Source organism: Variovorax sp. E3 (assembly GCF_016082275.1).
Taxonomy (GTDB): domain Bacteria; phylum Pseudomonadota; class Gammaproteobacteria; order Burkholderiales; family Burkholderiaceae_C; genus Variovorax.
Genome location: NZ_MOWM01000010.1, coordinates 1 through 55,445, shown reverse-complemented (window position 1 = coordinate 55,445; position 55,445 = coordinate 1). Strand labels below are relative to the sequence as shown.

Sequence of the window (55,445 nt, the reverse complement as noted above, 5' to 3'; positions counted from 1 at the left end):
TGATGATCAGCGCGCTGGTGCACGGCAATGAAGTGTGCGGCGCCTGGGCGCTCAAGGGCCTGCTGGACGCCGGCGTGCGCCCGCGGCGCGGCAGCCTGACGCTGGCCTTCTGCAACCTGGAGGCCTTCGACAGCTTCGATGCCGCCGATGCCGACGCCTCGCGCTTCGTCGACGAAGACCTCAACCGCCAGTGGTCGAGCGACCGGCTCGAGGCAGGCGGCACGCGCGAGCGTCGCCGCGCCGCGGCGCTGCAGCCCTACGTGGCGCAGGCCGACTGGCTGCTGGACCTGCATTCGATGCACGAGCCCAGCGCGCCGCTGACCCTCACCGGCATGCAGCCGCGCAACCTCGCGCTGGCGCGGGCCTTGCGCAGCCCCGAGCACATCGTGATCGACGCCGGCCACAAGGACGGCGTGCGCATGCGCGACTTCGGCCGCTTCGGCCTGCCCGACGCCGACCCGGCCAGCGATGCGCTGGCACTGCTGGTCGAATGCGGCTTCCATGGCGATCCGGCCAGCCGCACCGTCGCGCAGGACCAGTGCGCCCGCTTCCTGCGCGCCGCCGGCACGCTCGACGATGCGGACATCGCCCGGGCGTTGCCCGGCTGGCTGCAGGCCGACGCGCCACGCCAGTGGGCGCTGGACGTGACCGGCCCGGTGGTTGCGCGCAGCGAAGACTTTCGCTTCGCCCGCCCCTTCACCGGCCTGGAGGTGATCGCACAGGCGGGCACCGTGATCGGCTGGAACGAAGGCGAGCCGGTGGTCACGCCCTATGACGACTGCGTGCTCGTCATGCCGTCGACCCGGCAGGCCAAGCCCGGCGTGACGGTGGTGAGGTACGCGCGCCGCCGCGCGCTTTGAGGCACGCTTCGGCGAGCATCAGCTGTGGCGGCTAGTACCGCGCCTCGACGCGCCCCGCCCCGGCCGATGCGTGCGTCTGCGGCCCTTCGAGCACCGCCTTCATGTCGCTCAGGTACTGCCCCACGACGGGCTCGTGCGTGAGGTTGAGCATGTGGTGGATGCCCGGCGGGTCGTTCACGTAGCCCACGGTCCAGCCGCGCGCGGTCATTCCCTTGCCGACGGCGGCCATGTCGCGCGACGGCGAGCCGAAGGCGAAGATGGACAGCTCCGGGCGCCGAAGGTGGGCAGGCCCAGCGCGTCCAGTCCCGTCTGCATGGCGCGCCGCGTGGCCAGCACGCGCTGCGTCACGCGCAGGTAGCCGTCCTTGCCCAGGTAGTTCATGACGGCCCACGCGGCGGCGATCGCGCCGCCCGCGCGCGTGCCGACCAGCGTGTGCGTGAAGTACTGGCCGCGCGGCCAGTTGTCGAAGAAGTAGCCCATCAGCGCGAACGATTCCGGGTCTGCAAAGAACAGCGTCGATGCGCCCTTGGCGGTGTAGCCGTACTTGTGCAGGTCCGCCGAGATCGAGGTCACGCCCTCCACCGCGAAATCGAAGTCGGGAATGTCGGCGCCCAGCTCCCGCGCGAACGGCGCGAAGTAGCCGCCGACGCAAGCATCCACGTGCATCCAGGTGCCCTGCTCGCGCGCCAGCGCCGCCAGCTCGGGAATCGGGTCGACCACGCCGTGCGGGAACGACGGCGCCGAACCCACGAGCATCGCCGTGTCGGGCGTCAAGGCGGCGCGCATGGCGGCCACATCGGCCCGAAAGTCCGCCCCCAGCGGCGTGCGCACCGGCTCCAGCCCCAGGAAGTAGGCCGCCTTGTCGAAGGCCGGATGCGCGCTCTGCGGCATCACGATGCGCGGCTTGCCCATGCCGGGGCGGCGCGCCAGCGCCCGATCGCGCGCGCACTTGACGGCCAGGAAGATGCTCTCGGTGCCGCCCGTGGTCATCGCACCGCAGGCCTGCGGCCCGCCATGCAGCAGGCCCAGCCCCATGGCCACGACCTCGGACTCGAACTTGGCGAGGCTGCCGAAGGCGCGCGGCCCCAGGCCGTTTTCCGAGAAGTACATCAGGTAGGCCTGCTTGGCCACCTCGAGCACGTCTTCGCCGCCGTAGTGAATGAACATCGGCACGCGGCCGCCGCGCCAGTCGGCGTCGTTCGTGCGGCGTGCTTCAGCTGGCGCTGCAGTTCGTCCCATGCGATGCCGCGTTCGGGAAGTCGTGTGGTCATGATGGGCTCATCCTTCCTTGCCGCCCCAGTGGACGACCTTGTTTTCGAGTGCGCGCGCCAGCAGGTCGAGCGCATAGCCCAGCACCGCCATGATCAGCGCGCCGACGATCACGACATTGGTGAGCAAGAAATCCGACGCCGACATCGCCATGTAGGCGATGCCCGCGTTGGTGGCGATCATCTCGGCGCCCACGAGCATCGTGACGCCGATGCCGATGCTCACGCGGATGCTGGTGAAGATGCCCGGCAGGCTCGCGGGGAAGATCACCCGCCGGAAGATCATCGTGCGCGAGGCCCCCAGCGCCATCGCGGCCTGCACCTTGCGCCGCCCCACGCCGCGCACCGCCTGCATCGCGCTGATCGACAGAATCGGGAACAGCGCCAGCACGATGATCACGATCTTGGCGACCTCCCCGATGCCGAACCAGATGATCAGCAACGGCAGCAGCGCGAGCTTGGGCATGGGCCGCGAGATCTCGATCGGCGGATCGAGCACGGCCTTGACCGTCTCGTTCATGCCCATCCACAGGCCCAGCGGCACGGCCACCACCACGGTGAGCACGAATGCCAGCCCGAACCGAAACAGGCTGATGCCCAGGTGATGCGCCAGCGTCTTGCCCTGGTAGCCGTTCTGCATGAGCTGCAGGAAGGTCTGCCAGACGGACACCGGCGACGGCAGGAACAGCGGCGCGACCAGCGGCTTGTCGCCCACGAGCGGCGTGGTGATCAGGAACCACAGCGCCAGCAGCACGGCGAAGGAGCCCAGGTTGATCCAGCGCGAGCGCCCCTTGGCGCCCGGCGCATAGGCCGACGCGTTCATCGTTCGCTCTCCTGGCGCTGCGCCGTCAGCGCCTCTTGGCGCAACAGGCCGAAGATCTCGGCCTTCATGCGCGCGAACTCGGCGCTCGTGACCACGGCCGGGTCGGCGCTCTGTGCGAACTGGGGCCGGAAGTTCGCCTTGACGCGCCCGGGCCGCGCCGACATCACGACCACGTCGGTGGCCAGGAAGAGCGCTTCGTCGATGCTGTGCGTGATCCACAGCACCGTCTTGCGGGTCTCCTGCCAGATGCGCTTGATTTCTTCTTGCAGCAGTTCGCGCGTCTGCGCGTCGAGTGCGGCAAAGGGCTCGTCCATCAGCAAAATCTCGGGGTCGTTGGCCAGCGCGCGTGCAATCCCCACGCGCTGCTGCATGCCGCCCGACAGCTCATACGGATACCGCTTGGCAAAGCCCGAGAGCCCGACCATCTCGAGGTAGCGCGCCGCGATACGCTCGGCCTCGGCCGCGGGCTTGCCGGTGGCCAGCGGCCCGAACGCCACGTTGTCGCGCACGCTCATCCAGGTGAACAGCGCGCCCTGCTGGAACACCACGCCGCGCCGCGGATCGGGGCCGCGCACGGGCAGGCCGTCCATCAGCACCCGGCCGCTCGTCGGCTGCTCGAAGCCCGCAAGAATGTTGAGCAAGGTGCTCTTGCCGCAGCCCGAAGGGCCGAGCAGGCAGGTGAAATCGCCTTCGGCGATGTCGAGCGTGATCGGCTCCAGGGCCTGCACGGCATCGGCGCCCTGGCCGAAACGCTTGCTCACCTGCTCGAAGCGGACCTTGGGTGCGTCGCTGGCGCGTTCTGCCGGCGGCATCGCGTCAGGCCGCCATCTTGGCGACGAAGCTCGAGTCGACCAGCCCGCCCATGTCCTTGGGCATGGCGGTGATCTGGCCCGACTCGAACAGAAACTGCGCCTGGGTCTGCAACGTCTTGAGCACGCCCGTGTCTTTCTCGCCGGGCTTGCCCATCCACCGGCTGCTGGCCTGTTCGCTGGCGGGCACGGGGTAGAAGGTGTTGAGCGAGCGCATCACCGTCGCTTCATCGACATTCAGGAACCTTGTCATGGTCTCGACCACGTCCTTCGGGTCTTCCTTGAAGCCGCGCGCGATGCGCTCGTAGTCCTTGAGAAACGCCAGCACCAGGTCCGGCGACTTCTGCTTGAACTCGTCGCGCACCAGCAGGCCGTCGAAGATCAGCAGGCTCTGGCGATTCAGGTCGCCGGTCTTGAAGATGATCTTGCCGCCGTCGTCGGTCAGGCGCGGCAGCACGGGCACCCAGATGTAGCTCGCGTCGATGTCGCGGCGCTGCCAGGCGGAGACGATCTGGTCGGCGCGCATGTTGATGAGCTGCACGTCGCCCAGGCCCAGGCCCGCGAACTTGAGCGCGGCCACGGCCGCGAAGTGCACCGAGGTGTTGAACGGCAGGCCGATCTTCTTGCCCTTCAGGCCGGCCACGCTCGTGATGCCCGAGTTGCCCTGCACCACCAGGCATTCGCTGTCCACGATGTTCTTGTAGACGTACACCATCGAGGCCTTGAGCCCGTTGGCGTAGCCACCATCATCGGGCTGGAGCCGATGTTGCACATGTCCAGGCTGCCGCCGGCCATGGCCGAGATCACCTCGGAGCCCGCGCGCACCGTCACGAAGTCGCTGCTGACGCCCTGCCCGAATGTCCTGGGCGTCAGGTTCTTCGCGCGGATGTAGTTCTGCGCATCGATGGCCCCGAAGGTGCCGAGCTTCACCGAGCGCGACTGCGCGAACGCGGGGCCGGCGCTGCCCAGCAAGGCGCCGCCGGCGGAGGACGCCAGCAGCATGTGGGCGGCGGTCAGATGGAACTCGCGGCGAGAGAGATTCAGCTTCATGGGCACGGCCTTTCCTGAGACGAAGGAAGAACGGAACCCACCGCCTGGCGGGTCTGGCCGCAGTTTAGAAGCGCTTGAATATATTCAAAATGCTCCAAAACCCGCCCATGGGGCGAATCTCAGGGTTTGAGCAGGCGAATCAGGAAGCGGGAGCCGTGCGCCAGGTCGTCGCGCATGGCCTGCCCGAGGGCGTCGCCGTCGCGCCGCCGCAGCGCGTCCATGGCGACCAGATGAGTCTCGTGCCCGGTCAGGCTGCCGCAGTACTGGGGAAACAGCAGGTTGAGCGTGGGGCCGACGCGCAGCCACAGGCTTTCGATGATGCGGATCAAGATAGGCTGGCCCGACGCTCGATATATTGAGAGGTGAAAATCCGAATTTCGCATCAGCGTCTGGTGCGCGTCGCCGGCCTGGATCGCGACAAGGTGCGCCTGCATCACAGCCTCGAGCCGTTCGATCTCATCATGGGAGATTCGCGGTGCAGCCTCCTTGGCGGCCAGGCATTCGAGCTCCATCCGGATCTTGAGGATCTCGCGGTAGGTCTCGACACCCAACCGGGGGACGCGGATGGTGCGGCCATTGACCACCTCCAGCCCATGCTCCACCACCAGCCGTTGCACCGCCTCGCGCACCGGCGTCAGGCTCACGCCGAAGTCTTCGGCCACCCCGCGCACCGTCAGCACCTGTTCGGGCAGCAGCGCGCCGGTCATCAGGGCGTGGCGCAGCTTCTGATAGGCCTGGTCGGCGAGGGTGTCGCCGCGCGCGCCTTGCCAGTCATCCAGGACGAACACCGAGGCATCCTGCGCGACGGCAGCCGCTGCGGGACGTTTGGACGGACGGCTGGGCATCGAAGGCGACTTGGGCATGGAGGAAGGCATCGGGGCGCGGTGGAGGCGGTTGAATATACTCTGCCCGGATTGCTGCGCCTCGGACCTCGACCGCGCATCGCATCTCGAGTGGCATGACGCAATCGCGCGGCCGGCCAACCCCTCTCCGGGCCCCTGTGACGTTGGCGACAACCGCCGCCGCCGAGCTTTGGCACCATCGCTGCATCGCCCGCCCGGGCTTCACGGCAGTTGCAATCCCTCCATGACTTCGCCCTTCCCCACAACCTCGCTCGAGCTTTGCGGCCCGCTGCGCCAGCCGCGCCAGATGCTGGCCCAGCAGAAGTACGACGGCCACAAGTCCATTCACGACGACGCCATGGCCGAGGGGCTGGGCCTGCGGGCGGGGCCGATCGAAGGGCCGACGCATTTCAGCCAGTTCGATCCCCTGCTGTTCCAGGTGTTCGGGCAGGCCTGGTTCGAGTCCGGCTGCATCAGCGCGCACTACCAGAACATGGTGGTCGAGGGTGAGTCCGTGCGCGCCTTCGTCGAGCGGCCCGCACCGGGCGCCAGCTTCGTGCGCCTGCGCGCCGAGAAGGCCGACGGCACGCCGGTGCTGCAAGGCACGGCCTCGGTGGGCGATGCGGCCTCGCATCCGCACGAGCTCCAGCAGCGCATCGCCAAGCTCCGGGCACCCAACGGGCTGGTGATCAACCGCGACCTCAAGGTGGGCCAGCGCGGCGCGGTCGTCGAGAAGATCCGCATGGGCTTCGACCAGCACATGGGCGACCACTACCCGTTCACGCTGGCCGACAAGCTCGCGGTCATTACCGAGCCGTGCGACTGGTATACGCCCGAAGGCGGCAAGCGCTCGCCGTGGGGGCGCGCCATCATCCCGACCGAGATGATCAGCGTGCTGCTGGGCTCCACCAGCGCCGAGGCCCAGCTCGGCGGGCGCACGCCCGCGGTGGGCCTTTTCGCCGGGCAGGAGATCCGGCTGGTGAAGGGCCCGCTGTTCGTCGACGCCGACTACGAACTCGAGCGCGAGATCATCGCGTTGAGCGAGAGCGCGCGCACCGAGTCCGTGTGGATACGCACCAAGGTCTACGAGATGCCGTCGCGCACGTTGGTGGCCGAGATGATCCTGAACGGCGCGACGATGAAGGCCTCGTACCCCCGCTACGAGGCCGAGGCCCGCGAGCTGGGCCTGGCCTGACCGAGCCGGCGGCAACAGCCGCCCACGATTTCCTTCACGAGACAAGCCTCTTCATGACGCAATCCATCGACATCGACACCGGCACGCCCCACCTCCTCGCCTCGCTCGACGCAGGCGTTCTCACGCTGACCTTGAACCGGCCCGATGCGCGCAACGCGATGTCGCTCGCGATGAACCAGGCGCTGGAGGCGCAGCTGGCCGCGGCCGAACTCGACACGCGGGTGCGCTGCATCGTGCTGACCGGCGCGGGCCAAGGCTTCTGCGCCGGCGGCGACGTCAAGGGCATGGCGGCGGCCGGCGACGGCACGGTCGGCGCCCTGACCATCGACCAGGCGATCCACCGCCAGCGGGCCAACCAGCGCGGCACGGCCGGCAGGCTGTTCAAGATGCCCAAGCCGACGATCGCGGCCCTGCCCGGCCCCGCCGCCGGGGCGGGCCTGTCGTTGGCACTGGCCTGCGACCTGCGCATCATGGCCAGCACCGCGATCATGACCACGGCCTTCGCGCGCGTGGGCTTCTCGGGCGACTACGGCGGCACCTACTTCATGACGCAGCTCATCGGCGCGGCCAAGGCGCGTGAGCTCTATCTGCTGTCGCCCCGCGTGAGCGCCGAGGAAGCGCTGAAGCTGGGCCTGGCGAACTGGGTCTGCGCACCGCAGGAGCTGGCCGAACGCACCACGCAGATCGCGCGCAGCCTGGCGAGCGGCCCGACCGTGGCCTACCGCTACATGAAGGAAAACCTGAACCGCGCGATGGCCGGCGACGTCGACGATTGCCTCGACCTCGAGGCCACGCACCACGTGCACTGCGGCCAGACCGAAGACCACCGGGAAGCCAGCCGCGCCTTCGTGGAAAAGCGCGAGCCCGTGTTCCGGGGCCGCTGAGCCGCCGCGCAAACATTCCCGCATTCCCGCATTCCCGCATTCCATCCTCCAGAGGCAGACTCCATGAAGACACGCATCACCGAACTGTTCGGCATCGAGCACCCCATCATCCAGGGCGGCATGCACTACGTCGGCTTCGCCGAGCTGGCGGCGGCCGTCTCCACGCCGGCGGCCTGGGCATCATCACCGGGCTCACGCAGCGCACGCCCGAGCTGCTCGCGCAGGAGATCGCGCGCTGCCGCGAAATGACCGACAAGCCCTTCGGCGTCAACCTCACCTTCCTGCCGACCGTGAGCTCGCCCGACTACCCGGGCTACATCCGCGCCATCCTCGATGGCGGCATCAAGGCAGTGGAAACCGCGGGCAACAACCCGCAGAAGTGGCTGCCGGCGCTGCACGAGGCCGGCGTGAAGGTGATCCACAAGTGCACGTCGGTGCGCCACGCGCTGAAGGCCGAGTCGATCGGCTGCGACGCCGTGAGCGTCGACGGCTTCGAATGCGGCGGCCATCCGGGCGAGGACGACGTGCCGAACTTCATCCTGCTGCCGCGCGCGGCCGAAGAACTGAAGATCCCGTTCGTCGCCTCGGGCGGTATGGCCGACGGCCGCTCGCTGGTGGCGGCGCTGGCCCTCGGGGCCGAGGGCATGAACATGGGCACGCGCTTCATCGCGACCCGGGAGGCCCCGGTGCACGAGAACGTCAAGCAGGCCATCGTGGCGGCGAGCGAGCTCGACACGCGCCTTGTCATGCGCCCGCTGCGCAACACCGAGCGCGTGCTGAAGAACGCTGCCGTGGAGCGGCTGATCGAGAAGGAGCGCGCGCTGGGCGCGGCGCTGAAGTTCGACGACATCATCGAAGAGGTCGCGGGCGTCTATCCGAAGATCATGCGCGAAGGCGCGATGGACGCGGGCGCGTGGTCGTGCGGCATGGTCGCCGGGCTGATCAACGACGTGCCGACGGTCAAGCAACTGATCGACCGCATCATGCGGGAGGCCGAAGAGATCATCGGCCAGCGCCTGGCGCGCTTCGCTGCCCGCTGAGAGTCAGGCGACGCAATCGAGGCACAGGCAGGGCGCGGGCGCACCCTGCTCCGCCCTGCGAAGCCTTACTTGCCGAACAAGCCGGCCGCGCGCTGCCACGTGCGCAGCATGAAGCCCGCGCGCTCCACGTCGGCCTGCGCCACCAGCGGTGCCTCGCCCACGGGCTTGCCGTTCGACTCCGCCACGACCTTGCCGATCACCGTGCCCTTGGTCACGGGCGCTTCCAGGTCCGGCTTGATCTGCGCAGTGGTGGTCACCTTCTGGCCGCGCGGCACCGTCACCGTCCAGGGCGTTGCCAGGCCCGCGGCAACCGTGTCCGCCCTGCCGAAGCGGATCTTGGTCGTCGTGACGACCGCGTTGGGCTGAACGGGGGTCGCCTGCTCGAAGTTGGCGTACCCCCAACCGAGCAGCGTGCGGGTCTGGTCGGCACGGGCCTGCGCGCTGTTGGTGTTGAGAATCACCGTGATCAGGCGCATGCCGTTGCGCTTGGACGAAGTCACGAGGCAGAAGCCCGCGTCCTGCGTGTGGCCAGTCTTCAGGCCGTCGACCGTGGGGTCGGTGTAGAGCAAGGCGTTGCGATTGCCCTGCTTGATTCCGTTGTACTTGAACTCACGCTCCGCGTAGATGGGGTAGTAGTCGGAGCTGTCGCGGATGATCGCGCGCGCCAGAATGGCCAGGTCGCGCGCGGACGACTTGTGCGCGGGATCGGGCAGGCCCGTGGCGTTCACGAAATTCGTGTGCGTCATGCCCAGGCGCTGGGCTTCGGCATTCATGAGCTTGGCAAAGCCCTGCTCGGAGCCCGCCATGTGCTCGGCGATGGCCTTGGACGCATCGTTGCCCGACTGCACGATGATGCCGCGCAGGATGTCGATCACCGTGGCCTGGCTGTTCAGCGGCAGGTACATGCACGACTCGGTGCTCGAGCCGCGGCACCAGGCGTTCTCGCTGACCGAAACGAGCTCGTCCTTCTTGAGCTTGCCCGAGCGCAGCGCCTGCTCGACCAGGAAGCTGGTCATCATCTTGGTCAGCGCGCCGGCGGCAGCGCTTCGTCGGGGTTGGCCGAGGCCAGCACCTCGCCCGATTCGAAGTCCATCAACAACCACGCCTTGGCGGCCAGCGCAGGCGCGCCGCCAGCAACGGCGGATTCCCCGGCCAGGGGCGCCGCGGCGGGCGCGGCAGCGGCGGCCTTCTTGTGGGCTGCAGGCTTGGCGGCATGCCCGGCCGCGAAAGCCACTGAAGCGGGAACCAGGGCGCTCGTGGCGATTGCGAAGGCGAGAGGAAGGACGGAAGAAGTCTTGAATTGCATGGGCATGAGGGAGCGGAATATAGGTTCTGGCGAGTCAGGCGGGCTTGAATGTGCAGGGGAAGACCAAGATTCGCAGCACAAGTTCAGCGATCAGGTGCGCATTCTGTCTTGCTGAGCGCCAACGCCGACGTCAGGAAGCGCAGCGTACCTGAGCCAGAGGCGGGCCAGAGACAAGTTGCCAACCGTAACACCCTTGCCTTTCGCCATAGGGAAGGCATGGCACCGGCACGTCGTTGTTCACAGCGCCCGAGCCTGTATTGGCCCTGAGGCGGCTCAGGTGCCCGCCGCAATGCGCGCCAGCCGCTGGGCATCGACGATGCGAATGCGCTTGTAGCGCATGTCGATGGCGCCTTCGTCCACCAGGCGCCCCAGTTCCTTGTTGATGGTCTGGCGCGACAGCCCCAGCATGGCCGCCAGGTCGTTCTGCGAGAGGCGCACCAGCGGCAAGCCGTCGCCCTCCGGCGTCGGCTGGCTCTGCCCGCTGTAGAAGTGGACCAGGCTCATCAACGTGGCGGCCACGCGCCCGTGGATCGAGTTGAGCATCTGGTTCTGCAGCAGCACGATGCTCAGGCGCTGGCGCTGCAGGCCCAGCTTGGCCACGTCGCGCCACAGCACGGGCTCGGCATCGAGCACCGCGATCACGGCGTCGCAGGGCAGGTGGACGATCACCGAGTCTTCGTGCGCGTGGTAGTCGTAGGGCAGCGGCACGTCTTCCAGCAGGCGCACCAGCGGCGCCACCTGCCCCGGCCCGAGCAATGCGTTGACGTACTTGCGCCCGTGGCTGCTCATGCTGCTGATTTCCAGGCAGCCCGACACCACCACCAGCAGTTCGCGCCGGTGGCGGTCATGCGCCAGCACCTGCGTGCGCCGGCCGTAGCGCTCCAGGCGCGCCGACTTCATGAGGTCGGCGCGGCGCGCGTCGGGCCAGCGCGAGAACAGCTCGTTCCAGCGCAGCGCGCGCTCGAGCAGCGCAGCGCTCTCCTCGGCGTTTCGTGGGGTGGAGGGGGTCGATCGGGTCAGCGGGTTCTCCCTGCCGTGATGTTCATGAATCTGTCAAAGCGTTGACAGATTCGAGGGGCCGTCGTTTCTATCGTAAGCACCGGACATCGACAAGCACACAAGCGGCACCGCCATGCATCCGCATGCGGCAAGCCCCACCGGAGACAAGACCTCATGAAGAAGACAGTTGCCGCCGCCCTTGCGCTGGCGGCCTCCTCGCTCACGCTGGCGCAGAGCAGCGTGAGCATCTACGGCACGGTCGACCTGTACATGGCGTTCGCCAAGTCGGGCATCACCTCGTCGAAGCGACTCGAAGACGGCGGCCAAACCGCCTCGCGCCTGGGTTTTCGCGGCGTCGAAGACCTCGGGGGCGGGCTCAGCGCGCACTTCACGCTCGAGAGCGGCTTTGCGCCCGACACCGGCAACGGCACGCTGCCCGGGCCCGCCATGTCGTTCAGCCGGCAGTCCTACGTCGGCCTCTCGGGGCCGTGGGGGCAGATCGATGCGGGCCGCATGTACACGCCGATGTTCTACACGCTGTTCAAGGCCGACCCGTACGGCGTGAACTCGGTGTTCTCGCCGATCAACCTGGTGGCCGCCACCGACGCGCAGCCCGGGCTCACGCCCTTCGCGGCGCGCGCCAGCAACATGGTGCGCTACCGCACGCCGGCCAGCAGCGACTTCTTCGCCGACGTGGCCTACGCACCGGGCGAATCGAGCGCGCCGAGCCACCAGAGCGGCAACTTCTACGGCGCCAGCATGGGCTGGTCGCGCAAGCCTTACTACATCGCCTATGCGTTCCAGCGCGCGCGCTCGGGCTCCGCAGCGGCGCCCGTGGCCGAACCGGCCACCTCCACCTACCAGGCGCTGAGCGGCGCGTACGAGTTGCCCGACATCGGGCTGCAGTTCTACGGCAACTACGTGCGCAACACGTCGAGCCTGCCGCGCGTTCCCGCGGCCAGGCTCGCGAGCCTGGGCCTCACCTACAACGTGACCCCGGCATCGAACCTGATGTTCGAGGCCATGCAGCGCAAGGTCGACGACACCGAGCGTTCGCAGTTGGGCTGGACGCTGGGCTACGACTACTACCTGAGCAAGCGCACCGTGCTCTACGCGCGCTGGCTGCGCCTGCTTAACCGGCACGGCGCCTCGGCCACGCTCGCGACCATCCCGGTCGCGCCCGACAGCGGCAACGGCGTGCGCGTCATCGCCACGGGCATTCGCCACAACTTCTGAGCCCCCTTCCCCATCTCACCACTTCCAGATTTCTCCATGGATTTCTTCACCTCGCAGGCCGAATCGCTGTCGGCCCTGTTCGCCCCGCGCTCCATCGCGGTGGTCGGCGCCTCGTCCAACCCCCAGAAGATCGGCGGCATTCCGGTCGACTACCAGCGCCGCTTCGGCTTCGACGGCGCGCTCTATCCGGTCAACCCCAACGCCGGGCGCGTGCAGGAGCTGCCCGCCTGGCCCAGCCTGCGCGCCATCGGGCAGCCGGTGGACCTGGCCATTCTTTCCGTGCCCGCCGCGCTGGTCGACAGCGCGCTCGACGACGCCATTGCCGCGAAGGTGAAAGGGGTGGTGCTGTTCTCGTCGGGCTTTGCCGAGACCGGCGCCGAAGGCGTGGCCGCGCAGGCGCGCATCGGCGACAAGGCGCGCGCGGCCGGCGTGCGGCTCATCGGCCCCAACTGCCTGGCTTCATGAACATTGCGCGCAACGTCTACGCCACCTTCTCGCCCGCGCCCGGCGTGGGCCGCGTGGCGGCCGGGCGCATCGGGCTGGTGAGCCAGTCGGGGGCCTTCGGGGCGTATGCGTATTCGATGGCGCGAGCGCGCGGCGTGGGCCTGTCGCTGTGGGCCACCACCGGCAACGAGGCCGACGTGCAGTTCGCCGACTGCCTGGCGTGGCTTGCGCAAGACCCGGCCACCGACGTGATCATGGGCTACATGGAAGGTTGCCGCGACGGCCCGCGCCTGCGCGCGGCACTGGCCCTGGCGCAGGCCCACGGCAAGCCGGTGGTCATGGTGAAGGTCGGCAGCACGGCGCTGGGCGCGCAGGCCGCGGCCTCGCACACGGCGGCGCTCGCGGGCGACGACGCGGTGTACGACGCCGTGTTCCGGCAGTACGGCGTGCTGCGCGCGCGCAACCTCACCGAGTTCTTCGACCTGGCACACAGCGCGGCCGTGGCGGGCCGCCCGCGTGACCGCTCGATCGGCCTGTTCACGCTCTCGGGCGGCGTGGGCGCGCTGATGGCCGACGAAGCCTCGGCCCAAGGCCTCGACGTGCGCCCGCTGAGCGACGCCGCGCAGGACACGCTGCGCGGCTGGGTGCCGTTCGCGGCGCCGCGCAACCCGGTCGACATCACCGGGCAGGTCACCAACGACATGAGCCTGCTGGCGCGCAGCGCCCGCGTGATGCTCGACGACCGTGGCTTCGCTTCGTGGATGGGCTTCCTGGCCGCCGCCGGCGCGTCGGACGCGTTCTGGCCCGTGCTGCGCGACCTGGTGGCTTCGCTGCGCGCGGCCTACCCGGACACGCTGCTGGCCATCAGCACGCTGCTGGCACCGGAGCGCCGCGCCGAGCTGGAAGCCATGCGCTGCCTGGTGTTCTCCGACCCGTCGGACGGCATCCGCACCATCGCCGCGCTGGCGGGGCTGAAGCCGGCCGGCGCGGCATCGATTGCGCCCGCGCCGACGGCGCAGCCGTTCAGGCTCTCGCCCGGCACGCTGTCGGAGCCTGACGCGCTCGCGCTGCTCGCGCAGGCTGGCGTGCCCGTGGTCGCGCACCGCGTGGTGCGCAGCGCCGACGAGGCGGCCGCCGCGGCAGAGGCGCTCGGCGATGCGGTGGTGGTGAAGATCGTGAGCGCGGACATTCCCCACAAGTCGGACGTCGGCGGCGTGGCGCTCGGGCTGCGCGGCGCGGCGCAGGCGCGCGCGGCCTTCGAGCGCACACGCGACCACGCCCTGAGCGCGCGGCCCGATGCACGGCTCGGCGGCGCCCTGGTGGCCCGCATGCTGGCGGGCGGCGTCGAGTGCATCGCGGGCGTGCACCGCGACCCGGTGTTCGGCCCGGTGCTGATGTTCGGCCTGGGCGGCATCCACGTCGAGACGCTGCGCGACGTGTCGCTGCGCGCGCTGCCGATCTCGCGCAACGACGCGCTGGCCATGGTGCGCGAACTGCGGGCCTTCGCCATATTGGACGGCGCGCGCGGCCGGGCGCCGGTCGACCTCGAATCGATTGCCGATGCGCTGTGCGCGCTCGCCGGTTTCGCGCTGCGCGCCGGCGATTCGCTCGACAGCGCCGAGATCAATCCGCTGATCGCGCGGCCCGCGGCCGACGGCGGCTGCGTGGCGGTCGACGCGCTGGTCGTCGGCCGCGCCCCATGAACAACCACGGGAGACAGATCGCATGAAGACATCGATGACATTGCCGCGCGTGTTCGCGCTTGTGCTCGGGTTGGCGCTCGCCGCCACCGGTGCGTGGGCGCAGGCGCCCTTTCCGTCCAAGCCGCTGCGCATCGTGGTGCAGTACCAGGCGGGCGGCTCCACCGACATCCTCGCGCGCATCGTGGCCGAGGGCCTGTCGAAGCGGCTGGGCCAGCCGGTGGTGGTCGAGAACCGCAGCGGCGCGGGCGGCATCATCGGCACCGACTACGTCGCCAAGAGCGCGCCCGACGGCTACACGCTGCTGCTGACGGTGCCCGGCCCCGTCACCGCGAACATGGTGCTCTACAGCAAGCTGCCGTACGACCCGCGCATCGACCTGCGCATGGTGTCGGACATTGCCACCACGCGCACCGTGCTGGCGGTGCACCCGTCCGTTCCCGCGACGGACTTCAAGCGCCTGATCGCCGCGGTGAAGGCCGCGCCCGGCAAGTACACGATGGGCTCGTGGGGCCCGGGCACGCAGCCGCACCAGATCCAGGTCTACATGGACCGCGCCTACGGCCTGCAGACGCTGCACGTGCCCTACAAGGGCGAGAGCCCGATGGCGGTGGACCTGATCGGCGGCGTCATCAACATGACCGTGGGATCGATCACCACGCTGCAGCCGTACATCGCGGCCGGCAAGCTGCGCGCGCTGGCGGTCGTCGGACCCCGCCGCGCCAGGACGCTGCCCGATGTGCCGACCTTTGCCGAGCAAGGCTACGCCGACGAGGTGTACGCGCTCACCGGGCCGACCTCGCTGATGGCGCCCGCGCAGACGCCCGACGCGGTGGTCGAGCGGCTCGGTCGCGAGGTCAGCGCGGTGATCCACCAGCCGGAGGTCGCCAGGCGCATCGAGGAGCTCGGCGCCGAGCCCGTCGGCAACCTGCCGGCCGAGGCCACCGCGGCCTACAAGGCCTTTCTTCCCGTGACGCTGCGGCTCACGCAGGCCACGGGCGTGAAGCTCGACTGAGCGCCCGCCATTCGCCATTTGCATCCCTCCATGAATTCCAGCCAAGAGGTTTTTCCCATGAATGCTCCCGACCCCCAACTCGCCGTTGCACTTGCGCGCAAGGCGCTGGCCCGCTGCGTCGGCCTGGCCGCCTTCGTCTACGGCTACCCGCTCACGGAGACCTACCGCACCTGCGCCCTGCAGACCGCGCCGCGGGCCGAGCGCCGCGCCGGTGCCTCGCACGGCTCGGACGTGCGCGCGCCGCTGAACACGCTGCACCACGCGCCGCGCCCCTCCACCGACGAAGACCGCGACGTGGTCACGCCGGCCAACGACCTGCTCTACACCATCGCATGGGTGCATCTGGCCCACGGACCGATGCTGCTGACCGTGCCCGCGTCGGCGCGCCATCCGGGCCGCTACTTCGTGCTGCCGCTGTACGACGCCTACACCGAGAACTTCGAGAACCTGGGCCCGCGCAACTGCAACCCCGAGGGCGAGACCGTGGTGCTCGTGGGCCCCGGCGGCACCGTGCCCGAAGCGCTTGCCGGCCACCGCGTGGTGCATTGCTCGACCGATCTCGTCTGGCTCATCGGCCGCATCCTGGTCGGCGACGAAAGCGACTGGCCGGCGGCCCGCGCCCTGCAGTCCGAGATCCGGCTGGCGCCCGCGCCCGGCACGACGCCGCAAGGGCGCCCCGCCGCCATCGAATATTGGGCCGGTCCGCCCGTGGATGCCATGGCCGCCGCCTTCGAGAACGGCGAGCCGCCCGCGCAGGTGGCGGCGCGCTTCTTCACCAACATGTGCCATGCGCTCGCCGAGGCGCCGGGCCGGGTGGAAGACCGGGCCCTGGTGGCCTGGTTCGGCCAGGCCGGGCTGCGGCCGGACGCCGCTTTTTCCTGGGAGTCGCTGGACGAGCCCGCGCGCGAAGGCCTGGTCGAAGGCTTTGCCGAAGGCGTGCAACTGGTCGGGGCCGCAGGCCGCAACCGGCGCCCCAAGCCCTGGTCGATGCGCCCGCGACGGGGCGCTACGGCAGCGAGTTCCTGGGCCGCGCGCGCACGGCCTACCTGGGGCTGGGCGCGCTCGCCACCAGCGAGGCCGTCTACGCCGCGGCGCACCACGACGCCCTGCAGGCGCCGCTGGACGGCCGGCACCATTACGCGATGCGCTTCGAGGCCGACGACATGCCGCCGGCCGACGCCTTCTGGTCGGTCACGCTCTATGGCAGCGACCGTTTCCTGTACCCCAACGCGATGCGCCGCCACGCGATCGGCGACCGCACGCCCGGGCTGAAGCGCGGCGCCGACGGCAGCCTGGAGTTGGTGCTGAGCCACGCGCGACCGGACGACACCGCCAACTGGCTGCCCGCGCCGGCCGGGCGCTTCTACCTGATCCTGCGGATGTACCACCCGCAAGAAGGCGTGCAGAGCTGGCGCATTCCGGCGCTGCAGGCAAGCAAGGACTGAACGATGCAAGCGATGATCGAAACAGAAAACGAACTGCGCGCGCTGGCCGAAGAGGCCGTCGTCCATGCCTACCCGCTCTACGAAATGGCGCGCATGCGCGCAGCCACCTCGCCGCAGCGCACCGACACCGCCGGCGAGGCGTCCAGGCCGCTTCGCTGGTGCAACGTGTTCACGCACGCACGGCAACTGCTGGGCCCCGGCAAGAGCCGCGTCGTGACACCGAACCACGACACGCTCTACACCAACGCCTGGCTCGACCTGGGCGACGGCCCGCTGGTGATCGACGTGCCCGACACGGCCGGGCGCTACTACGTGCTGGGCCTGCTCGACTTCTACACGAACCCCTTCGCGCACCTCGGCCAGCGGCTCACGGGCACGGCGGCACGTTCGTTCCTCGTCACGCCGCCGGGCTGGCGCGGCGAGCTGCCGTCTGCCTTTCGCGAGGCCGGCGCGCATGTCGAGGCGCCGACGCGCTGGCTGTGGGTGATCGGCCGCATCCTGGTCGACGGGCCGCACGACGTGCCAGCGGTCAATGCGCTGCAGGACGGCTTCGTCGTTCGCACGTTGTCCGACTGGCAGGCGGGCAGGCCGTCGGCACCCAGGCGCTTCGACCCCGCCTGCGATCCGAAGGCGCCGCTGACAGCCGCGCACTTCGCGGCGCAAGTGAACCGTGCGTTGCGCGAGAACCCCCCGCCCGCCGGCGAGGCCGCATCGGTCGCGCGCTTTGCCCCGCTGGGGTTCGGCCCCGATGCCGATGCGGACGCGCTCGACGACATGCAACGCACCACGCTTCAGGACGCGCTCGACGCGGTGCTGCCCCGGTTGCGCGAGGCGCAGTCGGGCACCACCACGGCCACCGGCTGGGTGCAGATGCCGCTGGTCGAAGGCAGCTTCGGCGACGACCACCTGGCGCGCGCGCTGGTCGCGCTCAAGTACATCGGCATGCTCGAAAGCCGCGAGGCGACCTATCCGCTCGCGTGGCGCGACGCAGCCGGCCGCACGCTCAACGGCAGCCACCGCTACACGCTGCGCTTCGCGCCCGGCGCGATGCCGCCGGTCGACGCCTTCTGGTCGCTGACCATGTACGACAGCCGCGACTACATGCTGGTGGCCAACCCCATCGACCGCTATGCCATCGGCGACCGAACACCGGCGCTGCGGCACGACGCCGACGGCGGCCTGACGCTGCACATCCAGCACGCGCGCCCCGAAGGCGAAGCCGCGCAGGCCAACTGGCTGCCCGCGCCCGAAGGCGATTTCTATCTGTGCCTGCGGGCCTACATGCCCCGCGCGGAAATGCTGGACGGGCGCTATGCGCTGCCCGCCGTGGTGCGCAACGGGGAGGTGGCATGAACACGACCACGAACACGACCGCCAGCACGGAGCAGGAGAAGCCCTTCCTCATCGTCGGCACCGGCACCGAGACGGTCGCGCCGGGGCTGCACATCCTGCGCGGGCAGGGGCAGTCCTTCGTGGCCGAGACCGACGTCGGCCTCGTGGTGATCGATGCCGGACCGGGCGGCCCGGTGACGCAGGGCATGATCGATGCGGTGCGCGCGCTCAGCGACGCGCCGCTGCATGCGCTGTGCTACAGCCACGGCCACGTGGGCTACAACGCCGGCGTGCCGATGTGGCTTGCGCACGCGGCGCAGCGCGGCGATGCGCCGCCGCGCGTCATTGCGCACCGCAACGTGCCGCGCCGCTATGCGCGCTACCACGAGACCGAGGCGCTGCAGCACCGCATGGCCGAGATCCAGTTCAACCGCCCCGCGGGTTTCTTCGACCGGCGGCTGGCCATGCACGCGCCGACCGAGACCTTCGACGACCGGCTGCAGATCGGCAGCGGAGAAAGCCGCATCGAGCTGCGCTGGGCGCCCTCGGAAACCGACGACGCTCTTGCGCTGTGGAGCCCGTCGCAGCGCGTGCTCTATGGCGGCGCGGCGCTGATCGACTCGATTCCCAACATCGGCACGCCGTTTCGCACGATGCGCGACACGGTGCGCTGGGCCGACACGCTCGACGCGCTCGCGGCGCTCGGCGCGCGCAAGGCGGTGCGCGAGTTCGGCGCCACGCTCGAGGGCGAGGCGCAGGTGCGGCACGTGCTCACGCACACGGCGCGCGCGCTGCGCTGGCTGCGCGCCGAAGTCGTGCGACTCATGAACGAAGGGCTCAACGAGCGCGAGACGCTGGCGCGCATCCGCTTTCCCGAAGAACTGTTCGGCGTCGAGTGGATGAAGCCCACGTATGGCGACCCCGGCTACATCGTGCGCGACATCTATCGCTCCGAGAACGGCTGGTGGGACCGCAACCCGACCTCGCTGCACCCGGAGGCGCCCGAAGCCATCGGCCAGGCCGTTGCGGACGCCATCACCGACAAGCGCGGCGTGATCGCGCAGGCCGCAGCACTGGCGCGGGAAGGCCGCTGGCAGCTCGCGCTGCACGTGATCGACCTGCTGGCCACCGCACGCGGCGACGCCCCCGAACTCGTGGAGGCGCGCTCGCTCAAGGCCGAATGCTTCGCCAGCGCGCACGGCAGGTGCCCAGCTACGTGTCGCGCAACCTGTACCGCGTGAGCGCCGACATGATCGAGCAAGGCGCGCAGGGCCGCTTCGGTATTCAATGATTCGATTTCGCAGGAGACAAGAAACCATGACAACACCAAAGCTCCGGCACCCGTTACGCGCGCTGGCCGGCGCCCTGCTCGCCGCCAGCCTGGCCCTCGCCGGCCATGCACAGGGCGCCGACGCCTACCCCGACAAGCCGGTGACGCTGGTGGTGCCCACGGCGGCGGCGGGCGGCACCGACACCATCGCGCGGCTGGTCGCCGATGCGCTCGGCAAGACGTTCAAGCAGACCTTCATCATCGACAACCGGCCGGGGGCCAACGGCATCCTCGGCACCGACCTGGTGGCGCGCGGCAACCCCGACGGCTACCGGTTGCTGTTCACCTATGCCGCGGCGATGGTGGTCAACCCCAGCCTCTACAGGAAGCTGCCGTACGACCCGCTGAAAGACTTTGCGCCGGTGGCGCAGATCGGGCGCGGCGGCAACCTGCTGCTGGTGCGCAACGACCTGCCGGTGAAGTCGCTCAAGGAGTTCGTCGCCTACGCCAAGGCGCGCCCCGACAAGCTCAGCTACTGTTCGTGGGGCAACGGCTCGGGCGGCCACCTGGCGATGGAAAGCCTGAAGAAGCAGGCCGGCCTGGTGATGATGCATGTGCCCTACAAGGGCAGCGGCCCGTGCGTGCAGGACCTGCTGGGCGGGCAGGTGGACGCGGCCTTCGCCGACATGTCTTCCACCGTCGAACTCGTGCGCGCCGGCCGCCTGAAGGCCCTGGCCAACAGCGGCCCCTCGCGCATCCCGATGCTGCCCGACGTGCCGACCATGACCGAGTCCGGCTACCCCTTCACCACCTACGCCTGGTACGGCCTGCTGGCCCCCGCGAAGACGCCGCCCGACATCGTGAAGAAGCTCAACGAGGCGGTGAACCACGTGCTCAAAGACCCGGCCGTGGTGCAGCGCCTGCGCGAGCTCAACTTCACCGACCTGCCGCAGAACACGCCCGAGCAGTTCGCCGCGACGATCCGCAAGGACCTGCACGACTGGGGCGCGCTGGTGAAGGACATCGGGCTGACGCCCGAGTGACGGAACCCCGCCTGCATCGAAGTAGCCGGGGCTGCGCCTGCGATCTCAGGGCCGCCAGTTGCGCCGCTCGGCAGGCGTCAACACCGCTTTCTGTGCCTCGCTCAAGGCCCGGTCGCCGACCACCTGGATCGCGCTGCAAGCGTCATAGCCCACGGGCCGCTCGCGCGCACCGCCGTTGCGAGATGATGGAGCCGGTGCGCAGGCCGACGATGCCTCCCTGCACCGCGTAGAAGCGCGACGGCGCCTGGCCCGTGACGCTCTAGCCCGAAGCCGGGGGCGACACGAAACCGAACAGCGGATAGCTCTGGGCGGTGGCGTTGGGCAGGGAGCTGCCCGACACCAGCACCGAAGGCGCGATCGCGTCGGGGTGGACGTTGGTGATGCGAAGCGGCCCGTACCAGACCGCCTGGCCTGCCGTTGGCCGCCGCCGCGCGCAAAGAAAAACGGCCTAGGTCTTGTGGACCTAGGCCGTTGATTTCGTTTCTTGTTTTTGGTCGGTGTGAAAGGATTCGAACCTTCGACCCCTTGCACCCCATGCAAGTGCGCTACCAGGCTGCGCCACACACCGAAGCTCTCGATTATAGCTATGAAAATTCAGTGTCCGACGGTCAACAGCTCACGAATTTCAAAGAGTTCGCGCCGCAGATGCAACAACTGCGACAGGTCGACCGTTTTCGCGGCAGCCGAAGCAGCAGCAACGCCCGTGGTCGCCGGCGTGTCCTGCACCACGGCCGCATCGAATTCTTCCTGGTCGATCTCGATGGCCTCCATGCCGTCGAGCGGCACTTCGCCGGCCTTGCGGCGGTCGCGCTCGCCCTGCACCAGCTCCTGCAGCTTGTTGCGCGCGCCGCTGATGGTGAAGCCCTGGTCGTAGAGCAGGTCGCGGATGCGTCGGATCATCAGCACCTCGTGGTGCTGGTAATAGCGGCGGTTGCCGCGGCGCTTCATGGGGCGCAGTTGCGTGAACTCCTGCTCCCAATAGCGCAGCACGTGCGGCTTGACGCCGCAGAGCTCGCCGACCTCACCGATGGTGAAGTAGCGTTTGACAGGAATCGGCGGGAGCGTTTTCTCCATTGAAATCAAGACTGTGCGCGGGAAACCTGAGAGATTACTCTACGCGAGCGCACAGCGCCAAGCACTATTCACTCGGCGGCGCCCAGGCTCCATTCGACTTCGGTCGTGCCGCTGCCTTGCTGCGGCTCGATGCTGCCGTGAATCTGCTCCTTGAGCTTGGCGCTTGCATGGAACGTGGCCACGCGTCGCTCGCCGATCGGAATGCTTCGCCGGTGCGCGGGTTGCGGCCCGGGCGCGGCGCCTTCACGCGGATCTGGAAGTTGCCGAAGCCCGAGATCTTCACGTCCGTGCCTTCGATGAGGCTGTTGGCCACGAGCTCGAAGAACGCCTCGACCATGTCCTTGGACTCACGCTTGTTCAGGCCGATCTGCTCGAACAGCAAATCGGCCAGGTGCGCCTTGGTGAGCGCTGGCGTTTCCAGAGCCTCGAGCGTGAATTCGGCAGCGTTCATTCTCATCATCCCCTCAAGCGGCCGCCGAGCTTGGCGCCCAATTGTTCGACGATCGCGCGGACGGCGGGCTCGACCTGCTCGTCCGTCAAGGTGGCGCTGTCGCTCTGGAAGCTCAGGCGCACAGCCATGCTCTTCTCGCCTTGCGCCAGGGCGCCGGGCGCCGCCACCGCACCGTCGCGCAGCGGCTGCGGACGGTAGATGTCGAACAGCGTCGCGTCGCGCAGCAGGCCCTGTGCGGCGGTGGCCGCGCGAATGGTCTGCATCAGCGCGTCGTGCGTGACGGCCTCGGCCACGACGACGGCGATGTCGCGCTCCACGGCCTGGTGCTTGGGCACCGGCTGCGCCACGGGCACGGGGCGCGCGGTCACGGCGTCGAGGTCGAGTTCGAACAGCACGGGTGCCTGGGCAAAGTCCCACTTCTGGCGCCAGCGCGGATGCAGCTCGCCGACGAAGCCGATGGCCTTGCCGTCGACCAGCACGCGCGCCGAACGGCCCGGGTGCAGCGCGGGATGCTCGGCCGCCTCGAAGCTCGGCACCAGCGGTGCGAGCAGCGCCTCGACGTCGCCCTTGACGTCGTAGAAATCGATGCGCTCGGGCTTGCCGTCCCAGCGCGCTTCGTCGGCGTCGCCCCACGCCAGGCCCGCCACGCGCATCGGCTGGTGAACGCCGCGCACGGTGCTGTCGGTGGTGGCCACGCCGTCATCGCGCAGGTAGACGCGGCCCAGCTCGAACACGCGCACGCGCGGTGCCTTGCGGTCCAGGTTGAACTTGAGCACCTGCAGCAGCGAGCCCAGCAGCGACGAGCGCATCACGCTCATCTGGCTGGCGATGGGGTTCAGCAGCTTGATCGGGTTGGCGTTGCCGGCCAGGTCTTGCTCCCAGTGCGCCTCGACGAAGCTGAAGTTGATCGTTTCCTGGTAGCCCAGCGCCGCCACGCTGCGGCGCACCGCGAAACGGCCGCGCTGCGCCTCGGGCCGCACGCGGGCCGTGATGGGCGCGAGCGGCGCGGTGGTCGGCAGGTTGTTGAAGCCGATCAGGCGCGCGACTTCTTCGATCAGGTCTTCCTCGATCAGCAGGTCGAAGCGGTGCGGCGGGGGCGTGACGGTCAGCGTGCCTTCGCCTTCGGTGATGGCAAAGCCGAGCCGGTTCAGCGCGTCGGCGCATTGCGCCTGCGTCAGCGGCATGCCGATCACGCGCGCGGCACGGGCCACGCGCAGCGTGACGGGCACGGCTTTGGGCACGTGCAGCGTCTGGTCGTCCATCTGGCCGGCCTGGCCGCCGCAGATTTCGACGACCAGTTGCGTGATGCGCTCGATGATCTGCACGGTGCGGCTCGGGTCGACGCCGCGCTCGTAGCGGTGACCCGCATCGGTCGAGAAGTTGAAGCGGCGCGAACGGCCCTGCACGGCGGCGGGCCACCAGAACGCGGCCTCGACGTAGATGTTGCGCGTGTCGTCGGACACCGAGGTGGCGTCGCCGCCCATGATGCCGGCGAGCGATTCGACCTCGCGGTCGTCGGCGATCACGCCGACCTTGTCGTCGACGGTGATGGTCGTGCCATTGAGCAGCTTGAGCTCTTCGCCCGCCTTGCCCCAGCGCACCGTGAGGCCGCCGTGGATCTTGTCGAGGTCGAAGATGTGGCTGGGCTGGCCGTACTCGAACATCACGTAGTTCGAGATGTCGACCAGCGGCGTCACGCTGCGCTGGCCGCAGCGCGCGAGGCGCTCGACCATCCAGGCGGGCGTGGCGACCTTGGTGTCCACGCCGCGCACGATGCGGCCCGAGAAACGGCCGCAGAGCTCGGGCGCCTCGACCTTCACTGGCAGCACGTCGGTGAACGACGTGGCCACCGGCGCGATGGCCGGCGTCTTCAGGGGTGCGCCGGTGAGCGCGGCGAGTTCGCGCGCCACGCCGTACACGCTGAGACCGTGCGCCAGGTTGGGCGTGAGCTTGAGCGTGAGCAGCGCGTCGTCGAGCTTGAGCACGTCGCGCACGTCGGCGCCGATGGGCGCGTCGGCGTCGAGCTCGAGCAGGCCGCCGTGGTCTTCGCTGAGCTTCAGCTCGCGGGCCGAGCACAGCATGCCCTGGCTCTCGACGCCGCGCAGCTGACCCAGCTTGATGAGGAAGGGCTTGCCGTCTTCACCCGGCGGCAGTTCAGCGCCGACCAGCGCGCACGGCACCTTGATGCCGACGCGCGCATTGGGCGCGCCGCACACGATGTTGAGCAAGGCGCCCTGCCCCGCGTCGACCTGGCACACGCGCAGGCGGTCGGCGTTCGGGTGCTGCACGGCTTCCTTGATTTCGCCGACCACGATGCGCGTGAAAGGCGGCGCGACCGGACGGCGCTCTTCGACCTCGAAGCCGCCCATGGTGAGCGTTTCGGCCAGGGTGGCGCTGTCGATGGGCGGGTTGCAGAACTCGCGCAGCCAGGATTCCGGGAATTGCATCTCTTCGATCTCGATCTGGTTTTTCTATCTGTGTACGGGAAGGCTTACTGGAACTGCGAGAGAAAACGCAGGTCGCCGTCGAAGAACAGGCGCAGGTCGTTCACACCGTAGCGCAGCATGGTGAGCCGGTCGGGGCCCATGCCGAAGGCAAAGCCGATGTAGCGCTCGGGGTCCAGGCCCATGTTGCGCACCACGTTCGGATGCACCTGGCCCGAGCCCGACACTTCGAGCCAGCGGCCGGCCAGCGGGCCGCTCGCGAACTGGATGTCGATCTCGGCGCTGGGCTCGGTGAACGGGAAGAAGCTGGGGCGAAAGCGCAGCACGAGGTCGTCGCGCTCGAAGAAGGTGCGGCAGAAGTCGGTGAAGACGACCTTCAGGTCCTTGAAGCTCACGTTCTCGCCGAGCCACAGGCCTTCGCACTGGTGGAACATGGGCGAGTGGGTAGCGTCGCTGTCGACACGGTAGGTGCGGCCCGGCGCGATCACGCGGATCTCGGGCGCCTTCACGGTGCCGGTGGTGTCGGCGGCAGCGGCCGCGAACTCGGCGGCGTACTTCTTGATGTGCTGGTGCGCGTAGCGGACCTGCATCGGGCTGGTGTGCGGACGCAGGTTGTAGGGAATGCCGTCGTCGCCGTTCATGTCGACGTAGAAGGTGTCCTGCATCGAACGCGCGGGGTGGTTCGGCGGGTTGTTGAGCGAGGTGAAGCTGTGCCAGTCGCTCTCGATCTCAGGGCCGTCGGCCACGTCGAAGCCCATGCTCGAGAAGATCTCCTCGATGCGCTCCAGCGTGCGGCTCACGGGGTGCAGGCCGCCCGGAATGCGGCGGCGGCCGGGCAGGCTCACGTCGAGCGCTTCGGCGCGCAGCTGCAGCGAGAGTTCTTCGTCGGCCAGTTGCTGGCGCCGGTCGGTCAGCGCGGCCTCGATGGCCTGCTTGCCGACGTTGATCGCGGCGCCGCGGGACTTCTTCTCTTCGACACTCAGCGCGGCCATGCCCTTCATCAGCTCGGTGATGCGGCCCGACTTGCCAAGGAACTGGGCCTTGGCGTTTTCGAGCTCTGCGGGCGTTTTCGCTTCGGCGAAGGCGGCGCGTGCGGTGTCGACCAGGGAGTCCAACTCGTTCATAGCAACAAAAATCTTCGAGGGGAAATAAAAAAGAGCTGGAGCCTTTTCAAGCGCCAGCCCTTGAGCCGTGGGCGCAGGAAGCCGCCCGAAGGCAGCAGCCTGCTGTGCAGAATCAAGCAGCCAGCTTGGCCTTGACCTGCTCCACGATGCCGGCAAAAGCGGCCTTGTCGTGCACGGCGATGTCCGCCAGCATCTTGCGGTCGATCTCGATACCGGCCTTGCGGATGCCGTTGGCGAACTGGCTGTAGGTCAGGCCCAGTTCACGCGAGGCGGCGTTGATACGCGCGATCCACAGCTGACGGAACACGCGCTTCTTGGTACGGCGGTCACGGTAGGCGTATTGGCCTGCCTTCATCACCGCCTGTTTGGCGACGCGGAAGACATTGCCGCGGCGACCGCGGAAACCCTTGGCGAGTGCGAGAACTTTCTTGTGGCGGGCGCGAGCCGTTACACCACGTTTGACGCGAGGCATGTGTTTTCTCCTTGTTCGTCTGAATTAAATGCCACGGCCGGGCAGCATGGCAGCGACCGAAACCATGTTGGTCTCGTGCACTGCGACTGCACCACGCAGGTGACGCTTGTTCTTGGTGGTCTTCTTCGTCAAGATGTGACGCTTGAAGGCTTGACCGCGCTTGACGGTGCCACCGGGACGAACGCGGAAACGTTTTTTCGCGCTGCTCTTGGTCTTCATTTTGGGCATATGAATGCTCCTTTAGTTTGTGCTCGTGAGGCGCCATGGAAACTCCACGGACTTGTTGGCCCCGAGACACTTCTTTATCCCGCCCCTGCCTGCCCTTCTTGCGAAGCGCCGGCAAAGGCGAAACCCTTCAAAACCTCTCTACTGCAATCGTGCCGGTCAGGCCGTTGCGGGCGTTGCCGCCGGCGCGGCGTCTGCCGCCGGCTTCGGCGCACCGCCACCAGCCTTCTTGCGGCCCGGCGCGATCATCATGATCATCTGGCGGCCTTCGAGCTTCGGGAACTGCTCGACCATGATCAGGTCGCCCAGCTCGTCGCGAATGCGCTGCAGCAGTGCCAGACCCAGCTCCTGGTGCGTGATCTCGCGGCCACGGAAGCGCAGCGTGATCTTGCATTTGTCGCCGTCTTCAAGAAAGCGCTTGATGTTGCGCATCTTGATGTTGTAGTCGCCGTCGTCGGTACCGGGGCGGAACTTGATTTCCTTGACCTCGATGACCTTCTGCTTGGACTTCGCCTCGGCCGCCTTCTTCTGCTCGTGGTACTTGAACTTGCCGTACTCGATCAGGCGACACACCGGTGGGTTGGCCGCCGCGACGACCTCCACCAGATCCACGTCCTGCTCACCAGCGAGGCGCAAGGCCTCCGCAAGACTCACAACACCCAAGGGCTCGTTCTCAGGGCCGATCAGGCGAACTTCCGGGGCCATGATTTCCCGGTTCAGGCGGTGTTGGCGTTCCTCGCGGTGGCGGCGGTCGCGAAATGCAGTAGCGATGGTCAGAATCCTTCAAAATTTGCTACAAAATCTGTAGCGAACGCCGGTCAGTCCTCGCGGACAAGCGGCACGATTTGGCTGGGAAACATATGGGGTGTTTCAGAGGCAAATCAACGCTTGTCAGCAACATCCTGGACGAGCCGTTGTGCGAACGATTCGAGGGACATTGCACCGAGGTCTTGATTTCCCCGGGCGCGCACTGCGACGGCACCTGCTTCCTTCTCTTTGTCGCCTACGACAACGATGTAAGGGAGCTTTTGCAACGAATGCTTCCGTATTTTATACGTAATCTTTTCGTTGTGCAGATCAAGCTGGACCCTAAGCCCTTGATTTTGCAGCGTTTTCGCAACTTGCGCAGCGTAATCGGCCTGTCCTTCGCTGATATTGAGCACCGCAACCTGCACCGGAGCGAGCCATGCGGGCATCGCGCCGGAGTGGTGTTCGATCAGCATGCCGATGAAGCGCTCCAGGCTGCCGACGATCGCGCGGTGCAGCATCACGGGGTGCGCGCGGCCGCTCGATTCCGTCACGTATTCGCCGCCCAGGCGCTCGGCCGTGTTGAAGTCGACCTGCATCGTGCCGCACTGCCACTGGCGCCCGATGGCGTCGCGCAGCGTGTATTCGATCTTGGGGCCGTAGAAGGCACCGTCGCCGGGCGAGATGACGAAGTCGACACCCGAGCGGCGCAGCGATTCCATCACCGCATGCTCGGCCTTGTCCCACAGCTCGTCGGAGCCCACGCGGTTCTCGGGGCGCGTGGCGACCTTGTAGAGGATGTCCGTGAAGCCGAAGTCGGCATAGACCTTCTGCAGCTGCGCCGTGTAGGCGATGCACTCGTCCAGGATCTGGTCTTCCGTGCAGAAGATGTGGCCGTCGTCCTGCGTGAAGCCGCGCACGCGCATGATGCCGTGCAGCGCGCCGCTGGGCTCGTTGCGGTGGCACTGGCCGAACTCGCCGTAGCGCAGCGGCAGGTCGCGGTAGCTGCGCAGATCGCTCTTGAAGATCAGGACGTGGCCCGGGCAGTTCATCGGCTTGAGCGCGTACTCGCGCTTCTCCGATTCCGTCGTGAACATGTTGTCGCGGTAGTTCTGCCAGTGGCCCGTTTTCTCCCACAGGCTCTTGTCCAGGATCTGCGGGCCCTTCACTTCCCAGTAGCCCGTGTCGCGATAGATGCCGCGCATGTACTGCTCGACCTGCTGCCAGATCGCCCAGCCCTTGGGGTGCCAGAACACCACGCCCGGCGCCACTTCGTCGATGTGGAACAGGTCGAGCTCCTTGCCCAGCCGGCGGTGGTCGCGCTTCTCGGCTTCCTCGATGCGCTGGATGTACTGGTCCAGCTGCTTCTTGTCGGCCCAGGCCGTGCCGTAGATGCGCTGCAGCTGCTCGTTCTTGGCATCGCCGCGCCAGTAGGCGCCGGCCAGCTTCGTGAGCTTGAAGACCTTCAGGAAGCGCGTGTTCGGCACGTGCGGGCCGCGGCACATGTCGACGTATTCCTGGTGGTAGTACAGGCCCATGGCCTGCTCGTCGGGCATGTCGTCGACCAGGCGCAGCTTGTAGTCCTCGCCGCGCGACTTGAAGACCTCGATCACTTCGGCGCGCGGCGTCACCTTCTTGACCACGTCGTAGTCCTGCGCGATCAGCTCGCGCATGCGCGCCTCGATGGCGGCCATGTCCTCGGGCGTGAACGGGCGCTCGAACGAGATGTCGTAGTAGAAGCCCTCGTCGATCACGGGCCCGATCACCATCTTGGCCGTCGGATAGAGCTGCTTGACCGCGTGGCCGACCAGGTGGGCCGTCGAGTGGCGGATGATCTCCAGGCCCTCGTCGTCCTTGGGCGTGATGATCTGCAGCTTGGCGTCGTGGTCGATGACGTCGCTGGCATCGACGAGCTTGCCGTCGACCTTGCCGGCCACCGTCATCTTGGCCAGGCCGGGGCCGATGGACTGGGCCACTTCGGCCACCGAAACCGGGCCGGGGAACTCGCGGCGCGAGTTGTCGGGGAGCGTGATCTGGATCATGTGAAAACCTCGGGGAGAAAAACAAAAAAGCGCGGTGGAAGACCGCGCTTTGCTTGGTTGTAGAGCTGGCAGAAACCAGCGTGCGCGGGGCTACCGGCCTTTTCCTTCAGTGAAGAAAAAGCCGCTGAATCCTTGCGGAGTAGTTCGCGGTGTCATAACCAAGATGCCTTTCTCGCTCTTGTTGAGTGCAGAGTCCGCGATTCTAGCCGCTGCCCGCTCAGGCCGTGGGCCCTGTGTTCTTCAGCCCCAACACCTCGATCGGCTCGATCGACGGCGCCGTGGCGAACAGTTCGGGCGCCTTCGCCATCAGCGCCTGGGCGATCGGGCCGCTCAGGTGGGCCTGGCGCCCGGCTTCGTCCTCGAACGCGTCGAACACGCCGAAGGTGCTCGGCGACAGGCGCAGCGCGAACCAGATCGGCGTGGTCTTTTCTTCACGCGCCATCGCAAGGCCGGCCTCGAGAAACTTCGCGACATCGTCTTCCTTGCCCGGCTTGGCTCCGAGGCGGGCGAACAGTGCGTACTTGATCATGGTCATCTCCTGGGTTGAACGGCGCGCGACATTGCGTGGCGTTGCCATGGACTCTAGGCATCGGCCACGCCTCGTGGGTATTGGCATTTTTGACATCTTTGATATCGTTATGGCCATGAAGCTCGACGTGCTCGCTCTCGACGGCGTGTTCGACACCGGCCTGTCCACGGTGCTCGACGTGTTCACGACCGCCAACGAACTCGGCGCCATGCTGCGGCTCGACGTGGCGCCGTTCGATGTCACGATGACGGGTGTGCGCAAGCGCGTGCGAACCTCGCAGGGCCTGAGCGTGCCGATCGCCCGCGCGCTCGGCGCGGGCACGGCCGACTGGCTCATCGTTCCCGCGCTCGGCTGCAAGATGCCCGAAACGCTGGAGCCCGCGCTGGGCCGCCCCGACGTGCGCGACGCCTGCGCCGCATTGCGCGAACGTGCCCAGGAAAACGCCAACGTGGCCGCCGCCTGCATCGGCACCTTCGTGCTCGCCGAAGCCGGCGTGCTCGACCACCACAAGGCGACCACGACCTGGTGGCTGGCCACGCTATTCCGCCAGCGCTACCCCGCCGTGCAGCTCGAAGACTCGCGCATGCTCGTGAACTCCGGCCACCTGGTCACGGCCGGCGCGGCACTGAGCCACGTCGACATGGCGCTGTGGATCGTGCGCCAGGCCAGCCCCGAGCTCGCCACGCTGGTCGCGCGCTACCTGATCGTCGACTCGCGGCCGTCGCAATCGGCCTACGTGATCTCGGACCACCTCTCGCACTCCGACCCGCTGGTCGAACGCTTCGAGCGCTGGGCGCGCGGGCGCCTGGCCCACGGTTTTTCGCTCGACGAAGCCGCGCTGGCCGCCGGCACCAGCAAGCGCACGCTGGCCCGCCGCATGCAGCAGGTGCTGGGCAAGAGCCCGCTCTCCTATGTGCAAGACCTGCGCGTGGAGCGCGCCGTGCACCTGCTCAAGACCAGCGGCAAGAGCCTCGAGCAGATTGCCGGCATGGTGGGCTACGCCGACGGCGTGACGCTGCGCACGCTGCTGCGTCAACGCCTGGGCCGCGGCGTGCGCGAAGTGCGCCTGGAAGCCTGACCCGGCGAGCGCCCATAAAAAAGCCCGGCACATGGCCGGGCTGAAGGTGACAGCGAATACCTGTCTGTCTATCGAAAGAACGACCGATCCGTGCGGATCAGTGGAACTGTTCTTCCTCGGTCGAACCCGTCAGCGCCTTCACGCTGGACGAGCCGCCCTGGATCACGGTGGTCACGTCGTCGAAGTAACCCGCGCCCACTTCCTGCTGGTGCGACACGAAGGTGTAGCCCTTGTCGCGCGCGGCGAACTCGGGTTCCTGCACCATGTTCACGTAGTGCTTCATGCCTTCGCCGCGAGCGTAGGCGTGGGCGAACTGGAAGGTGTTGAACCAGTTGACGTGAATGCCGGCCAGCGTGATGAACTGGTACTTGTAGCCCAGCGCCGACAGGTCTTCCTGGAACGAGGCGATCTGCTTGTCGTCCAGGTTCTTCTTCCAGTTGAACGAAGGCGAGCAGTTGTACGACAGCAGCTTGCCCGGGCAGGCGGCGTGCACGGCTTGTGCGAATTCGCGGGCGAAGCCGATGTCCGGCACGCCGGTTTCGCACCACACCAGGTCGGCGTAGGGCGCGTAGGCGACGCCGCGGCTGATGGCTTGCTCCAGGCCGTTCTTGACGCGGTAGAAGCCTTCAGGCGTGCGCTCGCCGGTCAGGAAGCGCTTGTCGTTGGCGTCGTGGTCCGACGTGATCAGGTTCGCGGCTTCCGCGTCGGTGCGGGCCAGCACGATGGTGGGCACGCCCATGACGTCGGCGGCGAAGCGCGCCGAGATCAGCTTCTCGCAGGCTTCCTGCGTCGGCACGAGCACCTTGCCGCCCATGTGGCCGCACTTCTTGACGGCCGCCAACTGGTCTTCGAAGTGCACGCCGGCCGCGCCGGAAGCGATCATGTTCTTCATCAGTTCGAAGGCGTTCAGCACGCCGCCGAAACCGGCTTCCGCGTCGGCCACGATCGGCAGGAAGTAGTCGATGAACTCCTTGTCGCCCGGGTTCACGCCACGGCCCCACTGGATTTCATCGGCGCGGCGGAAGGTGTTGTTGATGCGACGGACCATCGTCGGCACCGAGTCGTAGGCGTACAGCGACTGGTCGGGATACATGGTTTCCGACGTGTTGCCGTCGGCGGCGACTTGCCAGCCCGACAGGTACACGGCTTCCAGGCCGGCCTTGGCCTGCTGCATGGCCTGGCCGGCGGAGATCGCGCCGAAGGCGTTCACGTAGCCCTTCTTGGCGCCGCCGTTGATCTTGTCCCAGAGCTTCTCGGCGCCGCGCTTGGCCAGCGTGTGCTCGATCGGGAACGAGCCGCGCAGGCGAACCACGTCGGCCGCGCTGTAGCCGCGCTTGACGCCCTTCCAGCGGGGGTCGGTGGCCCACTCTTTTTCGAGGGCGGCGATCTGTTGTTCGCGGCTGAGTTGTTCTGTGAGGGTCTGGGGCATGGTCACTCCGTGAGGTTGGTTGAAGGTTGGGCGCTGCGGCCGTGGAGTTACTGTAATCCGGACGCGGACTCTTATGTCTTATAGAAGACATATTTTTCACACAACAAAATCAACAACTTACGGAGATATTTCTCAATGCAAAATTATTTTTCTCATATCGAGAAAAAATATTGCGCCGCAGCAGCCACCCATTTCGCAATGCGCAATCAATCTTTCGGTGGTGAAAACGAAGCGCCTTTGCGTGCCGCCGCATGCGCGATCCAGTCGCCACTCGCGATCACCGCGCGGCCCGCGATGCACGATGGATGGATCTCGTAGACCAGGCAATCGAGCCACTGCCCGCCGACCTCCACGCGCACGCGCCGCTTGATGTATTCGCCCGAATCGTCATCGGCCACTTCCTCGAGCACGTCGAGCGCCGCCTCCACGGCCGGCTCGACGACATAGACCTCGCCCGTCACCCACCCTGCCCCTCCCAGCACCGCGCCCGGATACGCGCCCAGGTCATGCAGCGTGCCGGCGATGCGCGCCCGGCCCACCCACACCGGCGCGGGCCGGTAGCGCGCGATGTCGTTGCGGCCGCCGCGGCGCAGCGTGCCGTAAACAAAAACGTGGGGCATCATCGAAACCGCTTCCTTCTTCGCAACAACCAACAACACTTCAGTCTATTGAACTCCGCTGCCCCCGCATCCGGTCGCCTCGTGGCCTATGGCTGCCTGGCCTTGAGCATGTCGCTCGTCGGCGGCTACGTCGCCCTTTCCAAGCCCCTTGTCGCGGCCTTCCCGGTGCTGCTGCTCGCGTGGCTGCGCTTCGGCATCGCCGCGCTGGCCATGCCGCACTGGCTCAAGCGCACACCCGACGAACCGCCGATGACGCCGCGCACGCGCTGGCTGGTGTTCCTCGAGTCCTTCCTCGGCAACTTCCTGTTCTCGATCTGCATGCTGTTCGGCGTGAGCCTCACGAGCGCGGTGTCGGCCGGCGTGATCATGGCGTCGATCCCCGCGTGCGTGGCGGTGGCGAGCTGGCTCTTCCTGCGCGAACGCATCACCGTGCGCATCGGGCTGGCCATCGCCTGCGCCGCGCTCGGCATCGGGCTGCTCGCGCTGTCGCCCGCGCATGCGCCGGCACCGGGCAGCGCGGCGTCATCGTCGTCGATGCCGTGGCTCGGCAACCTGCTGGTGTTCTGCGCGGTGCTCTGCGAGACGGCCTACGCGGTGATCGGCAAGTCGCTCACCGGTCGCCTCGGCCCCAAGCGCATCGCCTCGCTCATCAACCTCTGGGGCTTCGTGCTGTCGATGCCCTTCGGCATCTGGTTCGCGCTGCAGTTCGATTTCACCGCCGTGCGCTTCGGCACATGGGCGCTGCTGGTGGCCTACGCGCTGGCCGCGAGCATCTGGACGGTGTGGCTCTGGATGACCGGACTTCGCAACGTACCAGCCGCACAAGCGGGTGTTTTCGCTGTGCTGCTGCCGGTCAGCGCGGCCCTCGTGGGCGTGCTCGTGCTGGATGAAAACCTCTCTTCGCCGCAGCTGCTTGCGTTCGCCATCGCACTCGTCGGCGTGGTGCTCGCGACATGGCCCGGGCGCCGAACGTGAAAAACAGGGCTTCTCCCCTCTGAAAAAACAACAGCCCCCAATGAAAAAAGCGCTTTTTCCCTTGGAAACGCGTTTTTTCTCATTTAGCATCCGCATTGCCACTGGAGACGCAAGTTTTTCATTGGTGAGTGTTTAACCAAAAAAGGAAATCAACCATGGCAACTGCAAAGAAGGCTCCGGCCAAGAAAGCTCCGGCAAAGAAGGCTGCGGCTCCCGCAAAGAAGGCCGCCGCTCCGGCAAAGAAGGCTGCTGCTCCGGCGAAGAAGGCCGCTGCACCCGCCAAGAAGGCTGCTGCTCCGGCGAAGAAGGCTGCACCTGCAAAGAAGGCCGCACCCGCAAAGAAGGCTGCTCCCGCCAAGAAGCGCACGCCCAACGCAGCGTTCATGAAGGCCCTGACCCCCAGCCCGGCACTCGCCGCCGTGGTCGGCTCGACGCCGCTGCCGCGCACCGCTGTCGTGAGCAAGCTGTGGGACTACATCAAGAAGAACAACCTTCAAGACAAGGCCAACAAGCGCAACATCAACGCCGACGCCAAGCTGAAGGAAATCTTCGGCAAGGCCCAAGTGTCGATGTTCGAACTGGCCGCGCTGATCGGCAAGCACGTCAAGTAAGCGCTCAGGGGCCTTGCGCTCCTGAATCAAAAAGCCGGCTTCAAGCCGGCTTTTTTTTCGCCTGCGCACGATGTGCACGAGCCCTTTCAAGCGCCTTTCACGTGTCGAAGAATCGCGATGGCGTGCGGCCGAAGTGCTTGCGGAAGGCTTCGATGAAAGCGCTCACCGAGCTGTAGCCGACCGTCAACGCCACCGCCGTGACAGGCTCTTTCAGGCTCAGCAGTTCGACCGCCTTCAGCAGCCGCGCCTGCTGCCGCCACTGCGCAAAGCTCAGTCCGGTCTCGGCAGCGAAGCGGCGCGTGAGCGTCCTGCGCGCCATGCCGATGCGGTCGGCCCAGTCGTCGATGGCCTCGGGCAGCGACGGGTCGTTGGCCAGCGCCGCAGCCATCGCGGCCAGGCGCTTGTCCTGCGGCATCGGCAGATGCAATGAAGGCCGCTCGCCCGCGGCGAGTTCGTCGATCAGCACCGCCACGAGGCGCGCGCGTCGCCCGTCGAGCGAACCGGCGCAAGCCTCGAGCGAGGTCAGCCGGTCGACCAGCCCCTGCACCAGCGGCGTCACCGCGAACACATGCGGACTGTCGGGCAAGGCCGCCGCCATCGCCGCGTCGATGTGCAGGCTCCAGCCCGCCGTGGCACCGAAGCTCTGCGCCGCATGGGCGCAGCGCGGCGCGATCCAGCCGATCCAGCCCGGCGGCTGCACCCAACGGCCGGCAGGCGTCTCGATGACCTGCAGACCCTCGCGCAAGGCGAACAACTGGCCGTCCGCATGGGCGTGGTAGCCCGTGACGCGCGGCGCCTCGTAGGCGCTGATCCAGAGCTTCACGGGGACCTCAGCGGCCATGGGTGGCCCGCCGGCGGTATCGATTGGCCCCGCGCCGCAAGCCCGAATGCGCGCCGCTGCCTAGCATCGAACTCATCTTCAACACCCCTTCCAAGGAACACCCATGAAAGCTCAAGACGTGCTGCCCGACGGCCAGGACTTCACCGTCATCAACGGCCAGACGCTGCGCAAGGGATCGGTCGGCGCCTTCCTGGCCAACGTTCGCATCCTCGAAGACGCCCACGCGCCTGATGCGGACAAGCGCGCCGCCGAACAGGACATGGCCACGCTGATTCCCACGCTCGACGCACTGGGCCTGTTCGACGTGTTCGAACTGCGCTCCCCCACATTGCGCGACGAGGTGGCCCGACTCCGCGGTCATGGCTCTGCGCTCAGCCCTTCCCCTGCTGCTGCTTCGCCGCGCGCGTGATCGACGCCAGCGTGCCGCGCGTGGTGATCACCTCGGGGTCGAGCGGAATCTCGATCAGCGTGCCCGTGTCGGCCGCCAGCGCGCGCAGCAGCGCAGCCTCGAACTGCGCGGTTTCAGTCACGCGCTCGGCCGCATAGCCGTAGGCGCGCGCAAGGCCGCAGAAGTCGGGGTTGCGCAGCGCCGTGCCGCTCGTGCGCTCCGGGTACTCGCGCTCCTGGTGCATGCGGATGGTGCCGAACATGCCGTTGTTCAGCAGCACGATGATGCTCTTGCCGCCGTGCTGCGACGCCGTCGCCAGCTCCTGCCCCGTCATCAGGAAATCGCCGTCGCCGGCAATGGTGAACGCCACGCGCCCCGTCGCCAGGTTGGCCGCGATGCCCGCCGGCACGCCGTAGCCCATCGCCCCGCTGGTCGGCGCCAGCTGCGTCTTCGCGCCCTTGGTGAGCCCGTGGTAGCGAAAGTAGCGGTGCACCCAGCTCGCGAAGTTGCCCGCGCCATTGGTGATGGCCGCGTCCGCCGGCAGGTGCTTCTGCAGCAACGCGACGACCTGCGCCATGTCGACCGGACCGCGCGGCGCCTCCGCCGGCATGCCCGCCAATGCCTGCGGCACGAGGTTGCCTTCGTAGTCCGCATGGGCTTGCAGCGTCCATTCTTCCCACGGCAAGGTGGGCGGCGCGCTCAGCACCTCGAGGCTGCGTGCGGCCGCGCTCATGCCCGCGTTGATCGCCAGGTCGGCCTGGTAGACGCGGTTGAGCTCTTCCGCGCTCGCATGGATGTGCACCAGCGTCTGCCTGGCCTTCGGCGCTTCGAGCAGCGTGTAGCCGCCCGTGGTCATCTCGCCCAGGCGCGGGCCGATGGCCAGGATCAGGTCCGCGTCCTTCACGCGCTGCGCGAGCTTCGGGTTGATGGCAATGCCGACATCGCCCGCATACAGCGGATGGTGGTTGTCGAACGTGTCCTGGTAGCGGAACGCATTCGTCACCGGCAGGCGCCAGTTCTCGGCGAAGCGCTGCAGCGCCTGCGCGGCCTGCGTGGTCCAGCCGCCGCCGCCCGCAATGACCAGCGGGCGCCGCGACTTCAGCAGCAGCTCGCGCAAGGTGCGCAGCGCACCCGGGTCGCTCCACGGCTCGACCGCCTCCACGCGCGCCAGCGGCCGCGCGGCGGTCTCGCTGCGCAGCATGTCTTCCGGCAGCACCAGCACCACCGGCCCCGGCCGTCCGTTCATCGCGGTGGCGAAGGCCCGCGCGATGTACTCCGGAATGCGGTTCGCGTCGTCGATGCGCTCCACGCGCTTGGCGAAACCCTTGGTGCTCGGTCCGAAGAAGCTGCCGTAGTCGACCTCCTGGAAGGCCTCGCGGTCGCGGAAGTCGCTGCCGACATCGCCCACGAACAGCACCATCGGCGTCGAGTCCTGGAAGGCGTTGTGCACGCCGATCGACGCATTCGTCGCGCCCGGCCCGCGCGTGACGAAGCAGATGCCCGGCCGCCCCGTGAGCTTGCCGTGCGCCTCGGCCATGAAGGCCGCGCCGCCCTCCTGCCGGTTGACGATGAAGCGCGCGCGGTCGCGGTACGCATGGAAGCCGTCGAGCACCGCCAGGAAGCTTTCGCCCGGCACGCCGAACGCGATTTCCATGCCCTGTTCGACCAGGCACTCGACGATCAGGTGGCCCGCGGGTTGTGATGTACTCATGAGAACTGAAACCTCGGTTGCAATGTCTGCGGCAATTATCAGCGCCGCGCCCAGACTGCTTGCTTTAATTCCCCAACTGGTTAAATTCGCGCCATGAAGGCCCCCAAGGACCCCACACCCGAAGCCCGCGACGCCACCGAGACGCTCGAGCCCCGCTCGCGCGACGCCGACCGTTCGCAGCTCGCCATCCTCGCGTCGGCGCGCGACGAGTTCTCGGCGCGCGGCCTCGCCGGCGCCCGCATGGACAGCATCGCCGAGCGCGCGGGCCTCAACAAGCGGCTCATCTACTACTACTTCGGCAGCAAGGACGACCTGTTCCTTGCCGTGCTGGAGCGCACCTACGCCGACATCCGCGAAGCCGAGCAGCGCCTGCACCTCGACGAGATCGAGCCGGTCGAGGCCATCCGCCAGCTGGTGTCGTTCACGTGGCACTACTACCTGGAGCACCCCGAGTTCATCACGCTGCTCAACAGCGAGAACCTGCACTGCGCGTCGCACCTGAAGCGTTCGGAGCGCATCCAGGAAATGAACTCGCCGCTGGTGCAGCTGCTCGACACCGTGCTGGAGCGCGGCCGGCGCGACAACCTGTTCCGCGCCGGCGTCGACCCGGTGCAGCTGTACATCTCGATCGCGTCGCTGTGCTACTTCTACCTGTCGAACAACCACACGCTGTCGGCCATCTTCGGGCGTGACCTGCGTGCCCCCAAGGCGATGGCGCAACGCCTCTCGCACATGACCGACCTCGTGCTGGGCTACGTCCTGCACTGAACCACCGAGCGCGCCCGAGTCCGCGGCGCCGCTCTCTCGCTCTCGCTCTCCGGGTATCTACTAGGCAGCGGCCGTTGACGCTGCGGCGCAGCGTTCCTACAATCGATAATTCACTCAATGGTGAATTGATCGACCGAAGAATGCGGCCCGACCGCGCGGAGACAACCTTGAAGCTCTTTGCCAGCACTGCACGCACCACCGTCCTTGCCTCGCTGACCTGCATCGCCGCCCTGCTGCCCGGCATGGCTTCCGCGCAGAACGGCTACCCGACCAAGCCGATCCGCGTGATCGTGCCCTTCGCGGCCGGCAGCACCACCGACATCATTGCGCGCGCCATTGCCGACAAGATGGGCGCGAGCATGGGCCAGGTGCTGGTCATCGACAACCGCGGCGGCGCCAGCGGCACCATCGGCCAGCAGGCGGTGGCCACGGCCGCGGCCGACGGCTACACGCTGATGATCCATTCGTCGTCGCACACGGTCAGCCCCTCGACCTTCGCCAAGCTGCCGTTCGACACCGTCAACGACTTCGCGGGCATCACGCCCATTTCGTCGCTGCCCAACGCGCTGGTGATCTCGCCCGGCAAGAACATCAAGACCCTGCCGCAGCTGCTGGCCGCCGCGCGCGCCAAGCCCGGCAGCATGAACTTCGCGTCCGCCGGCCAGGGCAGCGCCACGCACCTGAACGCCGAGAAGTTCAAGATGGCCGCCAAGATAGACGCCACCAACATCCCCTTCAAGGGTTCGGGCGAGGCCGTGACCGAGGTGCTCTCGGGCCGCGTCGACTACTACTTCTCGCCCATCGCGCCGGTCATCGGCCAGATCAAGGAAGGCCAGCTGCTGGCACTGGCCGTGGGCTCGCCCAAGCGCGCCGCCGCCCTGCCCGACGTGCCCACCACCACCGAGGCCGGCGTGCCCGGCTCCGAGTTCAACTTCTGGATCGGAATGATGGCGCCCGCCAAGACGCCGCGCGACATCGTCGAGCGCCTGAACACCGAAGTGGCGAAGGCGCTGGCCACGCCCGAGGTGAAGGAGCGCTTCGCCAAGCTCGGCGCCGACCCGTGGACCCTGAAGCCCGCTCAGTTCGACGCCTACATCAAGGAAGAGATCGCGAGCAACGCGCAGCTCGTGAAGGCCGCAGGCCTCTCGGTCCAACAGTAAGCACCCCAGACCATCGCCATGTTCCGCAAGCTCCTGCTCTCCCCGGCCCTGCGCCCTTTCATCCTGATCCTGTTGCTGCTGGTGCTGTGGGACCTGGCGATCCGCCTCTTCAAGATTCCGGCCTACCTGATTCCCCCGCCCTGGGAGGTGGTGAAGCAGCTCATCGCCGAATGGCCGCACCTGCTGGCCGAAAGCTGGAAGACCACGCTCGCCACGCTGGGCGGCTTCGGCCTGACGATCCTGATCGGCATTCCGATCGCGATGGTCATCGCGTACTCGCGCGTGGTCGAGTCGTATGTGTACCCGCTGCTGGTGTTCTCGCAGAGCATTCCCAAGGTGGCGATTGCGCCGCTGTTCGTGGTGTGGTTCGGCTTCGGCATTTTCCCGAAGGTGATCAGCGCCTTTTTGCTGGGCTTCTTCCCGGTGGTGGTGTCCACGGTGATGGGCTTCAAGTCGGTCGAGCCCGACATGCTCGACCTCTCGCGCTCCATGGGTGCGAGCCGGCTGCAGACCTTCTTCAAGATCAGCCTGCCGCAGGCGCTGCCGCAGATCTTCAGCGGCCTGAAGGTGTCGGTCACGCTGGCCGTGGTGGGCGCGGTGGTCGGTGAATTCGTCGGCTCCAACTCGGGCATCGGCTACGTACTGCAGGTGGCCAACGGCAACTTCGACCTGCCGCTGATGTTCGCCGCGCTGGTGGTGCTGTCGAGCATCGGCGTGATCCTTTTCGTGGCCGTCGACCTGATCGAGCGCGTGATGATTCCCTGGCACGCCTCGCAACGCCACGCGCACTGACCGCGTTCCCCGTTTCGGTTTCACGTTCCTTCGCACACCAACAAACAACTCCCTGGAGACAAGACCATGAAGAGACTGCTTCCCTCGCTGCTCGCCGCCGCCGCCATCGCCAGCCTGGCCACCTTTGCCGTCGCCCCCGCCCATGCGCAGGGCGACAAGCCCAAGGACAAGGTCACGCTGATGCTCAACTGGTACCTCTACAGCGAGCACGCGCCCTTCTTCCTGGGCAAGGAAAAGGCTTTTACGCCGACGAAGGCATCGACCTGGACATCCAGGAAGGCCGCGGCTCCGCCGTCACCGCGCAGGCGGTGGCCGCCAAGTCGGCCACCTTCGGCTACATCGACGTCACCACCATGATCAAGGCGGCCGCCAAGGGCGCGCCGCTGAAGTCGACCGGCGTGCTGTTCCAGGTCAGCCCGATGTCGGTCATGGGCTTCTCCGAGAAGAACATCAAGACGCCCAAGGACATCATCGGCAAGACCGTGGCCGTGACGCCCGGCGACTCGATGTCGCAGATGTGGCCGCTGTTCCTGAAGGTCAACGACATCAAGCCCGACCAGGTGAAGATCGTCTCGGGCGACGGCCAGACCAAGCTCAATGCCGTGACCAACGGGCAGGCCGACCTGCTGCTGGGCTACGTGATGGACCAGGCCATCAAGCTGCAGGACGCCACCGGCAAGCCCGTGACGCCGATCCGCTTCGCCGACTCCGGCGTGAACCAGATCAGCTCCGGGATCATCACCAACAAGAACCTGCTGACCGAGAACCCCGACCTCGTGAAGCGCTTCATGCGCGCCTCCACCAAGGCCGCCGAAGCCGCCGAGAAGAGCCCCGAGGCCGCCGTGGACGCCATGCTCAAAGCCAACGCCAAGGCCGGCGTGCGCGACACGCTCATCGTCGGCATGAAGCAAAGCGTGGCGCTGTATCACACGAAGGAAACGGCCAACCAGCGCCCGTACCGCGTGACCATGAAGAACGTCAGCGACTCGCTCGACCTGCTGGTGCAGTACGGCGGCATGGACGCCTCGACGCGCGGCAAGCCCGAAGACTACGTGACGCTCGACTTCCTGCCGTAGACAGGGCTCGCCCCCAGGCTTCGCGCACTTCGTGTCGCTTCTCCAACCCCCTACCGGGGGCAACACCTGCGGCCCGGCAAAGCCGGTTCCGCGGTGTTTCCCGAAACCAGCTTCGACCCCAGTTTCCCGACGGTCCGCCTTCGCCCTCCTCCAAGCCCATGTCCAATGAAATCCTGATCGAAGCGCGCGGCGTCTCGAAGATCTATCCCAGCAAGGACGGCCCGGTCGAGTCGCTCAAGCCGCTGGACTTCGCCATCAAGGAAGGCGAGTTCGTCTCCGTCGTCGGCCCTTCGGGCTGCGGCAAGAGCACCTTGCTGAAGATGGTGGCGGGCCTGCTGCCCATCAGCGGCGGCAGCCTCACGCTGGCGGGCAAGCCCATCAAGGGTCCGCAGAAGGACGTGGGCATCGTGTTCCAGAGCGCGGTGCTGCTGCCCTGGCGCAGCGTGGAAGACAACATCCTGCTGCAGGCCGAGATGCGCCACCTGCCAAAAGAGGCGTCGCGCACCCGCGCCCGCGAACTCATGGAAATGGCCGGCCTGAAGGGCTTCGAGGGCAAGTACCCGTGGCAGCTGTCGGGCGGCATGCAGCAACGCGCATCGATCTGCCGCGCGCTGCTGCACGACCCGTCGGTGCTGCTGATGGACGAGCCCTTCGGCGCGCTCGACGCCATGACGCGCGAGAAGATGAACCTGGAGTTGCAGCGCATCTGGATGGCATCGAAGAAGACGGTGATGCTCATCACCCACAGCATTCCCGAGGCCATCTTCCTGTCGGACCGCGTGATCGTGATGAGCGAGCGCCCCGGCTCCATTGCCGCCGTGTACGACATCGAACTGCCGCGCGCCCGCACGCTCGACATGATGGCCTCGCCCGAGTTCGGTGCCTACACGAAGCTGGTGCGCGCGCATTTCTTCTCGCAAGGCATCCTGGACCACTGAAGAAGGCAACGGCCATGGATGCGATCCGTTTTCACGTCGAGGAAATCCGCTTTGCCGAGCGCAACGTGGCGCTGCGGCTGCCGTTCCGCTTCGGCGCGGCCACCGTCACGGCCTGCCCGCAGGTCTATGTGAAGGCCCGCATCCGCCTGGCGGACGGCCGCACGGCCGAGGGCTGCGCCGCCGAGATGATGGTGCCCAAGTGGTTCGACAAGAACCCCGCGCTCACCAACGAACAGAACTTCGAGCAGCTGCGCTTTGCACTGCGCGACGCACGCGAGGCCTACACCGCCGAGCCCGATGCGCAGACCGCGTGGACGCACTTCGCTTCCAACTACGCCGCGCTGCAGTCGCGCGCCAGGGCCAAGGGTTTGCAAGCACTGGTGGCCAGCTACGGCCCCGCGCTGATCGACCGCGCTTTGCTCGACGCCCTGTGCCTGCACAGCGGCGTGAGCTTTGCGACGGCGATGAGTGCCAACCTGCCCGGCATCGACATCGCGGGCAGCGGCCTGGCCGACGACCTTGCCGGCTTCGACATGCCCGGCTTCCTGGCCGGCCGGCAGCCGCGCACGCGCATCGCCGCGCGCCACACCGTGGGCCTGGCCGATGCCATCGACGACAGCGACGCCCTGCCCGATGCGCCCCACGACGGCCTGCCCGCCACGCTCGCGGCCGCCGTGCGCCGCTACGGCCACACGCACTTCAAGCTCAAGCTCTGCGGCGACACCGCGCAGGACATCGCGCGCCTGGTGCGCATCGCCAGCGTGATCGACGGCCACGCCCGCCTGGTCACGCTCGACGGCAACGAGCAGTACGCCGACGCGGACGCTTCGGCGCGTTCCTCGACCGCATGCTGTCCACGCCCGCGCTGCACACGCTGGTGCAGAAGACGGTGTTCGTGGAGCAGCCGATCCGCCGCGACGCGGCCCTGCAGCGTGACGTGTCGGCGCTGGCCAAACGCATCCCGCTGCTGATCGACGAATCCGACGGCACGCTCGACGCCTTTCCGCAGGCCCGCGCGCTCGGCTACACCGGCGTGTCGAGCAAGAGCTGCAAGGGCTTCTACAAGTCGACCGTCAACGCCGCACGCTGCGCGCAGTGGAACACCGCCGCCGGCGACGCCGCGCGCTATTTCCTCTCGGGCGAAGACCTCACCATGCAGGCCGGCCTGAGCGTGCAGCAAGACCTGGCGCTGGTCGCCTGGCTCGGGCTCTCGCACGTAGAGCGCAACGGCCACCACTACGTCAACGGCCTGGCCGCGGCGCCCGAGGCCGAGCAACAGGCCCTGCTGCGCGCCCACCCGGGCCTGTACGAAACGAGCGGCGGCGCCGTGCGCCTCGCCATCCGCGACGGACAGCTCGACCTGTCCTCGCTCGCCACCGCGCCCGGCTTTGCCACCGGCAGACCCGGCGCTGGCATCTCGTGGGACGCCATGCGTTCCGTCTACTGAAGAAGCAACGCTTCTTTCCACCTCCCTATCTCTCTCTCGCATCTCTCAAGGAAGAAAACGATGGCCACCCAACGTCTCGGAATCATCATGCACGGCGTCACCGGCCGCATGGGCATGAACCAGCACCTGATCCGCTCGATCTGCGCGATCCGCGCGCAAGGCGGCGTCACGCTGTCCAACGGCGACAAGGTCATGCCCGACCCGATCCTCATCGGCCGCAACGCCGAGAAGATGGAAGCGCTGGCCAAGGCGCACAACATTCCGCGCTGGGGCACCGACCTGGACAAGGCGCTGGAGAACAAGGACGACACCATCTTCTTCGACGCCGGCACCACGCAGATGCGCCCCACGCTCTTGGCCAAGGCCATCCGCGCCGGCAAGCACGTGTACTGCGAGAAGCCGATCGCCACCAACCTGAACGAAGCCGTCGAAATCGCGCGCCTGGCCGAAGGCTCGGGCCTGAAGCACGGCGCGGTGCAGGACAAGCTCTTCCTGCCCGGCCTGCGCAAGCTCGACATGCTGCGCCGCGCCGGCTTCTTCGGCCGCATGCTCAGCGTGCGCCTGGAGTTCGGCTACTGGGTGTTCGAGGGCGACCTGCAGCCCATTCAGCGCCCGAGCTGGAACTACCGCAAGGAAGACGGCGGCGGCATGATCCTGGACATGATGTGCCACTGGCGCTACGTGCTGGACAACCTGTTCGGCGAAGTGAAGTCGGTGTCGTGCCTGGGCACCACCCACATCCCCAAGCGCTGGGACGAAGAAGGCAAACCCTACGAGGCCACCGCCGACGACGCCGCCTATGCCACCTGCGAACTCACCGGCCACAACGGCGAGCCCGTCATCGCGCAGATCAACATGAGCTGGGTCACGCGCGTGCGCCGCGACGACCTCGTGACCTTCCATGTCGACGGCACCGACGGCTCGGCCGTGGCGGGCCTGTCGAGCTGCCGCGCCCAGTCGCGCGTGGCCACGCCGCGCCCGGTGTGGAACCCCGACGAGAAGCAGAACATGAACTTCTTCGACCAGTGGCAGGAGATTCCCGATTCGCAGGTCTACGACAACGGCTTCAAGATCCAGTGGGAGCACTTCATTCGCCACGTGGTCGAGAACGCGCCCTACAAGTGGACCTTGCCCGAAGGCGCCAAGGGCGTGCAGCTGGTCGAGGCCGCGCTCGAATCGTGGCAAGACCGCCGCTGGGTCGACGTGCCCGCGCTGAAGGTCTGAGGCAACCATGGCGCTTTCGCTCACCCTCCCCACCGCCGGCGGCGCGCTCGCGCCCTACGCGCTGCGCGGCAGCGCGCCGGCCAAGCCCGATGCGGGCGTCAAGTTCAACCGCATCGCCTACTCGGCCGCGCACGTGGTGGCCGACCCGCTGGCGGCCGTCGACCCGTGGCTGCAGTGCGCGGTCGACTGGGACACCACCATCGCCTACCGCCGCCACCTGTTCTCGCTGGGCCTGGGCGTGGCCGAGGCCATGGACACCGCGCAGCGCGGCATGGGCCTGGACTGGCCCACGTCGCTGGAGCTGATCCGCCGCTCGCTCGACGCCGCGAAAGACGTGCCCGGTGCGCTGGTCGCTTCGGGCTGCGGCACCGACCACCTGAACATCGACGACGTGAAGAGCGTCGACGACGTCATCCGCGGTTATGAAGAGCAGATGGCCGCCATCGAGGCGCTCGGCGGCAAGCTCATCGTCATGGCCAGCCGCGCGTTGGCCCGCGTGGCGAAGAGCCCGGCCGACTACGAGCGTGTGTACGACCGCATCCTGAGCCAGGCCAGGCAGCCCGTGGTGCTGCACTGGCTGGGCGACATGTTCGACCCCGCGCTGGCGGGCTACTGGGGCACGAAGGACGTCGACGCGGCCATGGACACGGCGCTGGGCATCATCGCCGCGCACCCGGACAAGGTCGACGGCATCAAGATCTCGCTGCTCGACAAGGACAAGGAAATCGCGATGCGCCGCCGCCTGCCCCAAGGTGTGCGGATGTACACGGGCGACGACTTCAACTACGCCGAACTGATTGCCGGCGACGGCTTCGGCAGCGACCCGATGCACGGCAAGAGCGACGCGCTGCTGGGCATCTTCGACGCCATCGCACCGGCTGCCAGCGCGGCCCTGGGCGCGCTGGCGCAGGGCAACGAAAAGAAGTTCCACGACATCCTGGGCCCCACGGTGCCGCTGTCGCGCCACATCTTTGCCGCGCCCACGCGCTTCTACAAGACCGGCGTGGTGTTCATGGCCTGGCTCAACGGCCACCAGAAGCACTTCACCATGGTCGGCGGCCAGCAGAGCACGCGCTCGCTGCAGCACTTTGCCGAACTGTTCCGGCTGGCCGACGCGGCCAACCTGCTGGAGCAGCCCGAGCTGGCGGTGCGGCGCATGAAGACCCTGCTGGCCCTGCACGGCGTGGAAGGTTGAAGCAGCCCATGCGCGATTTCTCGCAGAACCACGACTGGCTGTCGATCAACACCGCCACGGTGCGCAAGCAGTCGGGCGCCGAGGTGGCGCTCGACCGCATCATCGACCAGTGCGCCGAGCGCGGCATCCGCGCGATCAGCCCCTGGCGCGACCAGGTGGCGGCCGTCGGGCTCGACAAGGTGGCCAGTCAACTGAAGGCGCACGGCATCGGCCTCTCGGGCTATTGCCGCGGCGGCTTCTTTCCCGCGCCCGATGCGGCGGGCCTGAAGGCCGCGCTGGACGACAACCGCCGCGCCATCGACGAGGCGAAGACGCTCGACGCGCCCTGCCTCGTGCTGGTGGTCGGCGCGCTGCCCGGCGCGCTCGACGGCAAGGCCGCGTACAAGGACATCGCCCGTGCGCGCAACGAGGTGCGCGACGGCATCGCGGCGTCGCTCGAATACGCGCGCGAGGTCGGCATGCCGCTGGCCATCGAGCCCCTGCACCCGATGCAGGCGGCCGACCGCGCGTGCATCAACACGCTGGAGCACGCACTCGACCTGTGCGACGAACTCGACGCGGGCAAGAGCGGCATGCTCGGCGTGGCGCTGGACATCTACCACGTGTGGTGGGACCCGAAGCTGCAGCAGCAGATTGCGCGCGCGGGCCACGAGCGGCTACTGGCCTACCACGTGTGCGACTGGCTCACGCCCACGCGCGACCTGCTGAGTGACCGCGGGATGATGGGCGACGGTGTGGTCGAACTCAAGAAGATCCGCGGCTGGGTCGAAGACGCGGGCTTCGCGGGCTTCAGCGAGGTCGAGATTTTTCGAACCTCGACTGGTGGCAGCGGCCGGGCAGCGAGACGCTGGACGTCTGCATCGAACGGCATCGCAGCGCGGTCTGATCTATTGGACCGTGCAACTCCATGAGAACACCTTCGAAGAGCTCGAGTGACTCTTCAGGAACGCCACCGAATACGTTGAAACAATTCGGACCGGCGATGGCACAAGTCGGCGACGCCCTCAATCAGTTTCGCTGAGGCTAAAGGATTGAACGAAGCTCGCCTACCTTCGCCCATCGTGTTGCCCGCAAATCGTTGCCGATCTTTCGACAGGGTGATGCCCATCACCTTGTAGCCCACTTCCGGCGGCAACGCGAGCGCGAGCACTCGTCCCTGCTGGCGTTCTGCACTGAGCAATGGGAACGGATCGAAAGCGAAAGTCTTACCGGTTTTCTGCGGTTTGCGATCAGGACCCAACGCTCCGGACCACCAGGGAATACTCCAGTGCATCTCTGGCGGCAACGGTGTGGGAATGGTTATATGGGCAAGGCCGACCAGCGGAAAACCGTCGTTCAGCAAGCCCACAACTTGTGAAGCTCCCATGGAGTTCGCATTTCTCGAAGGATTCTCAAGAGTCGGTCGAACAATCTTCGCTTCGATTGCAATGGCCCGTTCGCACATCGGTCCATCAGCCATCGGGACGATCAAAAGATCAACGTCGCCCGGTTTTCCATGCGCACTCAATCCCAACTGTCGGCGAGGAACGTTGATGGCCACCAGAAGGTCGTGCGACAACGCGTGCTCAGAATCGGGAAACGCGCCTTCGACCGCGAAATGAATCAAATTTGCGAACGTCGATTTGGAGTCCCTCAGACGAAAAAGCACGTCCGTCTCGGATTCGATCCAACGAGTATTCATGCGGTGAAACTTTAAGGCACTCGGGGATGGCCTCAGTAGCCGTGTCGCGATACGGCTCTCGATGCAGCAAGGTGAGGCCACCTGTGCTGCAATTCGCCGCATGGCTGACCCGACCCTCGACGACCTGCGCCGCTACGCCGTGGCGCGCACCCTCTTCAAGCCGACGACGCTGCCGGCCGCGATCCGCCAGCTCGGCTTCGTGCAGGCCGACCCGATCCGAGCCCCGGCGCGCGCGCAAGACCTCACGCTGCGCCACCGCGTGAAGGACTACCGCGCGGGCGATCTCGAAAACCGCTACACGCGGCTCGCCGTCGAAGAAGACTGCCTCGTCAACTACGGCTTCCTGCCGCGCGAGCACCTGGCGCTGATGCATCCGCGCGAAGCCAAGAGCGCCTGGGACGCCGACACGCGGCGCAAGGCCGCCGAGGTGCTGGCCTATGTGCGGGAGCACGGCCCCGTGCACCCGCGCCAGGTCGAACAACACTTCGCGCACGGCCGCATCCAGAACTACTGGGGCGGCTCGAGCAACGCGAGCACGCACCTGCTCGACGGCATGCACTACCGCGGCATGCTGCGCGTGGTGCGGCGCGACAGCGGCACGCGCGTGTACGAAGCCGTGACGCACCAGCCCTCCGACGACAGTCCCGCCGGCCGCGCGCAACGCGCCGCCGCGCTGATCGCGCTGGTGGTGCGCAAATACGCGCCGCTGCCGGCCGCCAGCCTGACCTACCTCGTGCGGCTGCTCGGCTACGGCGCGCCGCACCTGTCGCCGCAGACGCAGGCCGCGCTGCGCATCGCGCGCGAAGAGCTCGCGAGCTGCCGCATCGACGGCACCACGTGGTACTGGCCCGCCGACGAAAACCCGGCCTCGCGCCGCCACGCGCCCGACGACGCGGTGCGCCTGCTCGCGCCCTTCGACCCCGTGGTGTGGGACCGCCGCCGCTTCGAGCTGCTCTGGGACTGGACCTACAAGTTCGAGGCCTACACGCCCGCGCCGAAGCGCCAGTTCGGCTACTACGCGCTGCCGATGCTGCAACACGACCGCGTGATCGGCTGGGCCAACGTGACCGCGCCCGAAGGCCGTTGCAACCGGCCTTCGGCTATGCCGGCAAGAAGCCGGCGGGCGCCGCCTTTCGCGCGGCGCTCGACGACGAACTGCAGCGCATGACGCAGTTCCTCGCGGGACGCTGACGCCTTTCTTTCTATAATCCGCCGCCCAGCCAGCCGCCCGACAAGGGCGCGCCAGCCGTCTTCGAAGGAACGAAGACCGCAGCCGCAACGGCTGCCCCACAGCGCAAAAAACCAACGAATACCACCGGCCGCCAGCCTTGGCGAGCTGCCGGTTGCGCCCGCTTTCGTCGAACCGAACCAGAGAAGCCATGGCACGCCCCCGCGCCTGCCGCAGCCACTCACTCCCTTCACGCAGGAAACAGGAGAAGCTGCACATGACTTTCAAGACCCGCCGCCCGAAGTGGCGCCTTTCGCACGGCCGCCGCGCCACGCTCGCGGCCACCGCCATGGCCCTGGGCGCCGCATCGCCGGCCTTCGCCGAAGACGGCAAGGAAGAAAGCGCCGAGCACCGCCGCGCGCTGCCCACCGTCACCGTCTCGGGCGACGCGGGCGAGACATCGACCGGGCCGGTGACCGGCTTCGTCGCCAGGCGCGGCGGCTCCGCCACCAAGACCGACACCCCGCTGATCGAAACGCCGCAGGCCATCTCGGTGATCACGCGCGACCAGATGGAAGCGCAAGGCGCACTCACGCTGCGCGAAACCACCGGCTACACGGCCGGCGTGGTGTCGAGCTACTTCGACAGCCGCGTCGACGCGTTCAAGGTGCGCGGCGGCGATGCTGTGCAGTACCTCGACGGCCTGCAGCGCACCTACGGCACCTACAACTCCACCAAGCTCGATCCGTACATGCTCGAGCGCGTCGAGCTGCTGCGCGGCCCGTCGTCGGTGCTCTACGGGCAAGGCGGCATCGGCGGCGTGCTGAACATGGTGTCGAAGCGGCCGCAGGCCGAGACCCAGCGCGAAGTGCAGATGCAGTTCGGCAGCAATGCCCGCAAGCAGGTGGCGGCCGACTTCACCGGCCCGATCGACACCGAAGGCAAGTGGCTCTACCGGCTGGTGGCGGTGAACCGCGACAGCGGCACGCAGGTCGACCACGCGCCGGACGACCGCATCCTGGTCGCGCCCTCGCTCACGTGGCGCCCGAACGCCGACACCTCGCTCACGCTGCAGGCCATGTACCAGAAGGACAAGAGCGGCTCGCTGATCGGCTTCTTCCCGTGGCAGGGCACGCTGCTGCCTTCGCTCTACGGGCCGATTCCCACCTCGACCTTCACGGGCGAGCCGGGCTTCGACCGCTACGACTCGCGCAACACCTCGCTGGGCTATTTGTTCAGCCACCGCATCAACGACACCTGGACCTTCCGGCAGAACCTGCGCTCGACCGAGACCAAGGTGGTCTACAACACCTCATACACCAGCTTCACCGCGAACCGGCTCACGGGCCGTCCGGCGCGGCCGGTGTTCAACGCCGACCAGCGCACCATCGAACGCGACCTGAGCAGCGACATCAACGGCGGCAAGATGCTGCTCGTCGACAACCAGGCCGAGGCCCACTTCAAGACCGGCGACTTCGAGCACACGGTGCTGGTCGGCGCCGACTTCCAGCGCAACACGACCTCCAAGCTGTCGGGCCGCGGACGCGCCGGCGCGCTCGACGTCTATGCGCCCGTGTACGGCAACTACACGCCGCCCACCAGCTACACGCGCTCGCCCGAAGTGGTGCAGCAGCAGGCCGGCATCTACGCGCAGGACCAGGTCAAGTACGGCCGCTGGATCGGCCTGCTGGGCCTGCGCCACGACAAGGCCACCACCGACACCCAGGGCCGCCCCGCCGCGGCCGCCGACGACAAGGCCACCACCAAGCGCGCCGGCCTGGTCTACCTGGCGACGGCGGCTGGGCACCGTACCTGAGCTATGCCGAGTCGTTCCTGCCGCTGGGCGGCGTCGACCTGAACAACACGGCCTTCAAGCCCCAGCGCGGCAAGCAGTGGGAGGCCGGCGTGAAGTGGGAGCCCGAGGGCCAGCGCACCTCGTTCATGGCGGCGGTGTACGACCTGCGCGACACCAACCGCAAGACCACCGACCCGACCAACCCGCTGAACAGCGTGCAGCTGGGCGAAGTGCACGTGAAGGGGCTGGAGCTCGAGTACAAGGGCAGCATCGCGCGCGACTGGGACTGGATCGCCTCGTACGCCTACACCGACGCGCGCGTGTCGCGCAGCAACGCCGCCGACCTGGGCAAGCGAATCTCGGGCGTGCCCACGCACGCGGCCTCGGCGTGGGTGATGCACCGCTTCTCGATCGGCGGCGTGCCCGGCTTCTCGGCCGGCGGCGGCGTGCGCTACCTGGGCAAGTCGTGGGACGGCATGGACAACAACCCCGTGCCGGCCGTCACGCTGTTCGACGCCATGTTCGCCTGGGACAACGGCCCGCTGCGCCTGTCGCTCAACGTGGCCAACCTGACGGACAAGGTGCAGCTCACCACCTGCCTGGCACGCGGCGACTGCTTCCTGGGCCAGCGCCGTACCGTCACCGCGGCCGCCACGTATCGCTTCTGAAGAAAATCCCCGCGCGGCGGAAGGTCTGGCGCGCGGGCGACAACCCCGCGCGCGGGGGGCTTCTAGAATCGCGCCGTGGTCCGGTTCGCCGGACGACAAGCGTTCTCAGGGCGGGGTGCAATTCCCCACCGGCGGTGATGGCGGCTTCTTGAAAAAGGCCGCACAAGCCCGCGAGCGCCCGGAGCTTTCAACGAGCTTCGGGGTCAGCAGATTTCGGTGCGATTCCGAAGCCGACGGTCACAGTCCGGATGAAAGAGAGCGCGAAATGCGGGTCGACCCGCGCGCTTTGCCATGCATGCGCGCGAGTGGCCCCGTGGTTTCGTGCGCCCTGATTCAGGAAACCTGCTTTCAAGAGGCACACCATGAGTCAGATCAACGACCTTCCCCTCTCCGCCATTGCCGCATCGGATTCGCCGCGCGGCACGCGCATCGCATTCGTCGAGGCGCAGTGGCATTCCGACATCGTCCACCAGGCCCGCGACGCCTTTCTCGAAGAGATGGCGCGGCTCGGCGTGGCGCGCGATCTCATCGACATCTTCGACGTGCCCGGCGCCTTCGAGATCCCGCTGCATGCCAAGCGGCTGGCCAATTCGGGCAAGTACGCGGCCATCATCGGCTGCGCGCTGGTGGTCGACGGCGGCATCTACCGCCACGAGTTCGTGGCCAACACCGTGGTCAGCACGCTGATGTCGCTGCAGCTGGAGACCGACGTGCCGATCTTCTCGGCCGTGCTCACCCCGCACCACTTCCACGAGCACGTGGAGCACCGCAAGTACTTCCACCGCCACTTCGCGGTCAAGGGCACGGAAGTGGCCGAGGCCTGCTTCAAGACGCTCGAGGCGCTGAACAAGGTCGACGCGCTGCTGGCCGCGTGACAAGGGCCGCAAGGCTGCAGTAATCTGGGCGGATGAGCCTTGCATCATCCGTCTCATTCGCTTCCAGCGACCGCTACACCCTCTACGGCGCGCCCGGCTCGGGCGCCACGCCGATCCATGCCGCGCTGACGCTGATCGGCGCGCAGGTCGACACGGTCGACATCGCCGCCTGGGAAAGCGACGCCGAGCGCGATCGCGTGGCGGGCATCAACCCGATGCGCCAGGTGCCCGCGCTCGTGCTGCCCTCGGGCGAAGTGATGACCGAGAGCGCGGCCATCCTGATCTGGCTCGGCGACCGCTATCCGCAAGCCGGGCTCTGCCCCGCACCCGACAGTCCGCTGCGCGCGCGCTACCTGCGCTGGATGGTCTACCTGCCGGCCGCGATCTATTCGCTGCTGTGGGTGCGCGACGACCCCGCTCGGCTCGTGCCCGACCCGGCCGCGCAGCCCGCGATGCTGGAGCGCTCGGCAGATCGCATCGCCCACTGCTGGCATCTGATGGACACGCAGATCGACGAGCCCGCGCCCTACCTGCTCGGCGACCGACTCAGCCTGCTCGACCTCTACGTGACCGTGATGTCGCGCTGGACACCGCAGCGCGCACGCTTCTACCGCGAGGCGCCGCGCATGACGCCGGTGGTCAAGCGCGTCGACGCCGATCCGCGCCTGGCCGAGTTCTGGGCCGCGCGTTTTGCGTTCACGCCAGGCTGGGAAGGCGCCTGAACGCGCCCCGGTTCTTTTCATAATCGACGCCATGACCGCACGCACCCCCACCACCGACTACCCGATGACGATCTACCACAAGCCCAACTGCAGCACGTCGCGCAACGTGCTGGGGCTGATCCGCGAAAGCGGCGTGGAACCCGAGATCGTTCTGTACCTGGAAACACCGCCCTCGAAGAAGAAGCTGCGCGAGCTGGCCAAGGCCATGGGCCTGGGCGCGCGCGACCTGCTGCGCGCCAAGGAGGCGCCCTACGAAGAACTGCAGCTGGCCGACGAGAAACTCAGCGAAGACCAGCTGTTCGAGGCCATCGCCTCGCACCCGATCCTGCTGCAGCGACCCATCGTGGTGTCGCCGCGCGGCACGCTGATGTGCCGGCCGTGGCAGCGCGTGGAAGAGATTCTTCCCGCGAAGAAAAGCTAGGCCACGGGCTCCTGCGCGAGCCCCCAGGCGACGTGCTCGCGCACGAGTTCGCTCGGGTGGCCGGCGCGCGTGGCCAGCGCTTCCTTGGCGCCGCCCTCGCCCTTGCGCACGGCATTGCCCAGCGCCACCGCGATGTTGCGCAGCCAGCGCTCGTGGCCGATGCGGCGGATCGGGCTGCCCTCGGTGCGGCGCAAGAAATCTTCCTCGCTCCACGCGAAGAGCTCGGCCAGCGAACGCCCCGTGAGCCCTTCGCGCGCGTCGAAGTCGGGCAAGTCGCTCTTCTTCGCGAACTTGTTCCAGGGGCAGATCAGCTGGCAGTCGTCGCAGCCGTAGATGCGGTTGGCCATCAGCGGGCGCAGCTCCAGCGGAATGGCCCCGCCGTGCTCGATGGTGAGGTAGGAAATGCAGCGCCGCGCATCGAGCCGCATCGGCGCGATGATGGCCTGCGTGGGGCACACGTCGATGCACGCGCTGCAGCTGCCGCAGTGCGCGGTGACGGGCTCGCTCGGCGGCAGCGCCATGTCGACGTAGATCTCGCCCAGGAAGAACATCGAGCCCGCGTCGCGGTCGAGCACCAGCGTGTGCTTGCCGCGCCAGCCCTGCCCGCTGCGCGAGGCCAGCTCGGCCTCGAGCACCGGGGCCGAGTCGGTGAAGGCGCGGTGCCCGAAGGGGCCGACCTCTTCGGCAATGCGCTCGGCCAGCTTGGCGAGCCGGTTGCGCAGCACCTTGTGATAGTCGCGCCCCCGCGCATAGACCGACACGATGGCCTCGCCGGGCCGCGCGAGCCGGTCGAACTCCACGGCCTGCCATTCGGGCGCGGTGTCGCGCGGCAGGTAGTTCATGCGCGCGGTGATCACGCTCACCGTGCCCGGCACCAGCTCGGCCGGACGGGCGCGGCGCGTGCCGTGTGTTTCCATGTATTGCATCTCGCCATGGAACCCATGGGCCAGCCATTGCATCAGACCGTCCTCGGCGCTCGATAAATCGACGCCCGCGATTCCGATTTGGGAGAATCCGAGTTCCCGGGCCAAAGCCTGAATACGAACAACGAGTGGATGGCTGACGATCACTTGCCGATTGTAGAAACGCAAACGAGCACCCGCACCCTGCGCTGGCGCAGCGAAGACGACACCGACGCCTTCGCGCGCGCGCTCGCGGCCTCGCCCGCGCTGCGCGACGCCTTCATCGCGCTGCACGGCGACCTCGGTGCCGGCAAGACGACTTTCGTACGCCATCTGCTGCGCGCGCTCGGCATCGCCGGGCGGATCAAGAGCCCCACCTATGCGGTGGTCGAGCCGCACGACGCACCCGACGGCCTGCAGATCTTCCATTTCGACTTCTATCGCTTCGCCGACCCGCGCGAATGGGACGACGCCGGTTTCCGCGACATCTTCGCGGGCCCGGGCCTCAAGCTGGCCGAATGGCCGGAAAACGCGGCGGGCCGCACACCGGTTGCCGACCTCGCTATTAAAATAGAAGCAATGACTGACGACACACGCAGCGTGACCCTCCTCGCGAACACCCCTCGCGGCAGCGATCTGCTGGCGCGCATCGCCGCATGAAGGCGGTCGGCCTGAAACGGCGCGTGCTGCTGCAGGGCGGCAGCATCGCGCTGATGCTCGGCGTGCACCAGATCGCGCGCGGCGCCACCATCCTCGCCGTGCGCGTGTGGCCCGCCGCCGACTACACGCGCGTGACCATCGAGTCCGACGCGCGCCTCAATTCGCAGCAACTCGTGGTGGGCAGCCCGCCGCGCCTGGCGGTGGACATCGAGGGCATCGACCTCAACCCCGAGCTGCGCGAGCTGGTCGGCAAGATCAAGCCCGGCGACCCGTACATCAACGGCCTGCGCGTGGGGCAGAACGCGCCGAAGGTGGTGCGCATCGTGTTCGACCTGAAGCAGGCGTGGTGCCGCAGGTGTTCTCGCTCGCGCCCGTGGCCGCGTACAAGCACCGGCTGGTGCTCGACCTGTACCCCGAGCAGGCCGTCGACCCGATGGAAGCGCTGATTGCCGAGCGGCTGCGCGACGCACCGCGCGGCACACCGAACAACGGCTCGGCCGTGGCCGGCATCGAGCCCTCGGCCCCGACCGCGCCGGCCGGCGACCCGCTGGGCGACCTGATGGCGCAGCAGTCGATGCGCCCCGGCCCGCAGACACCGCCGCCCGCTGTGATCGCCGGTACCGACCGCCCG

General features: G+C 67.7%; 48 protein-coding genes, 1 tRNA gene, 9 pseudogenes and 1 riboswitch (1 of these 59 running past the window's edge). Of the genes and pseudogenes, 32 read left to right on the top strand and 26 right to left on the bottom strand.

Annotated features, from left to right (window positions below; genetic code table 11):
- Nucleotides 1-860, top strand: partial view of a succinylglutamate desuccinylase/aspartoacylase family protein gene (locus BMG07_RS06120; protein ID WP_198083806.1) — the 3' portion only. The gene continues 118 nt to the left of window position 1, outside the view; 860 of the gene's 978 nt are visible here — the last part of the coding sequence; its start codon lies beyond the left edge, outside the window; it ends in the stop codon at nt 858-860.
- A gap of 31 nt (nt 861-891) precedes the next feature.
- On the opposite strand, the gene BMG07_RS06115 is transcribed toward BMG07_RS06120, so the two are convergent.
- From BMG07_RS06115 to BMG07_RS06085, 7 genes are all read right to left on the bottom strand, one after another.
- Complete coding sequence (locus BMG07_RS06115) at nt 892-1,089, bottom strand: hypothetical protein (RefSeq protein WP_198083805.1); 198 nt, start codon at nt 1,087-1,089, stop codon at nt 892-894.
- Entirely contained in the window at nt 1,065-2,099 is a 1,035-nt protein-coding gene (locus tag BMG07_RS06110; RefSeq protein ID WP_198083804.1) for an aminotransferase class V-fold PLP-dependent enzyme, read from the bottom strand. The genes BMG07_RS06115 and BMG07_RS06110 overlap by 25 nt, the downstream gene beginning before the upstream one ends.
- 39 nt (nt 2,100-2,138) lie before the next feature.
- Nucleotides 2,139-2,951: an ABC transporter permease gene (locus tag BMG07_RS06105; RefSeq protein ID WP_198083803.1), complete on the bottom strand. Its 813-nt coding sequence runs from the start codon at nt 2,949-2,951 to the stop codon at nt 2,139-2,141.
- Nucleotides 2,948-3,763: an ABC transporter ATP-binding protein gene (locus tag BMG07_RS06100; RefSeq protein WP_198083802.1), complete on the bottom strand. Its 816-nt coding sequence runs from the start codon at nt 3,761-3,763 to the stop codon at nt 2,948-2,950. The genes BMG07_RS06105 and BMG07_RS06100 overlap by 4 nt, the downstream gene beginning before the upstream one ends.
- A 4-nt stretch (nt 3,764-3,767) precedes the next feature.
- Complete coding sequence (locus BMG07_RS06095; RefSeq protein ID WP_269758703.1) at nt 3,768-4,475, bottom strand: ABC transporter substrate-binding protein; 708 nt, start codon at nt 4,473-4,475, stop codon at nt 3,768-3,770.
- Nucleotides 4,391-4,810 carry a hypothetical protein gene (locus tag BMG07_RS06090; protein WP_198083800.1) on the bottom strand — a complete coding sequence of 140 codons (420 nt, stop codon included), beginning with the start codon at nt 4,808-4,810 and terminating at the stop codon, nt 4,391-4,393. The genes BMG07_RS06095 and BMG07_RS06090 overlap by 85 nt, the downstream gene beginning before the upstream one ends.
- A gap of 119 nt (nt 4,811-4,929) precedes the next feature.
- Nucleotides 4,930-5,655, bottom strand: a complete 726-nt coding sequence (locus BMG07_RS06085) for a GntR family transcriptional regulator (RefSeq protein WP_269758702.1) — start codon at nt 5,653-5,655, stop codon at nt 4,930-4,932.
- Nucleotides 5,656-5,896: 241 nt separating this feature from the next.
- On the opposite strand from BMG07_RS06085, the gene BMG07_RS06080 reads away from it, so the two are divergent.
- From BMG07_RS06080 to BMG07_RS06070, 3 genes and pseudogenes are all read left to right on the top strand, one after another.
- Nucleotides 5,897-6,847 (top strand): hypothetical protein, encoded by a 951-nt coding sequence (locus BMG07_RS06080; RefSeq protein WP_198083798.1) that lies wholly within the window; start codon nt 5,897-5,899, stop codon nt 6,845-6,847.
- Between the two features lie 53 nt (nt 6,848-6,900).
- On the top strand, nt 6,901-7,731 hold the full coding sequence (locus tag BMG07_RS06075) for an enoyl-CoA hydratase (protein WP_269758701.1): 831 nt from the start codon (nt 6,901-6,903) through the stop codon (nt 7,729-7,731).
- Between the two features lie 63 nt (nt 7,732-7,794).
- A pseudogene (locus BMG07_RS06070) lies at nt 7,795-8,771 on the top strand (NAD(P)H-dependent flavin oxidoreductase).
- Nucleotides 8,772-8,836: 65 nt separating this feature from the next.
- Here BMG07_RS06070 and BMG07_RS06065 read toward each other — a convergent pair.
- The 3 genes from BMG07_RS06065 to BMG07_RS06060 form a co-directional block, all read right to left on the bottom strand.
- Nucleotides 8,837-9,790, bottom strand: a complete 954-nt coding sequence (locus tag BMG07_RS06065; protein ID WP_269758700.1) for a D-alanyl-D-alanine carboxypeptidase family protein — start codon at nt 9,788-9,790, stop codon at nt 8,837-8,839.
- Nucleotides 9,791-9,795: 5 nt separating this feature from the next.
- Nucleotides 9,796-10,083 carry a hypothetical protein gene (locus tag BMG07_RS41585; protein WP_269758699.1) on the bottom strand — a complete coding sequence of 96 codons (288 nt, stop codon included), beginning with the start codon at nt 10,081-10,083 and terminating at the stop codon, nt 9,796-9,798.
- A 267-nt stretch (nt 10,084-10,350) separates the two neighbouring features.
- On the bottom strand, nt 10,351-10,977 hold the full coding sequence (locus BMG07_RS06060) for a Crp/Fnr family transcriptional regulator (protein ID WP_269758698.1): 627 nt from the start codon (nt 10,975-10,977) through the stop codon (nt 10,351-10,353).
- 273 nt (nt 10,978-11,250) lie between these two features.
- Here BMG07_RS06060 and BMG07_RS06055 point away from each other — a divergent pair, with 273 nt between their 5' ends.
- The 7 genes and pseudogenes from BMG07_RS06055 to BMG07_RS06025 all read left to right on the top strand — a co-directional run bounded on the left by BMG07_RS06055 (nt 11,251) and on the right by BMG07_RS06025 (nt 20,561).
- Nucleotides 11,251-12,312 (top strand): porin, encoded by a 1,062-nt coding sequence (locus BMG07_RS06055; protein ID WP_198083797.1) that lies wholly within the window; start codon nt 11,251-11,253, stop codon nt 12,310-12,312.
- 36 nt (nt 12,313-12,348) lie between these two features.
- A pseudogene (locus tag BMG07_RS06050) lies at nt 12,349-14,459 on the top strand (acetate--CoA ligase family protein).
- A 22-nt stretch (nt 14,460-14,481) separates the two neighbouring features.
- A complete protein-coding gene (locus tag BMG07_RS06045) occupies nt 14,482-15,471 on the top strand; it encodes a tripartite tricarboxylate transporter substrate binding protein (RefSeq protein ID WP_198083796.1) in 990 nt (329 codons plus the stop codon).
- A 57-nt stretch (nt 15,472-15,528) separates the two neighbouring features.
- Nucleotides 15,529-16,916 (top strand): annotated as a pseudogene (locus BMG07_RS44010) (DUF1254 domain-containing protein).
- Nucleotides 16,917-16,919: 3 nt separating this feature from the next.
- Entirely contained in the window at nt 16,920-18,269 is a 1,350-nt protein-coding gene (locus BMG07_RS06035; RefSeq protein WP_374221239.1) for a DUF1254 domain-containing protein, read from the top strand.
- A pseudogene (locus BMG07_RS06030) lies at nt 18,266-19,539 on the top strand (alkyl sulfatase dimerization domain-containing protein). Before BMG07_RS06035 ends, BMG07_RS06030 begins: the two are co-directional and overlap by 4 nt.
- Nucleotides 19,540-19,565: 26 nt before the next feature.
- Entirely contained in the window at nt 19,566-20,561 is a 996-nt protein-coding gene (locus BMG07_RS06025) for a tripartite tricarboxylate transporter substrate binding protein (RefSeq protein WP_198083795.1), read from the top strand.
- 491 nt (nt 20,562-21,052) lie between these two features.
- Here BMG07_RS06025 and BMG07_RS06020 read toward each other — a convergent pair.
- The 10 genes and pseudogenes from BMG07_RS06020 to BMG07_RS05975 all read right to left on the bottom strand — a co-directional run bounded on the left by BMG07_RS06020 (nt 21,053) and on the right by BMG07_RS05975 (nt 29,669).
- Nucleotides 21,053-21,129 (bottom strand) — tRNA-Pro (locus BMG07_RS06020).
- Between the two features lie 26 nt (nt 21,130-21,155).
- Nucleotides 21,156-21,635, bottom strand: a complete 480-nt coding sequence (locus BMG07_RS06015) for a MerR family transcriptional regulator (protein WP_198083794.1) — start codon at nt 21,633-21,635, stop codon at nt 21,156-21,158.
- Nucleotides 21,636-21,703: 68 nt separating this feature from the next.
- Nucleotides 21,704-22,086, bottom strand: a pseudogene (locus BMG07_RS06010) (integration host factor subunit alpha).
- Between the two features lie 5 nt (nt 22,087-22,091).
- Nucleotides 22,092-24,533 (bottom strand): phenylalanine--tRNA ligase subunit beta, encoded by a 2,442-nt coding sequence (pheT, locus tag BMG07_RS06005; protein ID WP_198083793.1) that lies wholly within the window; start codon nt 24,531-24,533, stop codon nt 22,092-22,094.
- Nucleotides 24,534-24,577: 44 nt separating this feature from the next.
- Nucleotides 24,578-25,654, bottom strand: coding sequence for a phenylalanine--tRNA ligase subunit alpha (pheS, locus tag BMG07_RS06000; protein ID WP_198083792.1), 1,077 nt, complete (start codon nt 25,652-25,654; stop codon nt 24,578-24,580).
- Between the two features lie 112 nt (nt 25,655-25,766).
- Nucleotides 25,767-26,126: a 50S ribosomal protein L20 gene (gene rplT / locus BMG07_RS05995; RefSeq protein WP_007832499.1), complete on the bottom strand. Its 360-nt coding sequence runs from the start codon at nt 26,124-26,126 to the stop codon at nt 25,767-25,769.
- 24 nt (nt 26,127-26,150) lie between these two features.
- On the bottom strand, nt 26,151-26,354 hold the full coding sequence (gene rpmI / locus BMG07_RS05990) for a 50S ribosomal protein L35 (RefSeq protein WP_007832497.1): 204 nt from the start codon (nt 26,352-26,354) through the stop codon (nt 26,151-26,153).
- A 156-nt stretch (nt 26,355-26,510) separates the two neighbouring features.
- Complete coding sequence (gene infC / locus BMG07_RS05985; protein WP_198083848.1) at nt 26,511-27,131, bottom strand: translation initiation factor IF-3; 621 nt, start codon at nt 27,129-27,131, stop codon at nt 26,511-26,513.
- A 101-nt stretch (nt 27,132-27,232) separates the two neighbouring features.
- A complete protein-coding gene (gene thrS / locus BMG07_RS05980; RefSeq protein ID WP_198083791.1) occupies nt 27,233-29,140 on the bottom strand; it encodes a threonine--tRNA ligase in 1,908 nt (635 codons plus the stop codon).
- A 217-nt stretch (nt 29,141-29,357) separates the two neighbouring features.
- A complete protein-coding gene (locus BMG07_RS05975; RefSeq protein WP_198083790.1) occupies nt 29,358-29,669 on the bottom strand; it encodes a putative quinol monooxygenase in 312 nt (103 codons plus the stop codon).
- 115 nt (nt 29,670-29,784) lie between these two features.
- Between BMG07_RS05975 and BMG07_RS05970 the strand changes: the two genes are divergently transcribed.
- Complete coding sequence (locus tag BMG07_RS05970; RefSeq protein ID WP_198083789.1) at nt 29,785-30,747, top strand: GlxA family transcriptional regulator; 963 nt, start codon at nt 29,785-29,787, stop codon at nt 30,745-30,747.
- Nucleotides 30,748-30,844: 97 nt separating this feature from the next.
- Here BMG07_RS05970 and aceA read toward each other — a convergent pair whose 3' ends face one another.
- Nucleotides 30,845-32,176, bottom strand: coding sequence for an isocitrate lyase (aceA, locus tag BMG07_RS05965; protein ID WP_198083788.1), 1,332 nt, complete (start codon nt 32,174-32,176; stop codon nt 30,845-30,847).
- A 206-nt stretch (nt 32,177-32,382) separates the two neighbouring features.
- Entirely contained in the window at nt 32,383-32,799 is a 417-nt protein-coding gene (locus BMG07_RS05960; RefSeq protein ID WP_198083787.1) for a gamma-glutamylcyclotransferase, read from the bottom strand.
- Between the two features lie 45 nt (nt 32,800-32,844).
- Between BMG07_RS05960 and BMG07_RS05955 the strand changes: the two genes are divergently transcribed.
- A complete protein-coding gene (locus BMG07_RS05955) occupies nt 32,845-33,771 on the top strand; it encodes a DMT family transporter (protein WP_198083786.1) in 927 nt (308 codons plus the stop codon).
- Between the two features lie 155 nt (nt 33,772-33,926).
- Nucleotides 33,927-34,382 carry an SWIB/MDM2 domain-containing protein gene (locus tag BMG07_RS05950; protein WP_198083785.1) on the top strand — a complete coding sequence of 152 codons (456 nt, stop codon included), beginning with the start codon at nt 33,927-33,929 and terminating at the stop codon, nt 34,380-34,382.
- Nucleotides 34,383-34,479: 97 nt separating this feature from the next.
- Here BMG07_RS05950 and BMG07_RS05945 read toward each other — a convergent pair whose 3' ends face one another.
- On the bottom strand, nt 34,480-35,223 hold the full coding sequence (locus BMG07_RS05945) for a helix-turn-helix transcriptional regulator (protein ID WP_198083784.1): 744 nt from the start codon (nt 35,221-35,223) through the stop codon (nt 34,480-34,482).
- Nucleotides 35,224-35,326: 103 nt separating this feature from the next.
- Between BMG07_RS05945 and BMG07_RS05940 the strand changes: the two genes are divergently transcribed.
- Nucleotides 35,327-35,632: a hypothetical protein gene (locus tag BMG07_RS05940; RefSeq protein ID WP_198083783.1), complete on the top strand. Its 306-nt coding sequence runs from the start codon at nt 35,327-35,329 to the stop codon at nt 35,630-35,632.
- On the opposite strand, the gene BMG07_RS05935 is transcribed toward BMG07_RS05940, so the two are convergent.
- Nucleotides 35,595-37,322, bottom strand: a complete 1,728-nt coding sequence (locus BMG07_RS05935) for a thiamine pyrophosphate-binding protein (protein ID WP_198083782.1) — start codon at nt 37,320-37,322, stop codon at nt 35,595-35,597. The genes BMG07_RS05940 and BMG07_RS05935 overlap by 38 nt on opposite strands.
- Nucleotides 37,323-37,415: 93 nt before the next feature.
- Here BMG07_RS05935 and BMG07_RS05930 point away from each other — a divergent pair, with 93 nt between their 5' ends.
- The 10 genes and pseudogenes from BMG07_RS05930 to BMG07_RS05890 all read left to right on the top strand — a co-directional run bounded on the left by BMG07_RS05930 (nt 37,416) and on the right by BMG07_RS05890 (nt 46,808).
- Nucleotides 37,416-38,090, top strand: coding sequence for a TetR/AcrR family transcriptional regulator (locus tag BMG07_RS05930; protein WP_198083781.1), 675 nt, complete (start codon nt 37,416-37,418; stop codon nt 38,088-38,090).
- A 242-nt stretch (nt 38,091-38,332) separates the two neighbouring features.
- On the top strand, nt 38,333-39,250 hold the full coding sequence (locus BMG07_RS05925; RefSeq protein WP_269758712.1) for a tripartite tricarboxylate transporter substrate binding protein: 918 nt from the start codon (nt 38,333-38,335) through the stop codon (nt 39,248-39,250).
- Between the two features lie 18 nt (nt 39,251-39,268).
- On the top strand, nt 39,269-40,042 hold the full coding sequence (locus tag BMG07_RS05920; protein WP_198083779.1) for an ABC transporter permease: 774 nt from the start codon (nt 39,269-39,271) through the stop codon (nt 40,040-40,042).
- Nucleotides 40,043-40,108: 66 nt separating this feature from the next.
- Nucleotides 40,109-40,399 carry a hypothetical protein gene (locus tag BMG07_RS41570; RefSeq protein ID WP_269758697.1) on the top strand — a complete coding sequence of 97 codons (291 nt, stop codon included), beginning with the start codon at nt 40,109-40,111 and terminating at the stop codon, nt 40,397-40,399.
- Nucleotides 40,300-41,118: an ABC transporter substrate-binding protein gene (locus BMG07_RS05915; RefSeq protein WP_307866882.1), complete on the top strand. Its 819-nt coding sequence runs from the start codon at nt 40,300-40,302 to the stop codon at nt 41,116-41,118. The genes BMG07_RS41570 and BMG07_RS05915 overlap by 100 nt, the downstream gene beginning before the upstream one ends.
- Before the next feature lie 158 nt (nt 41,119-41,276).
- Complete coding sequence (locus BMG07_RS05910) at nt 41,277-42,056, top strand: ABC transporter ATP-binding protein (protein WP_198083778.1); 780 nt, start codon at nt 41,277-41,279, stop codon at nt 42,054-42,056.
- Between the two features lie 14 nt (nt 42,057-42,070).
- Nucleotides 42,071-43,027 carry a hypothetical protein gene (locus BMG07_RS05905; protein WP_269758696.1) on the top strand — a complete coding sequence of 319 codons (957 nt, stop codon included), beginning with the start codon at nt 42,071-42,073 and terminating at the stop codon, nt 43,025-43,027.
- A 536-nt stretch (nt 43,028-43,563) separates the two neighbouring features.
- Nucleotides 43,564-44,727 (top strand): Gfo/Idh/MocA family protein, encoded by a 1,164-nt coding sequence (locus tag BMG07_RS05900; RefSeq protein ID WP_198083777.1) that lies wholly within the window; start codon nt 43,564-43,566, stop codon nt 44,725-44,727.
- Nucleotides 44,728-44,734: 7 nt separating this feature from the next.
- Nucleotides 44,735-45,922 carry a dihydrodipicolinate synthase family protein gene (locus BMG07_RS05895; RefSeq protein WP_198083776.1) on the top strand — a complete coding sequence of 396 codons (1,188 nt, stop codon included), beginning with the start codon at nt 44,735-44,737 and terminating at the stop codon, nt 45,920-45,922.
- 8 nt (nt 45,923-45,930) lie between these two features.
- A pseudogene (locus BMG07_RS05890) lies at nt 45,931-46,808 on the top strand (sugar phosphate isomerase/epimerase family protein).
- 54 nt (nt 46,809-46,862) lie between these two features.
- Here the strand turns inward: BMG07_RS05890 and BMG07_RS05885 are convergent.
- Nucleotides 46,863-47,603, bottom strand: a complete 741-nt coding sequence (locus tag BMG07_RS05885; RefSeq protein WP_198083775.1) for a hypothetical protein — start codon at nt 47,601-47,603, stop codon at nt 46,863-46,865.
- Between the two features lie 100 nt (nt 47,604-47,703).
- Between BMG07_RS05885 and BMG07_RS05880 the strand changes: the two are divergent.
- From BMG07_RS05880 to arsC, 5 genes and pseudogenes are all read left to right on the top strand, one after another.
- Nucleotides 47,704-48,794: pseudogene (locus BMG07_RS05880) on the top strand (DNA glycosylase AlkZ-like family protein).
- 254 nt (nt 48,795-49,048) lie between these two features.
- A pseudogene (locus BMG07_RS05875) lies at nt 49,049-51,234 on the top strand (TonB-dependent siderophore receptor).
- Between the two features lie 97 nt (nt 51,235-51,331).
- A riboswitch (FMN riboswitch) is annotated at nt 51,332-51,498 on the top strand.
- Between the two features lie 98 nt (nt 51,499-51,596).
- Nucleotides 51,597-52,109, top strand: coding sequence for a 6,7-dimethyl-8-ribityllumazine synthase (locus tag BMG07_RS05870; RefSeq protein ID WP_198083774.1), 513 nt, complete (start codon nt 51,597-51,599; stop codon nt 52,107-52,109).
- 32 nt (nt 52,110-52,141) lie between these two features.
- Complete coding sequence (locus BMG07_RS05865) at nt 52,142-52,831, top strand: glutathione S-transferase family protein (protein WP_198083773.1); 690 nt, start codon at nt 52,142-52,144, stop codon at nt 52,829-52,831.
- A 31-nt stretch (nt 52,832-52,862) separates the two neighbouring features.
- A complete protein-coding gene (arsC, locus tag BMG07_RS05860; RefSeq protein ID WP_198083772.1) occupies nt 52,863-53,252 on the top strand; it encodes an arsenate reductase (glutaredoxin) in 390 nt (129 codons plus the stop codon).
- On the opposite strand, the gene queG is transcribed toward arsC, so the two are convergent.
- Nucleotides 53,249-54,322 (bottom strand): tRNA epoxyqueuosine(34) reductase QueG, encoded by a 1,074-nt coding sequence (gene queG, locus BMG07_RS05855; protein WP_198083771.1) that lies wholly within the window; start codon nt 54,320-54,322, stop codon nt 53,249-53,251. The two genes, arsC and queG, sit on opposite strands and share 4 nt — an antisense overlap.
- Between queG and tsaE the strand changes: the two genes are divergently transcribed.
- On the top strand, nt 54,308-54,814 hold the full coding sequence (gene tsaE / locus BMG07_RS05850) for a tRNA (adenosine(37)-N6)-threonylcarbamoyltransferase complex ATPase subunit type 1 TsaE (protein WP_198083770.1): 507 nt from the start codon (nt 54,308-54,310) through the stop codon (nt 54,812-54,814). The two genes, queG and tsaE, sit on opposite strands and share 15 nt — an antisense overlap.
- Nucleotides 54,811-55,445: pseudogene (locus BMG07_RS05845) on the top strand (AMIN domain-containing protein); the annotation flags it as partial. The gene tsaE and the pseudogene BMG07_RS05845, both read left to right, overlap by 4 nt.

Excerpts from the sequence above, each read along its gene's own strand:
- BMG07_RS06115 (WP_198083805.1), bottom strand. The coding sequence starts at position 1,089 with ATGGCCGCCGTCGGCAAGGGAATGACCGCGCGCGGCTGGACCGTGGGC.
- BMG07_RS06110 (WP_198083804.1), bottom strand. The coding sequence starts at position 2,099 with ATGGGACGAACTGCAGCGCCAGCTGAAGCACGCCGCACGAACGACGCC.
- BMG07_RS06105 (WP_198083803.1), bottom strand. The coding sequence starts at position 2,951 with ATGAACGCGTCGGCCTATGCGCCGGGCGCCAAGGGGCGCTCGCGCTGG.
- BMG07_RS06100 (WP_198083802.1), bottom strand. The coding sequence starts at position 3,763 with ATGCCGCCGGCAGAACGCGCCAGCGACGCACCCAAGGTCCGCTTCGAG.
- BMG07_RS06095 (WP_269758703.1), bottom strand. The coding sequence starts at position 4,475 with ATGGTGTACGTCTACAAGAACATCGTGGACAGCGAATGCCTGGTGGTG.
- BMG07_RS06090 (WP_198083800.1), bottom strand. The coding sequence starts at position 4,810 with ATGAAGCTGAATCTCTCTCGCCGCGAGTTCCATCTGACCGCCGCCCAC.
- BMG07_RS06085 (WP_269758702.1), bottom strand. The coding sequence starts at position 5,655 with ATGCCCAGCCGTCCGTCCAAACGTCCCGCAGCGGCTGCCGTCGCGCAG.
- BMG07_RS06080 (WP_198083798.1), top strand. The coding sequence starts at position 5,897 with ATGACTTCGCCCTTCCCCACAACCTCGCTCGAGCTTTGCGGCCCGCTG.
- BMG07_RS06075 (WP_269758701.1), top strand. The coding sequence starts at position 6,901 with ATGACGCAATCCATCGACATCGACACCGGCACGCCCCACCTCCTCGCC.
- BMG07_RS06065 (WP_269758700.1), bottom strand. The coding sequence starts at position 9,790 with ATGATGACCAGCTTCCTGGTCGAGCAGGCGCTGCGCTCGGGCAAGCTC.
- BMG07_RS41585 (WP_269758699.1), bottom strand. The coding sequence starts at position 10,083 with ATGCCCATGCAATTCAAGACTTCTTCCGTCCTTCCTCTCGCCTTCGCA.
- BMG07_RS06060 (WP_269758698.1), bottom strand. The coding sequence starts at position 10,977 with ATGAAGTCGGCGCGCCTGGAGCGCTACGGCCGGCGCACGCAGGTGCTG.
- BMG07_RS06055 (WP_198083797.1), top strand. The coding sequence starts at position 11,251 with ATGAAGAAGACAGTTGCCGCCGCCCTTGCGCTGGCGGCCTCCTCGCTC.
- BMG07_RS06045 (WP_198083796.1), top strand. The coding sequence starts at position 14,482 with ATGAAGACATCGATGACATTGCCGCGCGTGTTCGCGCTTGTGCTCGGG.
- BMG07_RS06035 (WP_374221239.1), top strand. The coding sequence starts at position 16,920 with ATGCAAGCGATGATCGAAACAGAAAACGAACTGCGCGCGCTGGCCGAA.
- BMG07_RS06025 (WP_198083795.1), top strand. The coding sequence starts at position 19,566 with ATGACAACACCAAAGCTCCGGCACCCGTTACGCGCGCTGGCCGGCGCC.
- BMG07_RS06015 (WP_198083794.1), bottom strand. The coding sequence starts at position 21,635 with ATGGAGAAAACGCTCCCGCCGATTCCTGTCAAACGCTACTTCACCATC.
- pheT (WP_198083793.1), bottom strand. The coding sequence starts at position 24,533 with ATGCAATTCCCGGAATCCTGGCTGCGCGAGTTCTGCAACCCGCCCATC.
- pheS (WP_198083792.1), bottom strand. The coding sequence starts at position 25,654 with ATGAACGAGTTGGACTCCCTGGTCGACACCGCACGCGCCGCCTTCGCC.
- rplT (WP_007832499.1), bottom strand. The coding sequence starts at position 26,126 with ATGCCTCGCGTCAAACGTGGTGTAACGGCTCGCGCCCGCCACAAGAAA.
- rpmI (WP_007832497.1), bottom strand. The coding sequence starts at position 26,354 with ATGCCCAAAATGAAGACCAAGAGCAGCGCGAAAAAACGTTTCCGCGTT.
- thrS (WP_198083791.1), bottom strand. The coding sequence starts at position 29,140 with ATGATCCAGATCACGCTCCCCGACAACTCGCGCCGCGAGTTCCCCGGC.
- BMG07_RS05975 (WP_198083790.1), bottom strand. The coding sequence starts at position 29,669 with ATGATCAAGTACGCACTGTTCGCCCGCCTCGGAGCCAAGCCGGGCAAG.
- BMG07_RS05970 (WP_198083789.1), top strand. The coding sequence starts at position 29,785 with ATGAAGCTCGACGTGCTCGCTCTCGACGGCGTGTTCGACACCGGCCTG.
- aceA (WP_198083788.1), bottom strand. The coding sequence starts at position 32,176 with ATGCCCCAGACCCTCACAGAACAACTCAGCCGCGAACAACAGATCGCC.
- BMG07_RS05960 (WP_198083787.1), bottom strand. The coding sequence starts at position 32,799 with ATGATGCCCCACGTTTTTGTTTACGGCACGCTGCGCCGCGGCGGCCGC.
- BMG07_RS05950 (WP_198083785.1), top strand. The coding sequence starts at position 33,927 with ATGGCAACTGCAAAGAAGGCTCCGGCCAAGAAAGCTCCGGCAAAGAAG.
- BMG07_RS05945 (WP_198083784.1), bottom strand. The coding sequence starts at position 35,223 with ATGGCCGCTGAGGTCCCCGTGAAGCTCTGGATCAGCGCCTACGAGGCG.
- BMG07_RS05940 (WP_198083783.1), top strand. The coding sequence starts at position 35,327 with ATGAAAGCTCAAGACGTGCTGCCCGACGGCCAGGACTTCACCGTCATC.
- BMG07_RS05935 (WP_198083782.1), bottom strand. The coding sequence starts at position 37,322 with ATGAGTACATCACAACCCGCGGGCCACCTGATCGTCGAGTGCCTGGTC.
- BMG07_RS05930 (WP_198083781.1), top strand. The coding sequence starts at position 37,416 with ATGAAGGCCCCCAAGGACCCCACACCCGAAGCCCGCGACGCCACCGAG.
- BMG07_RS05925 (WP_269758712.1), top strand. The coding sequence starts at position 38,333 with ATGGCTTCCGCGCAGAACGGCTACCCGACCAAGCCGATCCGCGTGATC.
- BMG07_RS05920 (WP_198083779.1), top strand. The coding sequence starts at position 39,269 with ATGTTCCGCAAGCTCCTGCTCTCCCCGGCCCTGCGCCCTTTCATCCTG.
- BMG07_RS41570 (WP_269758697.1), top strand. The coding sequence starts at position 40,109 with ATGAAGAGACTGCTTCCCTCGCTGCTCGCCGCCGCCGCCATCGCCAGC.
- BMG07_RS05910 (WP_198083778.1), top strand. The coding sequence starts at position 41,277 with ATGTCCAATGAAATCCTGATCGAAGCGCGCGGCGTCTCGAAGATCTAT.
- BMG07_RS05905 (WP_269758696.1), top strand. The coding sequence starts at position 42,071 with ATGGATGCGATCCGTTTTCACGTCGAGGAAATCCGCTTTGCCGAGCGC.
- BMG07_RS05900 (WP_198083777.1), top strand. The coding sequence starts at position 43,564 with ATGGCCACCCAACGTCTCGGAATCATCATGCACGGCGTCACCGGCCGC.
- BMG07_RS05895 (WP_198083776.1), top strand. The coding sequence starts at position 44,735 with ATGGCGCTTTCGCTCACCCTCCCCACCGCCGGCGGCGCGCTCGCGCCC.
- BMG07_RS05885 (WP_198083775.1), bottom strand. The coding sequence starts at position 47,603 with ATGAATACTCGTTGGATCGAATCCGAGACGGACGTGCTTTTTCGTCTG.
- BMG07_RS05870 (WP_198083774.1), top strand. The coding sequence starts at position 51,597 with ATGAGTCAGATCAACGACCTTCCCCTCTCCGCCATTGCCGCATCGGAT.
- BMG07_RS05865 (WP_198083773.1), top strand. The coding sequence starts at position 52,142 with ATGAGCCTTGCATCATCCGTCTCATTCGCTTCCAGCGACCGCTACACC.
- arsC (WP_198083772.1), top strand. The coding sequence starts at position 52,863 with ATGACCGCACGCACCCCCACCACCGACTACCCGATGACGATCTACCAC.
- tsaE (WP_198083770.1), top strand. The coding sequence starts at position 54,308 with ATGGCTGACGATCACTTGCCGATTGTAGAAACGCAAACGAGCACCCGC.